Origin of the sequence: Curtobacterium pusillum (assembly GCF_007673235.1) — a bacterium.
Classification (GTDB): domain Bacteria; phylum Actinomycetota; class Actinomycetes; order Actinomycetales; family Microbacteriaceae; genus Curtobacterium; species Curtobacterium pusillum_C.
Window position 1 is genome coordinate 762711 of the sequence record NZ_VDZH01000001.1, and the last position, 57671, is coordinate 820381.

A 57671-nucleotide genomic window follows, 5' to 3' on the forward strand; every position below is an offset into this window, starting at 1 on the left:
TGATCTCGTACCGGCCCCACTTGTCCGACTCGTCGGCCGCGGGCAGGTACTCGTCGCGGAAGAGGTCCCAGATGCGCTCCGAGGAGAACTCGCCACCCTCGGCGTCGGTGCGCTGCTGCACGACCCCGGAGAACTCGATCTGCAGCTTGCGGGGCAGGTCGATCGCGTGGTCGGTCTTGAGCAGGTAGGCCACGCCACCCTTGCCGGACTGCGAGTTCACGCGGATCACGGCCTCGTAGGAGCGGCCGATGTCCTTCGGGTCGACGGGCAGGTACGGCACGGCCCACGCGATCTCGTCGATCGACTTGCCAGCGGCGTCGGCCTTCGCCTGCATCGCGTCGAAGCCCTTGTTGATGGCGTCCTGGTGCGAACCGCTGAACGCCGTGTACACGAGGTCGCCCGCCCACGGCTGACGCTCCGGCACCGGCAGCTGGTTGCAGTACTCGACCGTGCGCTTGATCTGGTCGATGTCCGAGAAGTCGATCTCGGGGTCGATCCCCTGCGTGAACAGGTTCATGCCGAGCGCGACGAGGTCGACGTTGCCGGTGCGCTCACCGTTGCCGAACAGGCAGCCCTCGATGCGGTCCGCGCCGGCCATGTACCCGAGCTCGGCGGCCGCGACGGCGGTGCCGCGGTCGTTGTGCGGGTGCAGCGACAGGATGACGTCGTCGCGGTGCGCGAGGTTGCGCGACATCCACTCGATCGAGTCGGCGTAGACGTTCGGTGTCGCCATCTCGACGGTCGCCGGCAGGTTGATGATGACCTTGCGGTCGGGGGTGGGCTCGAAGACCTCGAGCACGGCGTTGCAGATCTGGACCGCGACCTCGAGCTCGGTGCCCGTGTAGGACTCCGGCGAGTACTCGTAGAAGACCTTCGTGTCGTGCTGCAGGTTCGCCTCGGCCGCGCGGCACAGCTTCGCGCCAGACACCGCGATGTCCACGACGCCCTGCACGTCGGTGCGGAACACGACCTCGCGCTGGACGATCGACGTCGAGTTGTACAGGTGCACGATGGCCTGCTTCGCGCCGTCGATCGCCTCGTACGTGCGGTTGATCAGGTGCTCGCGCGCCTGGGTCAGCACCTGGATGGTGACGTCGTCGGGGATCGCGCCCTCGTCGATCAGCGAGCGGACGAAGTCGAAGTCGGTCTGCGAGGCGCTCGGGAAGCCGACCTCGATCTCCTTGTAGCCCATGCGGACCAGGAGGTCGAACATGGCGCGCTTGCGCTCGGAGTCCATCGGGTCGATGAGCGCCTGGTTGCCGTCACGCAGGTCGACCGCGCACCAGCGGGGCGCCTTCTCGATGCGCTTCGTCGGCCAGGTCCGATCGGGCAGCTCGACGCGGATCTGCTCGTGGAAGGGAACGTACTTGTGGATCGGCATCCCCGAGGGGCGCTGCGTGTTCTGCATCGTTTCGTCGCTTTCGTCGCGGTGTTCGTGTGCTCTGCGTGGGTGCGGCCACGACGGACTCCGCGACGAGGTGGGCCGTTGTGTCAGGCCTCGTCGCGGCAGCGAAGGAGGAGGAGCGCCGAGTACATATCCCGTCCACCGTAGCACTGGTGTACCAGCACGGCGCAACCGTCCAGGGCGACGGTCGGTCGGTGCGCCGGGTGCGGACGGCGGGCGGCGGGCGGGGTGGGCGCCGAGTGTGCACGACACGCCGTCGGTCGTTCGCCGAGGGAGCACGAGGTGCGCCCCGACGGAACCGAACACGACGTTTTGTGCCCTCTCGGCGAACGCGAGCGGCATGTCGCGCGACCGCGACCGCGACCGCGCCCAGCCCGACCCCGCCCTGCCCCGCCCCGCTCCGCGCACCCGGCGACACGACGGACAGGAGGCACGGTGCCAGCTGGCACCGTGCCTCCCGTCCGACGTCGCTCGCGCCCAGGGCCGCGCGTCAGTCGACCGCGAGGGCCTCGGTCGGCGGGACGCGCATCGCGCGCCGCACCGGCGCGATCGTCGCGGCGACCGCGAGGACGAGCGCCCCGAGCACCACGATCCCGATGGTGAGCGGCGGCAGCACCGGGGCCACCGGGGTGCCGAGCGAGCCGAGGAGCGTCTGACCGCCGACCCACCCGTAGAAGGTGCCGAGCACGAGCCCGGTGAGGACCGCCGCGACGACCATCTGCACGGCCTCGGTCACGATCATCCGACGGACCTGCGCCCCGGTCAGCCCGAGCACACGGAGCAGCCCGAGCTCCCGTCGACGCTGCAGGACCCCGAGGGCGAGCGCGTTCACGACCCCCACGGCGGCGATGACGGCGGAGAACCCGACGATCACACTGATCACGGCGTTGAGCTGCACGAAGAAGTCCCGCATGCCCTGGACCTGCTCGGGGCTGCCACCCTCGAGCTGGCCGCGCAACTGGGCCTCGAGCACGTGCTGCATGATGCCGAGCGCCACCGCGAACGTCACGAGCAGCGTGACCCCGATGACGAGCCCGATCGTCGCGCGGGAGGACCGCCCCGGCGCACGCATCGCGTTCCGACCGGCGAGGAGCACGACCGGGTCGCGGGACCCGATCCGACCGATCAGCTGCAGGACCGGCGGCATCACGATCGTGGCACCGACGGCGACTCCCGCGAACGAGACGAAGCCGCCGAGGGCCGCGGGCAGGACGGCGATCGGGGACGCCGCGCTGCCGAGGAGCCCGACGAGCATGAGGAGCCCGCCGCCGGCCATCAGCAGGATCGACCAGACCTTCCGGGCGGTGCCGGAGCGGACGTCCTCGTGGCTCGGCTCGACACTCGACGACAGTGCTTGGAGCGGCGTCACGGTGAGCACCCGCCGCGACCCCACCGCGAAGGCGCCCCACGTGGCGAGGACCACGGCGACGACCGGGAGCACGAGCTCCCACGGCAGCAGGGTGTAGGTCGTGTCGGGCAGGAAGCCGTTGCCGCGCAGGACCACGACGAACAGCGCCGTCAGGCCTGTGCCGGCGACGGCACCGATGAGCCCGCCGAGCACGCCGACCAGCAGTCCCGTCCGGGTGATCCGGGCACGCAAGGTGGCCCCGGTCGCGCCGACGAGCCGCTGCAGCGCGATGATCCGCGTCTGTCCGGCGATGAGCGTCGCGCAGGTGTTGGCGGTGACGATCGCGCCGACGTACAGGGCGATGCCGAGGAACAGCCATCCGAGGACGGAGAGGATCGCCTTGACCGGGCCGAGCTCGGAGAGGCCGGCGGCCGCGAGTGCCTCGGTGACGATGCCCGGCGCGATGACGAGCGCCGACCCGAAGGTGGTGCCGAGTGCGGCGACGAGGACCGTGGGGGCGAAGGAGCGGATGCCGTTCACGCTGCGGCCTCCATCCCGAGCATCGTGGTGGAGATCTCGGTCGCGTCCATCGCCGCGCGGTCGCCGACGATCCGGCCGTCGGCGAGGAAGAGGATGCGGTCGGCGTTGGCGGCGGCGACCGGGTCGTGCGTCACCATGACGACGCTCTGGCCCCACTCGGTCACGGCCCCGCGGAGGATCTGCAGCACGTCGCGCCCGGTCCGGGAGTCGAGTGCACCCGTCGGCTCGTCGGCGACCACCACGGCGGGACGCGAGGCCAGCGCGCGGGCGATGGCGACACGCTGCTGCTGCCCACCGGACAGCTGGTGCGGCCGGTGCGTGAGACGGTTCCCGAGCCCGAGCATCTCGACGAGCCGGTCGATCCACGCCGATTCCTCACGACTCGGCTTGTGCCCGCCGAGCAGGAACGGCAGGCGGATGTTCTCGCTGACGTCGAGTGTCGGCACGAGGTTGAAGGACTGGAACACGAACCCGAGCCGACGGCGGCGGAGCTCGGTGAGTTCCTTGTCGGCCAGGCCGGCGATGTCGACGCCGTCGATCTGGATCCGGCCCGTCGACACGGCGTCGAGTCCGGCAGCGACGTGCATCAGCGTGGACTTGCCCGAACCGGACGGTCCCATCACCGCGGTGAACTCCCCCGAGCCGATGTCGACGCTGACGTCGTCGAGCGCCGTCACCCGCCGGGCGGCGTCGCCGTAGTGCTTGGACACGTGGTCGAGACGGATGATCGGTGCGTGGCTCGTGGTCATGCATCCACGATGACGGTCGGGAGGCACGCCCCGCGTCGGTCCGACGGCTCCTGTGGATCGTCCGCTCGGCTCGACTCCCTGTGCAGAAGTCATCCGAGCGGATGAGGGTCACTCGGCCTTGGTCACCAGGCCGTGCTCGTGCGCGAACACGACGAGGCGCACGCGGTCGCGGAGCTCGAGCTTCGTGAGGACCCGCGAGATGTGCGTCTTCACGGTCGCCTCGCTGACGTACTCGTGCTGGGCGATCTCGCTGTTGCTGAAGCCCCGCGCCGCGAGGTCGAAGATCTCCCGCTCCCGCGGCGTCAGGTCGGCGAAGGCCGCAGGGACCGATGCCGCCTGCTCGCTCGAGTCCTCGTAGCGGCGGAGCAGTTCACGCGTGGCGGACGCCGCGAACACCGCGGTGCCGGCGTGGACGGTGCGGATGGCGGCGAGCAGGAACTCCGGGTCGGCGTCCTTGAGCACGAACCCGCTCGCACCGGCTCGGATCGCCTTGGCCGCGGCCTCGTCGAAGTCGAAGGTCGTGAGGACGAGCACCTTCGCGCCGTCCGCGCCGCTGTCCTCGACGATGTGGGACGTCGCGGTGATGCCGTCCATCACCGGCATCCGGACGTCCATGAGCACGACGTCGGGACGACCCCGGCGCACGAGTTCGACACCCTCGGCACCGTCTCCGGCCTCGCCGACGAACTGCAGGTCGGCCTGCGAGTCGATGAGCATCCGGATGCCGGTCCGGAAGAGCGCCTGGTCGTCGACGAGGGCGACGCGGATCGGGGTGTCGTTCATCGGCGGGTGTGCTCCTGGCTGGTCGGGGTGGTGCGGGGTGCGGGGATGCCGGTCGTCGGCACCAGGCCCCTGGGCATCTGTCCGCTGGCGGGGACGGTCGGCATCCGGACCGCGACCGCGAAGTCGTCGCCGCGGGGTCCGGCCGTCATCGTGCCCCCGGTCATCGTGGCACGTTCGCGCATCCCGACCAGGCCGTGTCCGGTCCCGGGACCGCGGGTGCCGTCGTCCGCCCGACGGTTCACCACGCTGATCTCGACGGTGTCCGGTCGGTACGTCAGCGCGGTGTGCACCGGCGTCCCCGGCTCCCCGTGCTTCCACGCGTTCGTCAGGCTCTCCTGCACGATCCGGTAGACCGCGAGCTGCGTGGTGGTCGGCAGGCCGGACGGGTCGCCCTCGCGTTCGACCCGCACGTCGAGTCCGACGCCGCGCATCTCGCCCACGAGTCGTTCGATGTCGTCGATCTCGGGTGTCGGTGCGGTCCCCTGCTCGTGGCGGAGGGCACCGAGGAGCTCCCGGACGTCGCCGAGGGCACGGCGCGCGGTCGTCGAGATCGTACCGAGGGCCTCGTCCGCGATCGCGGGGTCGGCCTTGAGGGCGTACCGGGCTCCGTCCGCCTGAGCGATCACGACCGCGAGCGAGTGCGCCACGATGTCGTGCATGTCCCGTGCGATCCGCACGCGCTCCTGCTCCACGGCGACGGCCCGGTCGGCCCGGGCTGCGTCACGTTCGGCGACGAGCTGAGCCTCCCGGCTCATGCTCGCCGACCGGCGCACCCGGCGGACGAGTCCGGCGAGCCACGGCAGGAGCAGCAGGAGCAGGACGACGGCGAAGTACGAGAACGCGACCTTGAGCGACTCCTGCGCCGGGGTCGTCGCCGTCACGATGCCGAGCCGGGAGTTGTAGTCGTCGACCCCGAGGTACACCGCGGCGATCACCGGTCCGCCGATCGCCGAGACGAGTCCGGCCAGCCGCACGCGGCGGCTGCCGTACGCACTCGTCGTGTACATCACGGCCGCGATGAAGACGTTCGACAGGTCGGGTTGCTGCCCGGTGACCATCTCGAAGACGGCGAACACCCAGGCGACGCCGAGCGCGAGGCCCGGCGACAGCCGACGGAGCGCGAGCGCTCCGGTCATGCCGACGACGGTGATCAGCGCGAGCGGCGAGTCCATCCCCCGCGCCGTCGCGACCAGGACGAGCGCACCGAGGACGACCGCCACCACCACGTCGGTGACGATCTGCGCGCGCAGCATGGGACGGAACACGTCACCACGGTACGGCCTGGAGGCACGGCGCGCGTCCGCCTGTGGAGTGACGTCCGCAGGCGGTCGGCTCAGAAGCCGAGTCGGCCGAGCTGCTTCGGGTCGCGCTGCCACTCCTTGGCCACCTTCACCCGGATGTTCAGGTACACGTGGCGGCCACCGAGCAGCGACTCGATCTCGACGCGGGCGCGTGATCCGACGTCCTTCAGCCGTTCGCCCTTGTGGCCGATCACGATCGCCTTCTGGCTGTCGCGCTCGACGAACAGGTTGGCGAAGATGCGCAGCGGACCGTCCGGGTCGTCGTCCTCGTCGGGCTCGACCATGTCCTCGATGACGACCGCGAGGGAGTGCGGGAGTTCGTCGCGGACGCCCTCGAGCGCGGCCTCGCGGATGAGCTCCCCGATCCGCTCCTCGTCGGTCTCCTCGGTCACGGTCGTCGCGTCGTAGAGCTGCGGCGACTCGGGCAGGAGCTTCGTGATCTCCTCGAGCAGGACCTCGAGCTGGATCCCCTTCGTCCCCGAGGTCGGGATGATCGAGTCCCACTCGCGGAGCTGCGACACCGCGAGCAGTTGCTCGCCCACCTTGTCCTTCGCGGTCCGGTCGATCTTCGTCACGATCGCGACCTTCTTGGCGCGGGGGTACTGGTCGAGCGTGTCGTTGATGAACTTGTCGCCGGGCCCGATCGGCTCGTTCGCCGGGACGCAGAACCCGATCACGTCGACGTCGCCGAGCGTCGTCTGCACGAGGTCGTTGAGCCGCTCACCGAGCAGCGTGCGCGGACGGTGCACCCCCGGCGTGTCCACGATGATGACCTGCCCGTTCGGCCGGTGCACGACGCCGCGAATGGCGCGTCGGGTCGTCTGCGGCTTGGACGAGGTGATCGCGACCTTCTCGCCGACCAGGGCGTTCGTCAGTGTCGACTTGCCGACGTTCGGGCGGCCGACGAACGAGACGAACCCGGCACGGTAGGGCTGCTCGGCGTCGCCGGTGGCGGGAGTGGTGGTGTCGGTCATGCGTGCGTGGTTCCCGTCGTGGTGGGTGCGGCGTCCTCGAAGGCGTCCTCGACGCCGGCGAGTCCGGGCGTGCGCTCGGCGAGCACGGAGATGAGGTGGCGGCGCTTGCCCTCGACCCGGTCGGCGGTGAGCACGACGCCGGAGACGGTGACGGTCTCGCCGCGGACCGCCAGGTGGCCGAGCTCCTTGGTGAGGAGACCGCCGGCGGTGTCGACGTCGTCGTCCTCGAGCTCGATGCCGAACAGGTCGCCGAGCTCGTCGACGGGGAGCCGGGCGGAGATCCGCCAGAGACCCGGTTCGACCTCGACACGGTCGACGACGGCGCGGTCGTACTCGTCCGAGATGTCCCCGACGAGCTCCTCGATGAGGTCCTCCATCGTGACGAGGCCGGCGACGCCGCCGTACTCGTCGACGACGAGCACGAGGTGGTTCTTGGCGGCCTGCATGTGCCGGAGGGTGTCGTCCGCGGCCTTCGACTCCGGTACGAACTGGGCCGGCCGCAGCAGCGTCGTGACCCGCTCGGCACCGGAACCCGGCCGTTCGTAGAGGGCGCGGGCGACGTCGCGGAGGTACAGCACCCCGAGCACGTCGTCGCTGTCCTTGCCGGTCACGGGCATGCGGGACACCCCGGCGGCCAGGAACTGCTCCATGCCGGCGGCCAGCGTGTCCGCCCCGTCGACGGTGAGCATGTCGGTGCGCGGCACCATGACCTCGCGCACGAGGGTGTCGCTGAACTCGAAGACCGAGTGGATGAGCTCGCGGTCGTCCTGTTCGAGGACGTTGCTCTCGGTGGCCTCGTCGACGAGGGACAGCAGCTGCTCCTCGCTCGACACCGTCGACGCGCTCCGACCCCGACCCGGCGTGACCTTGTCGCCGATCACGACGAGCAGCCCGGCGAGCGGGCCGAGGACGATCCGGACGCCACGGACGAGCCCGCCGGTCGAGGCGATGAGCCCCTCGGCGTGCGCACGGCCGACGCTGCGGGGGCTCGACCCGACCAGGACGAACGACACCGCGGTCATGATCGCCGCCGCCACGATGAGCGCCACCCACCAGGTGTCGAACACCATGACGAGACCGATCGCGACGAGGACGGCCGCTGCCGTCTCGGCCAGGACCCGGAAGAAGTTCAGCGCGTTGACGTGCGCGCCGACGTCGTCTCCGATGGCCTCGATCGCCCGACGGTGCTTGCTCCCCCGTGCGATCTCGTCGAGGTCGGCACGGGACAGGACGGACAGTGCGGCGTCGGAGGCAGCGAGCAGGCCACCGAGGACGACCAGCACGAACGCCACCGCGAGCAGGCCGGCGACGAGCAGCATCAGGTCACCGTCCTCGGCGCTGTGCGGCGAACGCGGTCAAGATCTCGCCCTGCAGGCCGAACATCTCGGCCTTCTCGTCGGGTTCGGCGTGGTCGAACCCGAGCAGGTGCAGGATCCCGTGGCAGGTCAGCAGCAGCATCTCGTCGGTGCTGGAGTGCCCCGCGGTCTTCGCCTGCTCCTCGGCGACCTGCGGGCAGAGCACGATGTCCCCGAGCAGGCCGGCGGGCGTCGGCTCGTCCTCGGTGCCCGGACGGAGCTCGTCCATCGGGAAGCTCAGGACGTCGGTGGGGCCGGGCTCGTCCATCCACCGGACGTGCAGCTGCTCCATCGCCCCCTCGTCGACCAACACGATCGCGAGCTCCGCGTCGGCGTGGACGTGCAGCGCGTCGAGTGCGAAGGCGGCGAGGCGCTGGATGGCTGCCTCGTCGACCTCGACACCGGACTCGTTGTTGAGCTCGATGCTCACCGATTGCCTCCTCGGGCGTCGTTCTGGGGGTACGGGGAGCGCTGGCGGTCCTGCGGCGGACGCCCCCGTCGCTCGGCGCGGTTCGTGCCGGCGGGGTTCGGCGTGGCAGCGCTGCCGCGGCCACCAGGGCGGTACCCGGACTGCTCGGCGAGGCGCTCCTCGTCGTAGACGGTGTACGCGTCGACGATGCGGCCGACGAGGGTGTGCCGGACGACGTCGTCGCTCGTGAGCCGTGCGAAGTGGATGTCCTCGACCCGGTCGAGGATCCGCGTGACGAGCCGGAGTCCGGACAGGTTGCCGGGCAGGTCGACCTGGGTGATGTCCCCGGTGACGACCATCTTCGACCCGAAGCCGAGCCGCGTCAGGAACATCTTCATCTGCTCGGGGGTGGTGTTCTGCGCCTCGTCGAGGACCACGAACGAGTCGTTGAGCGTCCGGCCGCGCATGTACGCGAGCGGAGCGACCTCGACCGTGCCGGCCGCCAGGAGCTTCGGGACCAGCTCGGGGTCCATCATCTCGTTGAGTGCGTCGTACAGCGGGCGCAGGTACGGGTCGATCTTGTCGGTGAGCGTGCCCGGCAGGAACCCGAGCCGCTCGCCGGCCTCGACCGCGGGGCGGGTGAGGATGATCCGGTTCACCTCGCGCCGCTGCAGGGCCTGGACGGCCTTCGCCATCGCCAGGTACGTCTTGCCGGTACCGGCCGGGCCGATGCCGAACGTGATCGTGTGCTCGTCGATGGCGTCGACGTAGGCGCGCTGCCCGTCGGTCTTCGGGCGCACGGACTTGCCACGGCTCGAGACGATCGGCGTACCGAAGGTGTCGGACGGCTTGCGGTCCTCGTCGAGGAGCTTCGCCGACACGGGGATGTCCGACGGGCCGATGTCCTGTCCGCGCCGGACCATGCCGACGAGTTCGTCGACGAGGGCGTTCGCGCGGGCGACGTCGCGTTCGGGACCGGTCAGCGAGACCTCGTTGCCGCGCACGAGCACGCGGACGCCGGGGTACTGCCGTTCGACGGTCTTGAGCAGCCGGTCCTGGGGGCCGAGCAGCTGCACCATGGCGATGCCGTCGACCTGGATCGAGACGGTCGACTCCGACTCGGCGGGGTCGATCGGGGAGGGTGCTGGTTCGTTAGCCGGCAAGGGTGCCTTCCTGCAGTTCACCTGCGAGTACGTGCGCGTGCACGTGGAACACGGTCTGACCGGCTGCTTCGCCGGTGTTGAAGACGAGTCGGAACTGGCCGTCGGCGCGCTCGTCGGCGATGCGCTGCGCGGTGGCGACCACGTGTGAGAGGAGGTCCGGGTCACCGGCGGCGAGCTCGGACACGTTCGCGTACTCCTCGGTCTTGGGGATGACGAGCACGTGGACGGGGGCCTTCGGCGCGATGTCCTCGATCGCGATGACGCGGTCGTCCTCGGCGACGACGGTCGCCGGGATCTCGCGCGCGATGATCTTGGAGAAGACGCTGGGCGTGCTGGTGCTCATGGACCCATCGTAGAACGCGGGACCGACGCCGGGCCTTCCCGATCCGCCAGGTCCGGGCCGACTACCAGCGCCCGAGCCGCGTCTGCAGCACGGCCAGGGCCGCGGGCCCGGCCGTGGAGGTCCGGAGCACGGTGTCGCCGAGCCGCACGCGGACGGCGCCGGCCGCCACGAGCCGGTCGAACTCCGAGCCGTCGATCCCGCCCTCCGGTCCGACGACCAGGACGATCTCGGCGACCTCGGCCGGCGGCTCCCACGACGACAGTCGGACGTCCCCGACGGGGTCGAGCACGAGCACCGCACGCGACGGACCCGCACCGGCGCCGGCGGCGAGCTGCGCCGTCGTCGCCGGGGCGTCCACCGCCGGCACGCGCGAGCGGATCGCCTGCTTCGAGGCCTCCTGCGCGATCGCCGCCCAGCGGGCACGACCCTTCTCGACCTTCGCGCCGTCCCACCGCGAGACACTACGTGCGGCCGACCACGGGACGATCCGGTCGACGCCGATCTCGGTCGCCGCCTGCACGGCCATCTCGTCGCGGCCGCCCTTCGCGAGCGCCTGCACGAGCGTCAGCGTCGGCGAGGGGGCCGGCGAGACGTCGACCGACTCCACGTCGAGCACCAGCGAGTCGCGGTCCGTGGAGACCACCGCCCCGACGACGACCGTGCCGCGGCCGTTCCCGATGCGCAGCGTCTCGCCCACCCGTACCCGGGCGACGGACACCGCGTGCCGTCCCTCTGCCCCGTCGAGGGACACCTGTCCGCCGACGGTCACGCCGTCGAGCGAGTCGACGAGGTAGAGCGACGCCATCAGAAGTTGAAGAACCGGTCGCGGAGCTTGCCGAACATGCCCTGCTGGAACCGCGACAACTGCGGCGCCGCGGCCTTGTGCGACTTCGCGAGCTGCTCGACGAGCTGACGTTCCTTGTGCGACAGCTTCGTCGGCGTCACGACCTGGACGCCGATCCGCAGGTCGCCGCGCCCGTTGCCGCGCAGCTTCGTGACCCCGCGGTCCTTGAGCACGAGGACGTCGGCGCTCTGCACACCCGGACGGACCTCGAGCTCGACCGGACCGTCGAGCCCGTCGATCGTCGCCGTGGTGCCGAGCACGGCGTCCGTCATCGCGACCTCGAGCGTGGCGAGGAGGTCGTCCCCGTCGCGGCTGAAGACGTCGTGGTGCCGTACGCGGATCTCGAGGTACAGGTCGCCGGAGGGGCCGCCGGCCGGACCGACCTCGCCCTGGCCGGGCATCTGCAGCCGCAGGCCGGAGTCGACACCGGCGGGGACGTCGACCGGCACGGTGCGACGCGCACGGATGCGGCCCTGGCCCTGGCACGTCGGGCACGGGTTCGGGATGACGGTGCCGTAGCCACGGCAGGTGCCGCACGGCGCGCTCGTGACGACGTTGCCGAGGAGCGAGCGGACCTGGCGCTGGATGTGGCCCGAGCCGCCGCAGATGTCGCAGGTCTGCGGGCTGGTGCCGGGCGCGCAGCAGGAGCCGTTGCACGTCTCGCAGAGCACGGCCGTGTCGACCTCGACGTCCTTGTGGGTGCCGAAGACGACCTCGTCGAGGTCGACGTCGATGCGGAGCAGGGCGTCCTGTCCTCGCTCGGCGCGGCTGCGCGGGCCACTGCCCCGGCCGCCACCACCGCCGCCGCCGAAGAACGCGTCGAAGATGTCGCTGAAGCCACCGGCGCCGCCGCCGAAGGGGCTGTCGGCCTGCGGCCCGGCGTCGTACCGACGGCGCTGCTCGGGGTCGCTCAGCACGTCGTACGCATGCGTCACGTCCTTGAAGCGCTCGGCGGCGTCCGGGCTCGGGTTCACGTCCGGGTGCAGCTCGCGCGCCAGTCGGCGGTACGCCTTCTTGATGTCGGCATCGGAGGCGTCCTGCTGGACGCCGAGGACGTCGTAGTGGTCTGCCACGTATCCCTCAGTCGGTTTCGGTTCGGTGCGGCGGGTGCCGCCGGGTCAATGTTCGCCCAGGAGTTTGGACAGGTACCGTGCGACGGCGCGCACCGCGGCCATGTTCGTGCCGTAGTCCATACGCGTCGGTCCGAGGACGCCGAGGCGGGCGACCTCGCCACGGGCCAGGTAGCCACCGGCGACGATGCTCGTGGCGTCGAGCCCGTACTCGGCATTCTCCACGCCGATCCGGGCCGCCACGGCGACGTCGTCGATCTGCATCTCGCCGAACAACCGGAGCAGCGTGACCTGTTCCTCGATCGCCTCGAGCACGGGGAAGAGGCCGCCGGAGAAGTCCTGTTCGCTCTTGGCGAGGTTCGCCGCGCCGGCCATCACGAGTCGGTCCTGCCGGTTGGCGGCGACCTGTTCGATCAGGGTCGCGACGACGACCCCGGCGAGCGGTTGGGCGTCCGGGCGGATCTGCTGCGGGACGGCCCGGAGCGCGGTCGAGACGTCCTGCAGCAGGAGTCCGACGGTGGCGCCGTTCACGACCGCGCGGAGTTCGGTGAGCGCGCCCTCGTCGAGCGTGACGTCGGTCTCGACGACGCGCTGCTCGACCCGGGCGGTGTCGGTGATCAGGACGACCATCAGCCGGTTGTCGCCGAGGCGCACGAGCTCGATGTGCTGCACACGTGCGCGCACCATCGAGGGGTACTGCACGAGGGCGACCTGGTTGGTGAGCTGGCTGAGCAGCCGGACGGTGCGGCCGAGCACTTCGTCGAGGTCGTTCGGCGCCCCGAGGAACGTCTCGATCGCGTGCCGTTGGGCGCTGGAGAGCGGCCGGGCACCGGCCAGGTGGTCGACGAACACCCGGTAGCCCTTGTCGGTCGGCACGCGTCCGGACGAGGTGTGCGGGGCGGCGATGAGCTGTTCGTCCTCGAGCTGGGCCATGTCGTTGCGGATCGTGGCAGCGCTCACCCCGAAGGCGTGCCGCTCGACGATCGTCTTCGAGCCGACCGGTTCGCGCGACGCGACGTAGTCCCGCACGATGGCCTTGAGGACCTCGAGGCTGCGTTCGCTGACCACCCGGACCCCTTCCACTCGTTCTGGCACTCGGACGTGTCGACTGCTGATCCTACGCCCGACCGCCGACGGACCGGGACTTCTGCACACGCCGGCCGGTACGCTTCCGGCATGACCTACGGACAGCAGCCCGGCGGCCCGCAGCACCCCGGTGGACCGCAGTACCCCGCTGGGTACCAGCCGCCCCAGCCGATGTCGCCGGAGGACCAGCGACTCTGGGCCACGCTGACGCACATCGGCGGGATCTTCTTCAACTTCATCGTGCCGCTCGTGGCGTACCTGGTGCTCCGCGACCGCGGCGGGTTCATCCGCGAGCACACCCGCGTCGCGCTGAACTTCCACATCACGATGGCGATCGCCTACGTCGTCGCCGGGATCCTGACCGTCGTCCTGATCGGCGCGCTCCTGCTGCCGGTGATCGGCATCCTGACGATCATCTTCGGCATCATGGCCGCGGTCGCCGCGAACCGCGGCGAGTTCTACCGCTACCCACTCTCCATCGAGTTCATCAAGCAGTAGGGCCTCAGTCGAGCAGCTCGCGGACCACCGCGTCCGCGAGCAGGCGACCCTGCAGGGTCAACTCGATCCGTCCCCGCACCGCGGCCGACCCGACCACCAGCCCGCGTGCGATGAGCCCGGCGACCCGGCCACGGGCCTCCTGGCGGAGTTCCGCGGTGGCGAGTTCCCCACGGACGCGCGCCGCGAGGAGGACGCGCTCGACGTACCGGGTCTCGTCGTCCAGGGTCTCGCGACCGGCGGCCGGCGACTCCCCCGACAGCACCCGGTTCGCGTACGCGGCCGGGTGCTTCACGTTCCACCAGCGCGTGCCGGCGACCGCGGAGTGGGCGCCCGGGCCGACGCCCCACCAGTCGTGGCCCTTCCAGTAGGACAGGTTGTGCCGGCTGGCGTGCTGGGCGCCGCGCGACCAGTTCGAGACCTCGTACCAGGAGTACCCGGCATCGCCGAGGACCTGGTCGGCCAGCTCGTACATGTCCGCCGCGAGGTCGTCGTCCGGCGCCGGCAGCTCGCCGCGCGCGACCATCCGGCCCATCGCCGTGCCGTCCTCGACGATCAACGAGTACGCGGAGACGTGGTCGGGCTCGCACGCCAGCGCGGCGTCGAGCGAGGTGCGCCAGTCGGCGAGGGACTCCCCCGGGGTCGAGTAGATGAGGTCGAGCGAGACGTCGAGGCCCTGCTGCTTCGCGAGGTCGACGACCCCGGGAACACGGAGCGGGTCGTGGGTGCGGTCGAGCGTCGCGAGCACGTGCGGGACGGCCGACTGCATGCCGTAGCTGATCCGGTTGAACCCGCCGGCCCGCAGGGTCTCCAGGGACGCGGCGTCCACCGAGTCGGGGTTCGCCTCCGTCGTGACCTCGGCACCGGGCAGGACGCCCCAGGTGTCGTCGATCGCGCGCAGGATCATCGCGAGGTCGGACGCGGGCAGCATCGTCGGGGTGCCGCCGCCGAAGAACACGGTCGACACCGGCCGACGCGGGACGCCGGAGCGCTCGAGCACGGTCGCGGCCCACTCGATCTCCCGCACGGCGTGGCCGGCGTAGTCGTCGCGACGGACGCCGCGCAACTCGGACGCCGTGTAGGTGTTGAAGTCGCAGTAGCCGCAGCGCACCCGGCAGAACGGCACGTGCACGTACACGCCGAACGGGACGTCGCCCGCGTCGGAGGCCGGGGAGATCAGGCCGTCCACGGGCGCTGGATCGGCGATCGGGAGAGCACTCGGCATGGACTCCATTGTCCGTCATGATGGAGGCATGGAGCACCACACCGTCCCCACCACCGTGCTGTGGGACATCGACGGCAGCCTCGTGATGAACGCCTCGTCGCCGGGCAACCTGTACCACCTCGCGCTCGAGCGTGCGGTGGGCCGCGACCTCGTACTGCGGGTCGGCCACCAGCACGGCCGCACCGACGCCGGACTCATCGCCGAGCACGTCCGTGCCCACGAACTCGACACCGACCTCATCCCCGTCGTCAGCGGCCACCTCCGCGACCTCACCGAGGAACGGCACCGCTCGGGCGACCACCGCAGCCCGGCACCCGGCGCGATCGCCCTCGTGGCGCGCTTCGCGGAGCTCGGGTGGCGGAACGGCCTGCTCACCGGCAACTCCGCCTACCGCGCCCGCGTGAAGCTGCAGGGCGCCGGGTTCGACGTCGACGCGTTCGACTGGGAGCACTCGTTCTTCGGTGACACCGAGGTGGAACGCACCGGCGTCACCGCGCGTGCCGCCGACGCCCTCGCGGGCACCCGGGCCGTCATCGTCGGGGACACCCCACGCGACGGTGAGGCCGCCGACGCCGTGGGGATCCCGTTCCTCGCCGTGGCGACCGGGGTCTACGACGTCGAAGCGCTGCGGGCCACCGGCGCCGTGACCATCGCGCGGAACTGCGTCGACGACGCCGCACTCATCGAGGACGCCATCGCGGCGCTCCCGCCGTTGCGCCCGGTCGACGAGCGGTCCTAGTCGCCGCGGAGCGCGCCGAGGTACTTCTCCGCCATCACCTTCTGCTGCCGACGCAGCAGTGGCGCGACGAACTGCCACTTGCGGCTCGACGGCTGCGAGAACTGCCGGATCTGCAGCCACACCGAACCGTCCGGCGTCCGCTCGACCACGAACGATTCCTCGCCGGAGAGCGGGTGCCCCTCGAGCGTGCCGTACGCGAAGCCCTTGCGGTCGTTCTCGTCGATGATCGACACGACCCGGACGGGCGCGTGCACGGTCTGCCCGAACGCGTGCATCGTCAGCACCGCGCTCGTGCCCGCCGTCAGCAGCGGAGTACCGTCCGGCGCGAACTTCTCCACCCGCGGCGTCCCGATCGAGGCCGGCGCGATCGGCACCCCGGCCTCGTCGAAGGTCACCGGGTTGTAGCGGACCTCGTCGTCGTCGGGCTGGTCCTCGACCTGCACGCGGATGCCGCTGCGCTCCTGGATCTGCCACGTCAGGGCCTGCGTGACCGCGGTCTCGAAGCGCTGGTCGCCGTGCCCGATCCGGGCACGCGACTCGGTCGGGGTGAACCCCTCCGGCGGGTACGTCATGAGGTCGGACGCCTGGGTCGCACCCACGGCTCCGTACGTCAGGGCGGTCCGGTAGCTGCCGCGGGAACTCATGCCGTCAGCCTACTTGCCAGCGGTGCGCGCGATCGAACCGAGGGCTCCTCGGCCGCGCGGTGCGCGGTCCGGTTTCCGCGCACCCCGAACTGGAGGCCCGACACGCGTCCGCCACGCCCCTAGCCTTGGTCCGTGCCCCGCTCCACCCCCGCCCGCACGCGTTCCGTCGACCGCACGACGGCCGCGTTCGCCGTGCTGACGCTCGCGGCGTTCGGGCTCGCCGCCACCGCCCGGGCCGCGGTCGAGTGGGCCACCGCCGGCCTCGACTCCCCCGCCCGGTACGTGTCCGCGCCGCCGAGCGCCTGGGGCGTGTTCGACACCGCCAACGCCATCGCCGCCTTCGGGGCGTGCAGTGCCGGAGCGGGCGTCCTGCTCTTCGGCGCGACGCTCGTGCTCGCGGTCCGTCGACACCGGGCACCAGGGCTGCCGGTGGTGCTCGGGTTCACGACGCTCGCGATGGTGATCGGTGCCGTGGTGGCTGGGTTCGCCGCTGCCGGACAGGCCGACTACGACGCGGCTGCCGGACTCGTCATCCTGCGGACCGCACTCGCCGGACTGGCCGCCGCGAGCCTCCCGGCCCTCGGCCTTGCCGCCCTGCGGACCCGCGCGACGCGCGCCCAGCGGCGCGTGCTCTGACGAAGCGCTCCGCGCCGGTTCCGCGAAAGCGACACGTCTCCGCGAACGGTTCGCGGCGAAGTGTCGCTTCGGCGGAGACTTCCGACGGGTCGACACGTCCGTGTCGCTCTCGCGACGTGGCACCGGGTCGACCCGGGCGTCTCGCTACTTCTTCTTCTCCTCGACGTCACCCGAGAGCGCCGCGATGAAGGCTTCTTGAGGGACCTCGACGCGACCCACCATCTTCATGCGCTTCTTGCCCTCCTTCTGCTTCTCGAGGAGCTTGCGCTTGCGGGTGATGTCACCGCCGTAGCACTTCGCGAGGACGTCCTTGCGCATCGCCCGGATGCTCTCGCGGGCGATGATGCGTGCGCCGATGGCCGCCTGGATCGGGACCTCGAACTGCTGGCGCGGGATGAGCTTGCGCAGGCGCTCGGTCATGAGGGTGCCGTACGCGTACGCCTTGTCGCGGTGCACGATCGCGCTGAACGCGTCGACCTGTTCACCCTGCAGCAGGATGTCGACCTTCACGAGGTCCGCGGCCTGGTCGCCGGTGGGCTCGTAGTCGAGCGAGGCGTAACCCTGCGTCTTGCTCTTCAGCTGGTCGAAGAAGTCGAAGACGATCTCGCCGAGGGGCATCTCGTACCGGATCTCGACACGGTCCTCGCCGAGGTACTCCATGCCGAGCAGGGAGCCGCGCCGCGACTGGCAGAGCTCCATGATCGCGCCGACGTAGTCCTTCGGCGCGAGGATCGCCGCGCGCACCATCGGCTCGCGGACCTCGACGATGCGGCCGCCCGGGAACTCGGACGGGTTCGTGACCTCGGTCACGGTGGTGTCCTCGTTCGTGACCTCGTAGATCACGCTCGGTGCCGTGGTGATGAGGTCGAGTCCGAACTCGCGGCTCAGGCGCTCGGTGATGATCTCGAGGTGCAGCAGACCGAGGAACCCGCAGCGGAATCCGAAGCCGAGTGCCACGGAGGTCTCGGGCTCGTACACGAGTGCCGCGTCGGAGAGCTTGAGCTTGTCGAGCGCCTCGCGCAGGTCCGGGTAGTCCGAGCCGTCGATCGGGTACAGGCCCGAGAACACCATCGGCTTCGGGTCCGTGTAGCCGGGCAGCGCCTCGGTCGCGGGCTTCTGCGCCGTCGTGACCGTGTCGCCGACCTTCGACTGGCGGACGTCCTTCACGCCGGTGATGAGGTAGCCGACCTCGCCGACCGACAGCCCCTTCGTGGGCTTCGGCTCCGGCGACGACACACCGATCTCGAGGATCTCGTGCGTCGACTTGGTCGACATCATCTGGACCTTCTCGCGCGGGTGGATGGTGCCGTCGATCATGCGGACGTACGTCACGACACCGCGGTAGCTGTCGTAGACCGAGTCGAAGATCATCGCGCGGGGCGAGGCGTCGACGTCGCCGACGGGCCCCGGCACGGTGCGGACCACGCGGTCGAGGAGTTCGGGGACGCCCACACCGGTCTTGCCGGAGACGCGGAGGACGTCCTCGGGCTTGCCGCCGATGAGCTGCGCGAGCTCGGCCGCGTACTTGTCGGGCTCGGCCGCGGGCAGGTCGATCTTGTTGAGCACCGGGATGATCTCGAGGTCGTTCTCGAGCGCCAGGTAGAGGTTCGCGAGCGTCTGGGCCTCGATGCCCTGCGCCGCGTCGACCAGCAGGATCGCACCCTCGCACGCTGCGAGGGACCGGGACACCTCGTACGAGAAGTCGACGTGCCCGGGCGTGTCGATCATGTTCAGCGCGAAGGTCTGCCCGTCGAGCTCCCACGGCATGCGCACCGCCTGGGACTTGATCGTGATGCCGCGCTCGCGCTCGATGTCCATGCGGTCGAGGTACTGGGCACGCATCGCACGGTCCTCGACGATGCCGGTGATCTGCAGCATGCGGTCGGCCAGCGTGGACTTGCCGTGGTCGATGTGCGCGATGATGCAGAAGTTGCGGATCGCTTCGGCCGGCGTCGAGGCGGGCTCGAGCGGCGCGGATGCTTGTGGGCTCACGGTTCCTCGGGGTGGGTCGGACGGTCGAACGATTGTCCCACGTCCGCGCGCCGACGGCGCGCACCGCAGGGTGCCTGTGGACGGTGGTGGCGCAGTGGGCGTTGTGAAGGACCGGCCTGGAGGCACGGGGCGGGCCCGCACCGTGCCTCCAGGCCGTCAGACGGTCGCCCTGGCGGGCGCTGGCAGCGCGCCGAGGCCGCGCCGCAGGTCCGCGGGCGTCGCGGCGAGGCACACGCGGATCCAGCCCTCGCCGGTGCGCCCGAACGCGCTGCCCGGCGCGACCGCGACCCGCTCGCGGTGCAGGAACCCGAGCGCCCACTCGGCGACGTCACCCTGCGAGACGTGCGAGACGTCGATCCAGAGGTAGAAGGCCCCACGCGGGTCGAGGTAGCGGATGCCGGCGGCGTCGAGGACCTCCTTCGCGATGCCGAGGTTGGCGCGGTAGTGCTCACGGGCGTCCTGCACGGCGGAGTGGTCCCCCACGATCGCCGCGAGGGCCGCCCACTGGTCGGGTTCGGCGACGCAGCTGATCATCGCCTCCTGCGTGGTGCGCATCACCGGGCCGAGCCCCTTCGGCGTGACGAGGTACCCGACGCGCACCCCGGTCATCGCGTACGTCTTGCTCAGCGAGAACGCGGTGAACACCCGGTCGTCCTCGTCCAGGCTCGCCAGGCTGACGTGGCGGGTGCCGTAGGTGAAGTACTCGTAGACCTCATCGCTGATCACCCAGAGGTCGTGCCGCTTCGCGAGGGCGAGCAGGTCGCGCAGGGTCTGCTCGCCGAACACCGAGCCGAGGGGGTTCGACGGCGAGTTCACGACGATCGCCCGGGTGCGTTCGGTGATGCTCGCCTCGAGCGCCTGCAGGTCGGGCTCGAAGCCGTGGGCGGGCGACAGCTGGTACGGCACGGGGGTCACCCCGATGATGTGGGCGTTCATCGTGAAGGTCGTGTAGCCCGGGTCCGGCACGAGGACCTCGTCACCCGGGGAGAGCACGAGGGTCATCGCCTGGAACAGCGCCTGCGTCGCGCCGATCGTCATCCAGATCTGCTCGACGTCGACCTCGATCCGGTTCTCGCGGCGGAGCTTCTCGCGGATCGCCTCACGGAGGGGTGCGATGCCGCCGTTCGGGGTGTAGTCGGTCCGGTCCTCCGACCAGGCACGGCGGGCGGCCTCGCCGATGTGCGGGGCGACCGGCACGTCGGGCTCGCCGATCACGAGCATCGCGATGTCGGTGGTCGGCGCGCCGGAGGTGTCCGTCGCGTCCTGTTGCAGGATCGCTGCCTGCTCGAACACCCGGCGGATCCCGGAGGCGGGCACGGTCTCGATCCGGGGCGCGAGGGATGGCATGCTCGCCACGGTAGCGAATCCGTGTTGCGGGGCGGTTTCCCGGCGTTTCGGTGCTTTGGTCCAGCCCGGTCGGCCTGGTAATGTAGATGGCTGGACTTCCGCGTTCCGTCGCCCACGGGTGGAACGCGATGCGACCAAGGGCCCCTCTACCCAGCGGTCGCGACCACCCGTCAGAGACAACAGGAGCAACACGCATGGCGAACATCAAGTCGCAGATCAAGCGCATCAAGACCAACCTCAAGGCCCAGGAGCGCAACAAGGCCTACCGTTCGGAGCTCAAGACGGTCATCCGTCACACGAACGAGGCCATCGTCGCCGGCGACAAGGACAAGGCCGTCGCGGCTCTGACCCTCGCGTCGAAGAAGCTCGACAAGGCCGTGAGCAAGGGCGTCATCCACAAGAACCAGGCCGCGAACCGCAAGTCGGCCATCGCGAAGAAGGTCGCGTCGCTCTGACGCACTGACCTGCTGACGAAGGCCCCGCACCGTTGGTGTGGGGCCTTCGTCGCGTTCGGGGCGGGTTCCGGTGTGCTGCGCGAGTGGGCAGTGTGTTCGTCACGCTCGGCGGCGCCGAGGTCGCACGAAGTGCCGCTCCGGCGCGACGCGCACGGTAGGTTGTGCGACCTCGACGGACGTCGCACGGCGTGTTGCGCGACCTCGACGGACGTCGCGCGGCGGGTTGCGCGACCTCGACCGGCAACGTGGCGCGGTGTGTGGTCAGACCCGCCACGAGGGCCCCGACGGACGCGTCAGCGGGCCTCGCCGCGCCGGGCGATCGTCCGGACCATGACCTCGAGCGCGTAGTGCGCGTCCCGCGAGCCACCCTTCACCGCGGTGTCCGCCTCGGCGATGCTGGTGATCGCGTTGGCCAACCCGGCCTCGCTCCACCCGGCGACGTCACGCTGTGCCCGCTGGACCTGCCACGGCGCCATGCCGAGCGCCGAGGCAGCCTGGCCACTCGGCCCCCGGAAGGCGCTGACCTTCGCCATCGTGCGGATCTTGCTCGCGAACGCGGCGACGATCGGCACCGGTGCCTCGCCCGTCGACAGGGCGTGTCGCAGCTCGACGATGGCGGGTGCCGATCGACCCGCGAGCGCGATGTCCGCCACCTTGAAGGCGTTCGTCTCGACGCGTCCGCCGTAGTACTTGTCGACGACCTTGTCCGTGATCTCCTCGGCCTCGTCGGCCAGGAGCTGCCGGCACGCCGCCGCGAGCTCGGCCAGGTCGTCCGCGAACGCCGCGACGAGGGTCCGCACCGCCGAGGGCGCGATCTTCCGACGGGCCGCCCGGAACTCGGCCTGGACGAAGTCGATCCGGTCGGTCTCGCGCTTGAGTTCGTCGCACTGCACCTCGATCCCGCCGCCGACGCCGCTGCGGATCGTGTCGAGGAGCTTCTTGCCCCGGACTCCCCCGCCGTGGCGGAGCACGAGGGTGACGTCGTCGGCCGGTGCACCGAGGTAGGAGATGGTCTCGGTGATGAACGCGTCGGTGCACTTCTCGACGTTGGTGACCCGGACGAGCCGGGGCTCACCGAACAGCGAGGGGCTCGCGAGCGTCGCCAGCAGCCCGGGTGCGTACTGGTCGGCTTCGAGGTCGTGCACCTCGAGCGCCGGGTCTTCCCCCACCAGCAGGTCGCGGAGCACGCTGCTCGCCCGCTCGGCCAGGAACGTCTCGGGCCCGGTGACGAGCACCACGGGTGCCGGGCGGATCCCCGACCACGGCACCTGGTCGATCTTCGCGGCAGCGCGGACGGGTTTCTTGGCGGCCATGCCTCGATCCTACGGGCGACCGCCGACCCCGACGGCTCCGTCCACAGCCGCAGGGCGCCGTCGTCGTCACGCCCCACGACGACCGTGCCGTGCTCGTCGGTGCGGTAGGCGGCGGTTCCCGCATCCGCGAGCATGGTCAGCGCCGAACGGGTCGGGTGCCCGTAGGTGTTGTCGGCGCCGACACCGATCAACCCGACGGATGCGGCGACCTCCCGGTAGAGCACCGGGTCCTGGTCGGCGGACCCGTGGTGCGCGACCTTCACGACGTCGACCGAGCCGGCGCCGGCAGCCCCGCTGGAACCGGCAACCGCACCGACCACGGCGGCACGGGCGCGTCGTTGGGCGGACTCACCCAGGTCGCCGAGGAGCAGACTCGACACACACGAGGTGCACTCGTCGCCCGGCGAGGTCCGGAGGACGAGACTGGCGTCGTTGCCGGCGTCCCGCGAACCGGAACGCGGCCAGAGCACCCACCAGCGCAGGCCGTCCAACGCCCCGGAGGTCGAATCGTCGGCCTGCCGGACGTCGACGCCCGCGCGCTGCAGTGACCGGACCACGCGTTCGTCCTCACGCCGTCCGACCGGTCCGACGAGCGCCGTCGTCACGCGGTCCGCCACGGCTCCGACCGCGCCGACGTGGTCGCGATCGAAGTGGGTCAGGACGAGCAGGTCGATCCGCCCGATGCCGAGCAGGTCGAGACACGCTCCGAGCCGCTCGGGGTCGTCGCCGGTGTCCACGAGAGCGACGCCCGGGCCGGCCCCGCGGAGCAGCACCGCATCACCCTGCCCGACGTCGCAGGCCGCGACCGCCCAGTCGTCGGGGAGTCCTGCCCGGACGACGAGCCGTGGCACGGCGACGACCACGATCCCGATCAGCACGAGGACCCCGGCGAGCAACAGCAGGCGGAACCGGGCCGGCCGCGGCACGAGGACCGCCACGGCGACGCTCGCACTCACGAGGCCTGCGGCGAGGACCCCGCCCACACCACCCGGCCACGGCGCCGAAGCGACCGGGAGCGCCGCCGCGCCGTGCGCCACGCCACCGATCGCCGTCGCCGGTACCCAGGCCACCCCCGCCAGCACCGACGCACCCCACGGCCAGATCGGTGCCGTCAGACACGCCGCGAGTCCGACCACCGTCACGATCGGGGCGAGCGGCTCGGTGAGCAGGTTCGCCGGGACCGCGTAGGTCGGCAACGCCGCGGACAGCGGGATCGTCACCGGCCAGCACGCGAGCTGCGCGGCGACCGGGACCGCGAGCACCGCAGCGAGCGGCGTCCACAAGCGCCTCGCGAACAGCGTCGTGAGCGGCGGCCCGAGGACCACGATCCCGCTCGTGGCGAGCACGGACAGGGCGAACGCGAACGACCTCGAGTACCAGGGGTCGACCACGAGCATCCCGATCGCGGCGAGGCCGATCAGGGGGACGCCCCGGACCGGCCGACCCGCCAGGTGGACGACGAGCACCACGACGGCCATCACCGTTGCACGGACGATCGAGGGGTCGGGCCGGACCAGCACCACGAACGCGAGCAGGAGCACGATCGCCACGCCGGCACGGACTATCCGTGGCAGTCCCAGGGCCCGCCCGCAGACGACCACCAGCCCGACGATCACCGCGCAGTTCGCGCCGGACACCGCGGTGAGGTGCGTCAGTGCCGAGGTCTCCATCGCCGCCTCGGTCTCAGCGTCCAGCCCGCTCCGATCGCCGATCGCCAGACCCCGCAACAGCGAACCGCCGGGCTCCGGGAGCCCCTGTGTCACCGCGACGAACGCCTGGCGCGCCCGATCGGTGAGCGCGAGCAGTCCGGTCGGCGGGACATCGACGGTCGTTCCGCGGACGAACGCCACGAACGACGTCGCGCTCCCCGGTTCGTCGGGCTGCAGGGTGGCCGAGCCCTGCACCGTCGATCCAGCAGGCACCGTGCCACCGCCGACAGCGGCCGGGACCAGCCGGACGGGCACTCGCAACCCGTCCACGTCGCCGGCACGCTCGAGGGTCCCGACCACGGACCGGTCGCCCTCGACGAGGTCCCTGCCGAGGACGATCGTCACCGACACCGCGCGCGATCCGCGCTCGTCCAGCGCTGACGGGTTCCGTCTGCTGTCCCCGACGACCACGGCGACGGCGAGCAGCCCGCACAGTGCCGACGTCGTCAGGACCAGACCGAGCAGCACTCGGAGCCCACTGCAGCGGACGAGCAGGACGATGCTCACACCCGTCACGACCACCGCAGACACCACGACCCACACGGCGACGCCGGGCACGCCGACGAGCAGCGCCGCGCACACCCAGGCCGCCGCGACCGGCACCGCGACCCGGACGTCGGTCAAGCCCGGCGCGAGGTCCACGGATCACACCCGCACGCGGTCTCGGAGATCGGCGAGCCGCCCGTCCCCGATGCCGCTCACGTCGAGCAGGTCCTCCACGGAACCGAACCGCCCGTGCTCCTCCCGCCATGCCAGGATCCGTCCAGCCAGCGACGGCCCGATCCCGGGCAGCGTCTCGAGTGCTGCCTGGTCGGCGGAGTTGAGGTCCACGATCGCGTCGCCACCGTCCGATCCGCTCTCCGCTCCGCCCGGACCGGCAACAGCAGCACCATCACCGAGCGCCGCCGGGACCTCCGTCTCCCCCACCTTCGGCACGTACAGCCGCTCCCCGTCGACCACCACCCGGGCGAGGTTCAGCCGCGCCAGGTCGGCGTCCGGCGTCGCTCCGCCCGCCCGGTCGATCGCGACCGACACCCGGCTGCCGGCTCCGAGCGAGACGACCCCTGCCCGCTGCACCGCCCCGACCACGTGCACGACGACCACCCCCGCGGGCGTCGACGACGCGGACGGTGTCGCGACGACCGCGGACGGACCACCCGTGACACTGACGGTCGCCCCGTCTGCCCCGATCCCGGACCGCGACCCGAGCAGCACGACCACGAGCGCCGCCACGACCACCACCGCAGCCAGCACCACCGCCGCCCGCGGCGAGAGCGCCAACGCAGCGAACCGTGATCCGGACCCAGACCCAGAAGTCATGCCGGAACGCTACGGAGCCCGGCCGACCGGCCGGGCTCCGCGACGAACACTGGTGGAGGACCGCTGCTGCGGCACGCCTGTGGAGGAATGGAGGAGGAGAGGCCTACCCCTTGATCGCGATGTTCACGAGCTTCGGCGCCCGGACGATCACCTTCACGATCTCCCGGTCACCGATGTACCGCTGCACGTTCGCCGACGACCGGGCCAGCGACTCGAGCTCGTCGGGCTCGATCGACTTCGACACCTCGAACGAGTCCCGCACCTTCCCGTTGACCTGCACGACCGCCGTGAGGGTCTCCTGCACGAGCAGCGTCGGATCGGCCTTCCGCCAGCCGTACGTGGCGACGGTGGCCTCGTAGCCCAGCTTCTCCCACATCTCCTCGCCGGTGTACGGCGCGAACACGCTGAGGCCGAGGGCGATGGTCTCGACGGCCTCGCGCACGGCGGGGTCGCCGGCGCCGGGGCCGTTGTCGATCGCCTTGCGGGTGACGTTCACCAGGTCCATGAGCCGCGCGATCACGACGTTGAACTTGAACGACTCCATCATCCCCGGCGCATCGGCCAGGAATCGGTGGGTGACCTGGCGCAGGGCACGGTCGCCGTCCGCCCACACCACGTCCGGAGCAGACGTGACGTCGAGCGCCAGCCGGTACGCACGCGCCAGGAACCGGGCCGAGGCGGACGGGGAGACGTCCTCCCAGTTGATGTCGTCCTCCGGCGGACCGGCGAAGCCCATCACCAGGCGGATCGCGTCGACACCGTTCGCGTCGAGTTCGTCACCGAGCGAGACACCGCCCTTCGACTTCGACATCTTCGAGCCGCCGGAAAGCACCATGCCCTGGTTGAGCAGCGCCGAGAAGGGCTCGGTGAAGTCGAGGTAGCCGAGGTCGAACAGGACCTTCGTGACGAAGCGGGCGTACAGCAGGTGCAGGATGGCGTGCTCGATACCACCGATGTACTGGTCGACCGGGGCCCACTTGCGCGCGACGGCGGGGTCGAACGCCTGCGTGTCGTCGTTGGCGGCGAGGAAGCGCAGGAAGTACCACGACGAGTCGACGAACGTGTCCATCGTGTCGGTGTCCCGGAGCGCCGGGGTGCCGTCGACGGGGTTCGGCACGTTCACCCAGTCGGTCGCCCCGCCCAGCGGCGAGGTGCCCTTGGGCTTGAGGTCGAGCCCCTCGGTGTCGGGCAGGCGAACGGGCAGCTGGTCGAGCGGGACCGGGTGCTCGGTGCCGTCGGCGCCGTGGATGATCGGGATCGGGGTCCCCCAGAAGCGCTGGCGCGAGATGAGCCAGTCGCGCAGGCGGTAGGTCTTCGCGGCACGGCCGGTGCCGCGCTCCTCGAGCAGGCGGATCGCAGCGCTGATGGCGTGCTGCTTCGACATGCCGTCGAGCGGCCCGGAGTTGATCATCCGTCCCTGGCCGGTGAGCGCATCGCCGGTGGCGGCCGGGTTCAGGTCGGGCAGTTCCGTGTCCGGCGTGATCACCGGGATCGCCCCGGTCACCGCTGCGTTGGTGTCCACCACGACACGGACGGGCAGGTCGAACGCCCGCGCGAAGTCGAGGTCGCGCTGGTCGTGCGCCGGGACGGCCATGACCGCGCCGTGCCCGTAGTCGGCGAGCACGTAGTCGGCGGCCCAGATCGGCAGACGCTCCCCGGTCAGCGGGTGGATCGCGAAGCGGCCGAGCGGCACACCCGTCTTCGGGCGGTCGGCGTTCTGCCGGTCGATCTCGGACGTCTTCTGGGTGGCGACGAGGTAGGCGTCGAAGTCGGCGCGCACCGACGGCTCAGCAGATGCGACCAGCGAAGCCGCCAGGTCGGAGTCCGGCGCCACCACGAGGAACGTCACCCCGTGGATCGTGTCCGGACGCGTGGTGAACACCGTGACGGGCTCGTCGCGGCCCTCGATCACGAAGTCGACGTCGGCGCCGACGGAACGGCCGATCCAGTTGCGCTGCTGCGCGATGACCTTCGCCGGCCACCGACCCTCGAGCTGGTTGAGGTCGTCGAGCAGCCGGTCGGCGTACTCGGTGATCTTGAAGTACCACTGCGTCAGCTTCTTCTTGACGACAACGGCACCGGAGCGGTCCGAGGTGCCGTCGGGCAGCACCTGCTCGTTGGCGAGCACGGTCTGGTCCACCGGGTCCCAGTTGACCCAGCTGTCCTTCCGGTACGCCAGGCCCTTCTCGTACATCTTGAGGAACAGCCACTGGTTCCACTTGTAGTACTCGGGGTCCGAGGTGTGGATCTCGGTGGTCCAGTCGAACGACGGCGCGTAGCGCTTGAAGGACGCCTTCTGCTGCTCGATGTTCGCGTAGGTCCAGTCCTTCGGGTCCACCCCGCGCTTGATCGCCGCGTTCTCGGCGGGCAGACCGAACGAGTCCCAGCCGATCGGGTGCAGCACGTTGAAGCCCTGCTGCCGCCAGTACCGCGCCACGAAGTCGCCGAGCGCCCAGTTCTCGGCGTGGCCCATGTGCAGGTCACCGGACGGGTACGGGAACATCTCGAGGATGTACTTCCGCGGACGCGTGTCGTCGAGGTCCGTGGTGAAGAGGCCGAGCTCCTCCCAGCGGGGCTGCCACTTCTCCTGGAGACGACGGAAGTCGTAGGCGTTCGGGTCGTCGACGGTCTGCTCGGTGGTCACGGAACTCTCAATCGGTCTGGGAGGCACGGCTCACGCCCGTCGGGCGCGTTCCGGTGTCCAAGATTACCGGGCCTGGAGGCACGTCCAGCGCCGTCCGCGCGCCGTGCGTCCCGCGGGTGGCCGGGTCCCCCTCGCGCGCACGACGAGACTCGCCCTGCGCGACACGTCTCGCGTCCCACAGCGCACGATGTGTCGTGCACACCGAGACTCGGCCGGCGCACGCCCCCACGCGCACGCGTCGGCCCGCCTGGTCAGGCGGTCACGAGCCGCCCCTCGCGCATCCGCACGGTCCGGTCGACGAGGTCCGCGGCGACCGGGACGTGCGACACGATGACGACCGTGCGTCCGTCCTGACGCGCTGCTCCGACGAGGTCGCGGAGCACGGCGTCGCCGAGGTCGGGGTCGATGTCGGCCGTCGGTTCGTCGAGCACGAGCACCGGGAACGCGTGCAGCAGCGCCCGCGCGAGGGCGAGCCGGTGCGCCTGGCCGCCGGACACCAGGACGCCGCGCTCCCCCACGCCCGCGTCGAGTCCGCCGCGGCCTTCGACCCACGCACCGAGGCCGACCCGGTCGAGCACCGCGAGCAGGTCGTCGTCGGTCGCGGTCTCGCGGGCGAAGAGCAGGTTCTGCCGCACGGACTGGTCGAACACGAACGGATCCTGCTCGATGAGGCCGATCCGCGCCCGGACGGCGTCGGGGTGCATGTCCTTCGCCTCGACCCCGTCGAGCGTGTACGAGCCGCGGTGGTCCACGAACCGGACCAGGGCGTCCACGAGGGTCGACTTGCCGGCGCCGCTCGGCCCTTCGAGCACGACCACCTCGCCGGGCCGGAGGTCGAGCGAGACCCCGGCGACGGCGTCCGTCGTCGCTCCCGGCCAGCGCACCGAGACGTCGCGCAGGGACACCGCGACGGGCCCGTCCACCACGAGCGCGTCGGGATCGGCGTCGTCCGCCGGTTCCGGCACGATGCCGTCGGGGACGTCCGCCGGGACGACCCGCTCGACCCGGTCGGCCGCCGCGCGCACGCGCCGGAGCGTCAGGACCGCGAGCGGGACGCCGCCGACGACCTCGAACAGGGCGAGCGGCACGAACACTGCGAGCGCCCAGAGCGGCCCGTCGAGCGCCCCCGACACGACCGCGGGTGCGCCGACGGCGAGGATCCCGATGACCGCACCGCCGCCGACGAGCCCGACGAGCGCACCGACGAGCGACTCGACGGTGCCGCGGCGGCGGACGGCGGCGGTCACCCGGGCGTCGAGCCGGGCGATGTGGGCGAGCCGTTCGTCGAGCGTGCCGTACGCCGCGAAGACGTCGAGCGTCCGCACGGTGTCGAGCACGAGGTCCGCGACGCGTCCGCGCTCGGCGGCGGTCTGCTCGTCGGAGCGCTTCGCGATGGACAGCGTGACGACCGATCCGAGCAGGGCGGCCACGGCGAGGGCGAGCAGCAGCACGACCGCCGCGGGCACCGACACCAGGGCGACCGCCACGACGGACAGCACCGCGACGATGCCGGCGGACACGAGCGGGCCGACCACCCGGATCGGCAGGTCCTGCAGCCGGTCGGTGTCGGTCACGAGCCGGGTCAGCAGGTCTCCGCGACCGGTGGACCCGAGCCCGGCCGGAGCGACCGACGACAGCCGCCGGTACATCTCCGTCCGGACGACGGCGAGCTGCCGGAACGACGCGTCGTGCCCGGCGAGCCGGTCGACGTAGCGCAGGGCCGCCCGCCCGAGCGCGAACGCCCGCACGCCGACCATCACGAGCGTCAGGTACAGGATCGGCGGGTGCTCCGCCGCGCGCGTGATGAGGTAGCCGCTCGCGGCGAGCAGCGCGACCGCGCAGACCGCACTGAGCGCGCCGGCCGCCACGGCCCTGCCCCAACCGGCCCCGTGCGGCATGGCGAGTCGCAGGACCGAGTCGTGTCGTGCCTCCCGGCTCATGCCCGCGCTCCGCTCGTCTGGGTGACCGTCACGGATCCACCGGATCGCACGTCGACCCGGACGTCGCCGGCGGCGACGACCGCGGGGCGGTGGCTCGCGACCACGACGACCGCGCCGTCCGCGGCGAGCCGGCGGAGCGTGGCGACGACGTGGGCCTCGGCGTCGGCGTCGAGCGCCGAGGTCGGCTCGTCGAGCAGGACCAACGGGGTCGCCTCCCGCTGGACGCGGTGGAGGGCGCGCGCGACCGCGACGCGCTGCGCCTGGCCGCCGGACAGGCCGCTGCCGCCGGATCCGACCTGGAGGCCCGGGTCGAGTCCCAGCCCCGCAGCACCGAGCGCGGTCCGCACGTCGGTGTCGTCGGGGGTCGCGCTGAGCGCGACGTTCTCGGCGATCGTGCCGCGCACGAGACGGGGGCGCTGGTCGGCCCAGGTGGTCCGCTCGGCGGGCGTGCTGCCGGCGGGGCCGGGCGCCGTGACGGTGCCGTCGTGCGCCAGGACCCCGCGGATCGCGGCGATCAGGCTGGACTTGCCGGATCCGCTCGGACCAGCGAGGACGACGATCGTCCCGGGGCCGGCGCGGAGGTCGAGCGGCCCGATGACGACGTCCGGCCGACGCACCGTCAGCCCCTGGAGCACCAGGTCCGTCGAGGCCGGTGCCGGCGCCGGTCGTGCCGGGGCCGGCGTGGTGTCGTCGAGGACGTCGAGCACGGCGGTCGATGCCTCGACGCCGTCCTGGGCGGCGTGGAAGTCCGCGCCGACCTGCCGGATCGGGGCGAAGGCCTCCGGGGCGAGGACGAGCACGAACATCGCGGCGCCGAGGCCGAGCGAGCCGTCGACCAGGCGGATCCCGATCGACACCGCGACCAGCGCCACGGACAGGCTCGCCGCGAGTTCGAGGGCGAAGCCGCTCACGAACGACAGGCGGAGCACCCCGAGCGTGCCCTTCCGGTACTCGTCGGTGACCGCCCCGATCCGGCCGACCTGCCGACGCGCACGGCCGAAGACCTTCAGCGTGGCGAGCCCCTCGACCGCCTCGGTGAAGGCGCCGCCGAGCTTCGCGAGGGCGTCCGACTGCTTCCGCTGGAGCGCCTGGGTGGCGAGCCCGATCAGGATCATGAAGACCGGGATCACCGGCAGTGCGCACAGGATGACGATCCCGCTCGTCAAGTCACCGAGGCCGATCGCGACGAGGAGCATCGGCGTCGCGATGGCGGTGAGGGCGAGCTGCGGCAGGTACCGGCCGAAGTAGGCGTCGAGCGCGTCGAGCCCCGGGCCGAGCGTCGTGGCGAAGCCGGCGCTCGAGCGGTCGGCGAGCCACGACGGCCCGCGCTCGGCGGCCCGCGCGAGCACGGTCGCCCGCAGCTCGCTCTTCACCTTCACCGCGGCCCGCGCGGCGAGGTCGTCCGTCGCCCACGCGGCGACGGCGCGCACGACGAACGCGCCGCCGAGGAGCGCGAGCGCCGGGGTGAACGCGGCCGGGACGCTGCCGTCGTGGACGGCGTCCACCCCGAGGGTCACGGCGGCGGCGATCCCCCACGCGATCGCGATGGTCGCGAGCGTGCGGAGGACGCCGGTGCCGGCGGCCGCGACGATGAAGCCGCGTGCCGTCCGCGACAGCCGCAGGAGACGCGGATCGAGCGGCTTCACCGTCGCCGCCTAGTGCGCGGCCTGGGTGACCTGGGCCCGCGAGACGCGCTTGCGGAAGATCCAGTACGTCCAGGCCTGGTAGGCGAACACGAGGGGGACGAAGATCAACGCCACCCAGCTCATCACCCCGAGCGTGTACGAACCGCTCGACGCGTTGTACACGTTCAGGCTGTTCGCCGGGTCGTTCGTCGCGGGCATGACGTCCGGGAAGATCGCCGTGAACATCGCCAGGACGATCGCGGCGATCGTGACGGCCATGAGCGTGAAGGCCCGTCCCTCCTTGCCCCAGGCGTTGCAGAGCACCGCGAGGACGAGGGCGAGCGCGGCGACCACGGACAGGACCAGCGACGTCGGCGTGGCCCGGACGAACGCCATCCACACCAGGAACGCGGCACCGACGACGATCGTCACGATGCCGGCACGGGTCGCGAGGCGCTTCGCACGGACCCGGATGTCGCCCTCGGTCTTCAGCGCGACGAACACCACGCCGTGCGTGAAGAACACGAGCAGCGTCGCGAGACCGGCGAGCAGTGCGAACGGGTTCAGCAGGTCGAACAGCGTGCCGGTGTAGTTGTGCCCGGAGTCCATCGGGATGCCCCGCACGACGTTGCCGAACGCGACGCCCCAGAGGAACGACGGCACTGCGCTGCCGACGATGATCATCAGGTCGAAGCGACGCTTCCACTCCAGGTGCTTGTTCTGGTGCCGGTACTCGAACGAGACACCGCGGGCGATGAGCGCCGCGAGGATGAGCAGCAGCGCCAGGTAGAACCCGGAGAACATCGTGGCGTACCACTCCGGGAAGGCCGCGAACAGGCAGGCGCCCGCGACGATGACCCAGGTCTCGTTGAGGTCCCACACGGGGCCGATCGTGTTGATGAGCACACGGCGGTCGGTGTCGTCCTTGCCGAGGAAGGGCAGGGACATGCCGACACCGAAGTCGAAGCCGTCGAGGACGAAGTAGCCGACGAAGAAGACGCCGACGATCGCGAACCAGAGAACGGGCAGGTCCATCTCAGTACACCGTCACTTCGTGCTTGACCTCGCCGGTCTCCTCGTCGACCTCCGCCGGGGCGGCGGGGCCCTCCTGCGCCACCTTCTTGATCAGCCGGAACTCGACGACCGCCAGGCTGCCGTAGATCAGGGTGAACACCACCAGCGAGATGAGGACCTCGATCCCGGTGACGTTCGGCGAGACGCCGTCGCTCGTCTTGAGCAACCCGAACACGAGCCACGGTTGACGGCCCATCTCGGTGAAGATCCAGCCGACGATCATCGCGGCCATCGGCAGCGGGACCGTCCAGGTTGCGACGCGCCAGATCCACCGCTTGGTCGGGAACCGGCCCTTGCGGGTCAGCCAGAGCCCGACGAGGGACACCAGCACCGCGCCGACGCCGAGGGCGATCATCCAGCGGAACGACCAGTAGGTCACCCAGATGATCGGCTTGTAGTCCCCGGGGCCGTAGACCTGCGAGTACTGGGCCTGCAGGTCGTTGATGCCCTCGACAGTCCCGTTGAAAGTGTGCGTCGACAGGAACGAGAGCAGGTACGGCACCCGGATCGAGAACAGCTCGTGGACGCCGTCGGGGGTGCCGAGCGTGAAGATCGAGAACGAGGCGTCCTTGCCGGTGGCGGTGTTGTACAGCGCCTCGGCCGCGGCCATCTTCATGGGCTGCGTGTCCACCATGGTGAGGCCGAGCTGGTCGCCGGTGAGCACCGTGAGCGCCCCCGCCGCGAGCATCGTCCACATGCCGAACTTCAGCGCCGGCATCATCGTCTCGAGGTTCTGGTTGCGCGCCAGGTGGTAGGCGGCGACCGAGATGATGACGGCGGCCGCGACCATGAAGCAGGCGAACAGGGTGTGCGGGAACGCCGCCAGCGCGACCTTGTTGCCGAGCACGGCCCAGATGTCCGTGAGCTCGGCGCGCCCCTTGGCCTCGTTCAGGGCGAAGCCCACCGGGTGCTGCATGAACGCGTTCGCGGCGATGATGAAGTACGCCGACATGATCGTGCCGGCGCTGACGCACCAGATGCTCGCGAGGTGCAGGCCCTTCGGCAGGCGGTCCCACCCGAAGATCCAGATCCCGATGAACGCCGCCTCGAAGAAGAAGGCCAGGATGCCCTCGAGCGCAAGCGGGGCGCCGAACACGTCACCGACGAAGCGGGAGTAGTTCGACCAGTTCATGCCGAACTGGAACTCCTGCACGATCCCGGTGACGACCCCCATCGCGAAGTTGATGAGGAAGATGCGTCCGAAGAACCGGGTCAGCTGGAGGTAGTGCGCGCGCCCCGTCCGGTACCAGGCCGTCTGGAACACGGCCACGACGACGGCCATGCCGATCGTCAGCGGGACGAAGAGGAAGTGGTAGATCGTCGTCAGACCGAACTGCCACCGCGACAGGATCAGCGGGTCGAGGATGTCGTTCATACGGCGTGTCCGTGCCGGTTCGCCGAGAGCTGTTGGTGCACGTCAGTTGCTTCCTGTGAAGGGGGAACTTCTGCTGTCACAACCATTGGGACACGAACACGTTACCGCGCGGACACCCGATTCGACAATTTGTAGAACTGGCCGCTGCACGAACGTGCAGGGGTACTGCACGGCACAACCGTGCGGCACGATCGTGCCGCCTGTCCACTCCACGTACGACGACAGGTGCCGGGCAATTGCCCGACACCTGTCGTTTTACTGCAGCGGGTCGTTACAGCAGGTCGTTGTCCTGCAGGAACGCCTTGGCGACCGAAGCCGCCGACTTCTGGTCGACCGAGTTCTGACGGTTCAGCTCGATGAGGGCGTCGGTCGTCAGGAGCTTGTTCACCTTCGCGATCGCGTCGGCGGCCTTCGAGTCGAGGTCCTTCGAGACGATCGGCGTGACGTTGTTCGCCGGCACGAGGTGCTTCGGGTCCTCGAGCGTGACGAGCTTCTCGGTCTTGATCGAGGCGCTGGCGGAGTAGATGTCCGCGACCTGCGAGTCACCGTCCTGGATCGCCTTGATCGTCAGCGGGCCACCGGAGTCGTTCTGCTGGTTGACCTCACCGGTGATGCCGTACTTCGCCTTGAGACCGGTCGGACCGTAGGCGGCCGTCGCGAACTCCGGGTTGGCGGCGATCGAGATGGTGCCGCCGATCTTGGACAGGTCGGCGATCGACTTCAGGTCGTACTTGTCCGCCAGCTCCTGGGTCACCGTGTAGGTGTCCGCGTCGGAGGCGTCGGCCGAGGGGAGCGCCTTGACGTCCGACGGCAGCGCCGACTTCAGCGCCGAGTTGATGCCGTCCGTCGTGGTCTCGGTCGTGGTGTCCTTGCCGTCCTCCTGCAGGAGGTAGTTCAGCAGGTTGCCGTTGTACTCCGGGAAGACGTTGATGCTCCCCTTCGCGACCTCGGGCCAGTACGCCTTGCGCTGACCGATGTTGAGCTTCTTCGTGACGGTGAAGCCCTCGTGCTCGAGCACCTGCGCGTAGAGCTCGGCGATGATCTCGTTCGACGGGTACGCCTGCGAACCCACGACGATGGTCTTCGAGTCCCCGCCGGAGCCGGAGGAGAGCGGGTCGCTCGAGGAGCAGCCCGCCAGGGCGATGGCGGCCGCCGATGCGACGGCGATCGTCGCGGCGAGGCGCCGGGTCGTAGCTGTGATCACGGGTGGGTTCCTTCCACAGGGGTTGATGCTCGTGGTGCTGAGCTGCGGGTGCTCCGACGCGACTGACGCGCCGACCCGAGGGAGACCCCTGCTGGGACGGCGAGCCGCTGCAGTGCGGCGAAGACGATCTCGAACGCGATGGCGAGGGCGATCACCAGGATGGAACCGCCCAGCACCTCTGCGTAGTCCGAATTGGCGATGCCGGAGAAGGCGTAGCCGCCGAGGCCTCCGGCGTTGATGTAGCCGACGAGGGTCGCGGTGGCGACGACCTGGAGCACGGCCGCCCGGATGCCGCCGACGATGAGCGGGAGCGCCAGGGGGATCTCGACCTTGCGGAGGATCTGCCACCCCGTCATGCCCTGCGCCTTGGCGGCGTCGACGATGACACGGTCGATCGCCTCGACGCCCGAGTACGAGCCCGCCAGGACCGACGGGATCGCGAGGACGACGAGCGAGATGAGCGGTGCGCCGAGCCCGAGACCGATCGCCAGTGCGAGCAGCGTGAGGAGACCGAGGGTGGGCAGCGCGCGGATGCCACCGGACACCCCGACCGCGATCGAGCGCCCCTTGCCGGTGTGCCCGATGAGCAGTCCGATCGGGACGGCGATCACGACGGCGATGGCCACGGCCAGCAGCGTGATCCAGACGTGCTCCCAGAGCCGGACGCCGATGGCGTTGCTGCCGACGTTGTTGGCCGGGTCGAAGATCCAGGCGAAGCCCTGTGCGAAGAGGTTCATGCGGACACCTCGTTCGCACGGACGTCGTCGGCGGCGCGGCGGCGGACGGCCCGGGCGGTGCGCCCGGTCCCCCGCGTCCACGGCATCACGAGCCGACCGAGCGCGACGAGCAGCAGGTCGATGACGAGCGCGAGCACGATGGTCAGGACGATGCCGGTGAGGATCTCCGCGCTGATGCCGCGCTTCAGGCCGTCCGTGAGCAGGAAGCCGAGGTTCGGGACACCGATGAGCGCACCGACCGTCACGAGGCTGATCGTGGAGACGGACACCACACGGATGCCGGCCAGCAGGACGGGCCCGGCGAGGGGCAGCTCCACCTTGAAGAACCGCTGCGCCGGCGAGTAGCCGAGCGCCTCGGACGCACCGACGACGTCCTGGTCGACCGCGTCGATGGCGTCGGCCGCGGATCGTGCCATCAGCGCGACGCCGAAGATGGTCATCGCGATGACGACGTTCACCGGGTCGAGGGTGCTCGTGCCGATGATGGCGGGCAGCACGAGGAACAACGGCAGCGCCGGGATCGTGTACAGCAGGCTCGCGACGACGACGATCGTCGAGGCCGTGCCCCGCGCGACCCCGTTGCGCTTCCGAAGACGCGACACGAGGAGTCCGATCGGCACCGACAGCAGGAAGCTGATCACGATCGGCGGGATCGACAGCCAGACGTGCGCGATCAGGTTGTCGCTGATCGTGTCCGTGTTGCCGAGGACCCAGTTCACGCGTCGCCCCGCCGGTCCTGCGGCACGGCCTCGGCGGCGTCGACCACCTGGACCGGGCCGGTGAGCACACCGGCCGCGCGGCCCTCGCCGTCGACGACGATCGGGCCGGTCGGGGTCTGCTCGACCCGGAGCGCACGACGGCCGCGGCCCGCACCGATGAAGTTCGCGACGAACTCGTCGGCGGGCTCGGCGAGGATCTCCGCCGGGGTGCCCAGCTGCGCGATCTCGCCGCCCTTCTTGAGGATGACGACCTGGTCGCCGAGCTTGAAGGCCTCGTCGATGTCGTGCGTCACGAAGACCACGGTCTTGCCGAGCTCGCGCTGCAGGCGGATGAGCTCGTCCTGCAGGTCGTTGCGCACGAGCGGGTCGACGGCGCCGAACGGCTCGTCCATCAGCAGCACGTTCGGGTCGACGGCGAGACCGCGGGCGACGCCGACGCGCTGCTGCTGTCCGCCGGAGAGCTGCGAGGGGTACCGGTTCGCGAAGGCGCGGTCCAGCCCGACGGTGTCCATGAGCTCGAGGGCACGCTCGCGCGCCTCGGCCTTGGAGACGCCGGTCAGCAGCGGCACCGTGGCGATGTTGTCGACGACCTTGCGGTGCGGCAGCAGTCCGGCGTTCTGCATCACGTAGCCGATGCGGCGGCGGAGCTGCACGGGGTCGACGGCGGCGACGTCCTCGCCGTCGATCTCGACGGCGCCCGCGCTGGGGTCCACCATCCGGTTGATCATCCGGAGGAGCGTGGTCTTGCCGCAGCCGCTCGACCCGACGAAGACCGTGGTGGTCCGCGAGGGGATGACGAGACTGAAGTCGTCGACCGCGTTGGTGCCGTCCGGGTAGGTCTTGCGCACCGAGCGGAACTCGATCATGGGTGCCCTTCTGTTCGGAGGTAGCCCGACTCCGAGTGAGAGTACCCGTCGGGTGCGACAACGGTTCGGCGGTGACGCTCCGTGACGTGTCCCGGACAGCCGGATGACGCGGTGGGGCGGCCGACTGCGCGACCGCCGGCCGGACGCACGACGACGCCCGCGCCTCCAGTTCGGAGCGCGGGCGTCGCGGGATGGGTGACCGGCGTGTCGGGACTCAGGACGCGGCGAGCACCGTCTCGAGGTGGGTGCGGCTCATCGTGCGGTACTCCTCGACCAGGGCCGTGTCGGGGTTCGCGGGATCGCGGTGCGCCCGGGCCAGGACGGCGTGCGCCGACTCGGCGAGGACGACCCACGTGCGCTCGATGCGCTCCCCGGTCGGCAGCCCGAAACGCTCGTGCATGATCTGGGCGACGGCGCTCCCCAGCGCTGCCATGCGGTCCTCGGCGTCGCCCGCTCCGGCACCGACGTCGGCCGCGTCACCGAACCGGATCGCCCGGAAGCCCGGCTCGGTCCGGTACATCTCGGCGGTGACGTCGATGAGTGCGTCGCAGGCGTCCTGCCAGGTCGTGCCGTCGCTCGAGTCGAGGGCGACGATGAACTTCTCGGCGAGCCGCTGGGTGCTGCGGATCGCGAGTGCCTCGACCACCGCGATACGGTCGGGGAAGTAGCGGTAGACGGTGCCGATGGACGCTCCGGCCCTCTCGGCGACCATCGCCGTGGTCAGGCGCTCGAAACCGATCTCGTCGATGACCGCGGCAGCGGCGTCGAGGAGGCCGGCGAGGCGCGCCGAACTGCGGGCTTGGACCGGCTCGTTCCTGAGCAGTGATGATCCCCCCGGCAGTGCGTTCGATACCTCGGTGACGAGCACGTGTTCTCCTCTTGCGCCGACAGCGCGGTCATGTGGGATGTGACTGCCCAACTGTCGCAGAGACCGGCTGGAATATCGCTGCGACTCTCCCAAAGCACCTGCGAGGTCGTAGGTGTGCCAGGTCCGGCGTGGGATGATGGGGCGATGCCCGACCCGACGCACCACGAGCCGTCGCTGGCCGAGCCGATCCTCCACCGGGCTGCCCGGATCGAGGACGCCGTCCAGGAGTTCCGCGAGCACCGGGCACGTCGACGCGGACTCGTGCCGACCGTGATCCCGTACAACGGCTACGGGGCCCCCGGGTGGGTCCGGGTCCTGTGCCGCGTCCTCCTCACCCGTCGCGGACTGGCCTCCGACGCGTCCTTCTACGGCGTCCGCGGCTGGAAGACGTTCACGAGCGTGGCGGTCGACGACGCCGAGGTCACGATCACCGCCGGCGGGACCACGCACGTCGTGCAGTCCGACCGCGGGGGCGTCGTGGACACCATCGTCCCGATCGACCTCGAACCCGGCTGGCGCACGATCAAGCTCTCCGCCGGCGGCATGCGCGACGTCGAGGCCGACGTGTTCATCGTCCACCCGGACACCCGGTTCGGACTCCTCTCCGACATCGACGACACCGTGATGGTGACCTCGCTCCCCCGCCCGATGCTGGCGGCGTGGAACTCCTTCGTGCTCACGGAGCACGCCCGACGCCCGGTCCCGGGGATGTCGGTGCTCTACGAGCGCGTGCTCGCCCAGCACCCCGGCGCGCCCACCGTGTACCTGTCCACGGGCGCCTGGAACGTCGCGCCGACCCTGCAGCGCTTCCTGAGCCGCAACCTCTACCCGTCGGGCACGCTGCTGCTGACCGACTGGGGCCCCACCCACGACCGCTTCTTCCGCAGCGGGCAGCTCCACAAGCAGCAGAACCTCGAGCGCCTGGCGAAGGACTTCCCCGACGTGCAGTGGCTCCTGGTCGGGGACGACGGCCAGCACGACGAGTCGCTCTACGGCGACTTCGCCCGCGCGCACCCCGAGAACGTCGCCGGCGTCGCGATCCGCCAGCTGTCCACGAGCGAGGCCGTCCTCGCCGGTGGACGCTCCCGCGCGCAGGAACGGTCCCGCGAATCGTCGGCGCCGTGGGTGTACGCCCCGGACGGCGCGGGCATGTGGTCGGAGCTCGCCCGGGTCGGCATCACCGAGGCCGACCCGACCGATCCCTCCTGAGGCATCCCTCAGCAACCGCGCCCGTTCCCCGATCCGGCGGTGGTTGGATCGCCCCATGAGCGCGGCGAGCACGACCACCCCACCGACCAACCGCATCGAGGACCACGCGCTGATCGGTGACACGTACACCGCCGCGCTCGTCGGACGGGACGGCACCATCGACTGGGCCTGTCTGCCCCGGTTCGACAGCCCCTCGACCTTCGCGTCGATCCTCGGCACCGAGGACCACGGGCACTGGACACTCCGACCGACCGACCCCGACGCGACCGCCACCCGCCGGTACGACCACGACACGCTCGTGCTCTCCACGGTGTGGACGACGAGCACGGGCATCGTCGAGGTCACCGAGTTCATGCCGATCGGTGCGCACCGGGCCACGATCGTCCGGCGCGTGCGGGGCCTCCGCGGCTCCGTGGACCTCCGGCAGACCCTGCGCATCCGCTTCGACTACGCCCGGGCGCTCCCCTGGGTCCGGCAGATCGGCGGCGACGAGGACCCTGCGCTCCTCGCGACCGCCGGGCCCGGCTCGGTCATCGTCCGCGGGGTGCGGTTCCACGCCGACGACCACCGGCACACCGCGACGAGCACCGTGCACGACGGCGACGTCCTCGACACCGTGCTCACCTGGTACCCGTCGCACCGCGAGCCGCCGGAGCCGCTCGACGTCGACGCGGCCCTCCGCCGCACGGTGCAGTGGTGGCGCGACTGGATGGCGACCGCACGGACCGACGGCCGGTACGCCGAACCGGCCCGGCGGTCCCTGCTGCTCCTCCGCGCGATGACCCACGCCGAGACCGGCGGCGTCGTGGCGGCGGCGACCACCAGCCTGCCGGAGGACCCGGGCGGCGAACGGAACTGGGACTACCGCTACGTGTGGCTGCGCGACGCCTCACTCGCACTCGCCTCGCTCATCGCGCACGGCTACCGCGACGAGGCGGCGCACTGGCGCGGCTGGCTGCTCCGAGCGATCGCCGGGGACCCCGCCGACGTGCAGATCATGTACGGCATCGCCGGCGAACGGGAACTCCCCGAACGCGAGCTCCCGAACCTGCCCGGGTACGCCGGGTCCACGCCGGTGCGGGTCGGCAACGGCGCGTACACGCAGTACCAGGGCGACGTGTTCGGCGAGGTCCTGGCCGCCCTGCACGACGCCCGCGAACTCGGCGTCGAGGAGAACGCGGACTCCTGGGCCCTGCAGCGCGCCCTGCTCGGCTTCGTCGAGGAGCACTGGCAGGAACCCGACAACGGCATCTGGGAGATGCGCGGACCCCGACGGCACTTCACGCACTCGCGGGCGATGATCTGGGCGGCGTTCGACCGCGGCGTCGCAGCCGTCGAGGAGTTCGGGCTCGAGGGGCCCGTCGACCGCTGGCGCACCCTGCGCGACCAGGTCCGCGCCGAGATCGAGGAGCACGGCTGGAACGCCGAGCGCGGGAGCTACCGGCAGCACTACGACACCGACGAGGTCGACGCCAGCCTGCTCGTCCTGCCGCAGATCGGCTACGTGAAGGCCGACGACGAACGCATGACCGGGACCGTCCGCGCCATCGAGGAGGACCTCCGCACCGGATCCGACGGACTCGTGCTGCGCTACCGCACGTCGTCCGGCTTCGACGGGCTCTCCGGCAGCGAGCACCCGTTCCTGGCGTGCTCGTTCTGGCTCGTGGAGCAGTACGCCGCGTCCGGCCGGGTCGAGGACGCCGAGCGGCTCATGGACGTGCTCGTCGGGTACGCGAACGACGTCGGCATGCTCTCGGAGGAGATCGACGTCGCCACCGGGCACCACATCGGCAACACGCCGCAGGCGCTCTCGCACCTCACGCTCGTGTCGGCCGCGGACGCCATCGCCCGGGCACGCGGACTGACCGCCGGGCACCGAACGCGCCTGCCCGTCCACGACGGCGGCACCCGCTCCTGGACCGGCGAGGGCGAGCGCGCGGGCACGCCTGCGTAGCGGGCGCTACCGCGCGTCGGTGGCCGTTCCGCGCGTAGGGGGCTGTCCCGCGCGGAGGAGGTCGTTTCGCGCATAGGAGGCCGTTCCTTCCTGCCTCCTACGCGCGATTCGGCCTTCCAGGTCGCGCGCTATGGGTCGGAACGCACGCAACGACGGACTGGAGGCGCGGTGCCAGCTGGCACCGCGCCTCCAGTCCGTCGGGGGCGCCCGTTCAGGGCGCGACCGTCGCGTCCGTCAGGAAGTCAGGACGAGGACTCCCAGTCCGCCGGGCCGCGCGAACCCGCGCGGTACTCCTCGAGCGGGACCTCGTCGGCCTTCCAGGCTTTGACGACCGGCTCGACGATCTCCCAGCAGCGCTCGGCGACGTCACCGCGGATCGAGAGCAGCGGGTCGTCGTGGAAGATCCCGTTGAGGACCTCGCCGTAGGGGGTCAGCTCACCGTCGGCGAAGGACGAGGACAGCGTGACCTGACCCATCTCGAACGGGTTGCCGCCGCCGTTGGCCGACACCGTCAGCTCGATCTCGTCCGGGTTCAGCACGATGCGGAGGGTGTCCGCCTTCGGCCGACCGGAGAGGCCGGAGGGCAGGCGCGTGACCGGCTTGAAGGTGATGAGCACCTCTTTCCGGCTGGCGCCGAGCGCCTTGCCCGAACGCAGGGTGAAGGGAACGCCCTTCCAGCGAGCGGTGTCCACCTCGACCGAGATCTCCGCGAGCGTCTCGGTGCTGCGCGACTTGTCGACGCCGTCCTCGTCCTGGTACGACGGCAGCTCCTTGCCGTCGATCGTGCCGGCCGTGTAGACGGCGCGACGCGATGCGATCTTCGGGTCCCCGCCCTTGAGCTCCGTCGAACGGAGCACGCGAGCGAGGGAGGAGCGGAACTCGACGGAGTCGATGTCCGCCGGGGCGTCCATCGTCACGATGCCGAGGATCTGGAGCAGGTGCGACTGGATCATGTCGACCATCGCACCGGCCTCGTCGTAGTACTGGGCGCGGTTCTCGAGCCCGAGCGTCTCGTCGTAGAAGACGTCGACCTTCTCGATGTTCTCCGCGTTCCAGATCGGCTCGAACAGGCGGTTCGCGAAGCGCAGGCCGATGATGTTCAGGACCGTGGTGCGACCGAGGAAGTGGTCGGTGCGGTGCACACGCTCCTCGGGGACGAGCTTGAGGACGGTCTCGTTGAGCGCCTTCGCGCTGGCGACGTCCGTGCCGAAGGGCTTCTCGAACGCGAGCGTGGTGCCCTCGGGGAGCTCGACCTGCTGCAGCGCCTCGCAGATGTCCGATGCGATCTGCGGGGGCAGTGCGAAGTAGAGGATCGGCTCGGCGTCGTCGTCCGCCGCAGCGAACAGCGCCTTGAGGTGCTCGGGGTCCGTCGGGTCACCCTGGATGAACTGCGTCGAGGCGAGCGTGCTGTCGACCTCCGGGCCCTTCACGTCCTGCGACGCGAAGGACTTCGTGACGACGTCCTTCCACTGCTCCTCGCTGCGGGCGCTGCGGCCCGTGCCGATGAGCTGGACGGGAACCGCTCGACCGCTCTGCAGGAACGTGCCGAGGCCCGGCAGCAGCAGGCGGGAGGCGAGGTCGCCCGTCGCGCCGAAGATGATGAGAGTGCGCTTGTCGGTCACCGGAGGTGACTCCTTTCGCTGTGGTGGGGGTGGTCCGCTTGAAGCCAAGCCGTGGGCGGACTGGTTGATTCCCGGTCGGGCCGGTTCGTTGATGGTCCTGCGGCACTTCCGGCGGTGGTGCCGGCGGTGGTGCCGGACGCACTTCGGGCGGCACCGGTGTGGTGCCGCCCGAATGTGTCAGGTGCGCTGCGGGTTCAGGTCAGTGACCGAAGTTGCCGCGGTAGTACTCGTAGACCCAGCCGACGAGCGTGATCGCCACGAGGGCGAGACCGATCGGCACGATCCACAGGCCGGCGGCGACGCCGAGGAAGCACACCGCGACGGCGGCCGCCAGGAGGATGGGCCACCACGACCACGGGCTGAAGTGCCCGAGCTCGGCGTCGCCGTCCTCGATGTTGGCGTCCGGCCGGTCCTCGGGCAGCTCGCCGCCCTGGGAGGACATGACCTTGCCGAGGTAGAACGCGATGAACGCGGACATGATCCCGGTGAGGCCGATGGCCACGGTGCCGACCCACTCCGGCTCGCCGTAGTAGATCAGCGACCAGATGGTGTACGCGGCGTCCGCGAGGATGAAGAACCCGAAGAGGATCCAGAACAGGTTGGTGTTGGCGCGCATCGCCTTACTTCACCTCGCCCTTCGCGGCGTCGTAGGTCGGGGCATCGGGAGCGTCCTTCGCGGGACCCACGCCGATCGGCACACCCGCTTCGGGGTGGTTGAGGTCGAACGCCGGGGACTCCGAACGGATGCGCGGGATCGACGTGAAGTTGTGGCGCGGCGGCGGGCAGCTGGTGGCCCACTCGAGCGAGCGGCCGTAGCCCCACGGGTCGTTCACGGCGACCTTCGGCGCGTTCCGGGCGGTCACGTAGACGTTGAAGATGAACGGCAGGAACGATATCGCGAGGATCATCGAGCCGATCGTCGACAGCTGGTTCATCCAGGTGAAGCCGTCGTTCGGCAGGTAGGTCGCGTACCGACGCGGCATGCCGATGACGCCCAGCCAGTGCTGGATGAGGAACGTCGTGTGGAACCCGATGAACAGGAGCCAGAAGTGGATCTTGCCGAGGCGCTCGTTGAGCATCTTGCCGGTCCACTTCGGCCACCAGAAGTAGAAGCCGGAGAACATCGCGAAGACGACGGTTCCGAAGACCACGTAGTGGAAGTGCGCGACGACGAAGTACGAGTCGGACACGTGGAAGTCGAGCGGGGGCGACGCCAGGATCACACCGGTGAGACCACCGAACGTGAAGGTGATGAGGAAGCCGACGGCCCACAGCAGAGGCGTCTCGAAGGTGACCGAGCCGCGCCACATCGTGCCGACCCAGTTGAAGATCTTCACGCCGGTCGGGACCGCGATGAGCATCGTCATGAGCGAGAACCACGGGAGCAGGACGCCACCGGTGACGTACATGTGGTGCGCCCAGACCGTGACCGAGAGCGCTGCGATCGCGATGGTCGCGTAGACGAGGGTCTTGTACCCGAAGATCGGCTTGCGGCTGAACACCGGGAAGACCTCGGAGACGATGCCGAAGAACGGCAGCGCGATGATGTACACCTCGGGATGCCCGAAGAACCAGAAGAGGTGCTGCCAGAGCAGGGCACCGCCGTTGGCCGGGTTGAAGATCTGCGCCTCGAACACGCGGTCGAGGCCGAGGCCGAACAGCGCCGCGGCGAGGACCGGGAAGGCCATCAGCACGAGGAGCGCCGTCACGAGGGTGTTCCAGGTGAAGATCGACATGCGGAACATGGTCAGACCGGGGGCACGCATCGTGATGATCGTGGTGATGAAGTTCACCGCACCGAGGATCGTCGAGAAGCCGGTCATGCCGAGCCCGAAGACCCACAACGTGCCGCCGAGCCCTGGTGTGAACGTCGTGTCACTCAGTGGCGCGTAGGCGAACCAGCCGAAGGACGCCGCACCCTGCGGGGTGAGGAAGCCACCGACCGCGATGAGCGAGCCGAACAGGTAGAGCCAGAAGGCGAAGCCGTTCAGACGCGGGAAGGCGACGTCCGGCGCACCGATCTGCAGCGGCATGATCGCGTTCGCGAAGCCGGAGAACAGCGGCGTCGCGAACATCAGCAGCATGATCGTGCCGTGCATCGTGAACAGCTGGTTGTACTGCTCCTTCGTCGCGACCACGTGCAGGCCGGGCTCGAAGAGCTGGGCACGGATCACGAGCGCCATCACACCTGCGAGCAGGAAGAAGATGAACGAGGCGATCAGGTACATGTACCCGATGGTCTTGTGGTCCGTGGAGGTGATCCACCGGACGATGATGTTGCCCTTCCGACCGACCTTCGACGCCTGGAAGTCCGGCGTCGTGGTCTGTGCAGTCGGCTGGCCGACAAATGACGTTGTCATCTTTCGGAGCCCCTACTCGTTCTCGCTCGACGCCACCGGCGCCTTGTTGTCCGGTTCGTTCGTGTTGGTGTTGTACTCGTTGCCGAGCAGCCCCACCTTGCCCTGGTCCTTCAGGGTGTCGAGGTAGTCCTGGTACTGCGCCGGCGTCACGACCTTCACCTGGAAGAGCATGAGCGAGTGGTACTCACCGCAGAGCTCGGCGCACTTGCCCTGGTAGGTGCCGAGCTTCTCCGGGATGAAGTACTCGTAGTTCGTCTTGCCCGGGAGCATGTCCTTCTTGTACAGGAAGTCGATGATCCAGAAGGAGTGGTCGACGTCGCGCGAGGACAGCTCGATCTTGACCTTCTTGCCCTGGGGCAGGTACAGGGTCGGCAGCTGCGACTCGTCGATCGCGCCCTTGGCGTTCTCTTCTTCCTGGGCCTGGATGCCCTGGTAGTAGACGCTCTCGTCGGGGTTCTTCTGGTCGATGTAGTTGAAGTCCCATGCCCAGCGCTTGCCGTACACGTGCACGGTGGCGTCCGGGTTGGTGAACGGCTTCTCGATCGCGGCCTGGTCCTTCGCGGTGAAGGCGAAGAAGCCGAGGACGAGGATCAGCGGCACGATCGTGTAGAAGATCTCGAGCGGCATGTTGTACCGCATCTGCACCGGCAGGCCGGTCTGGCCCTTGCGGCGGCGGTAGACGATGGCGGCCCAGATGATGAGGCCCCAGACGATCAGACCGACCGCGAGCAGGACGACCCAGCTGGTGGTCCACAGGCCGACGATGCGGCTCGTGTGGTTGGTGACGTCCTTCGTCTCCTCCGTGCCGGGGAGCCATCCGTTCAGCTGCTGCTGCGTGCAGCCAGCCAGTGCGATGACCAGACCGACGGCCACCGGGACGGCCGCCCAACGTATACGGCGATTCGAACGCACTGTTACCTCTCGGAAGACGTGAAACCGGAGCAGCCTGCGACGCGAAGGTCGCGCATGGCCCGCTCCCAGCTTGGTTGGAACACTCCTAGCTTACTCGCAGCTGGAGACCCCTCGCGCACACGCGACACGCGATCGGCCGCGATCCGCACCCGCCCCGGGCGCGTTTTCCCTGGTCGTGACGGATGCCACGCCCGGGGAACGCACGAGCGGGGAGCGACCGTGTCGGTCACTCCCCGCTCGTGTCGGGTCGACGGGCGATCAGTGGAAGCTGTCGCCACACGCGCAGCTGCCCTGCGCGTTGGGGTTGTCGATCGTGAAGCCCTGCTTCTGGATGGTGTCCTCGAAGTCGATCGAGGCACCGTCGAGGTACGGGACGCTCATCTTGTCGACGACGACCTCGACACCGGGCTCGAACTCGGCCGTGGTGTCACCGTCGAGCAGCCGCTCGTCGAAGTAGAGCTGGTAGATCAGTCCGGAGCAGCCGCCGGGCTGCACCGCGAGACGCAGGCGGAGGTCGTCGCGACCCTCCTGCTCGAGGAGGCTCGCCACCTTCGCCGCGGCCGCGTCGCTGAGCAGGACGCCGTGCGAGGGCGTCTCGGTCGCCGGTGCGTTCTCGGTGATGGTGTCGCTCATCCGCGCGTCTCCCTCCGGGCGGTGTGGTTCACCGCTCCTGGTCCGATTGTAAGCACCGTCAGCCGCGAGTCGCGAGACGCGCGAGCAGGATCGTCTCCGATGCGATCGCGCGGTGCAGCACGCCGAGGTGCTGCGACTCGTTCGGGCTGTGCGCACGGGTGTCCGGGTCCTCGACGCCGGTGACGAGGATCTGTGCCTCCGGGAACTCCGCCGCGAGGTCCGACACGAACGGGATCGACCCGCCGATGCCCTGCTCGACGGCGTCGTTGCCCCAGCCCTCGCGCATCGCGGTCCGCGCCTCCTGGACAGCCCAGCCGGCGGTGTCCACCAGGAACCCGTCGCCGGCGTCCGGCTCGGTGAGTTCGATCTGCGCACCGAACGGCACGTGCTCGCGCAGGTGGCGCTCGACCGCCGCGGCGGCCTCGGATGCGTCCTGGCCGGGAGCGACCCGGACCGAGACCCGGGCGGACACCGTCGGCAGCAGCGTGTTCGACGCGTTCGCGACGCTCGGCACGTCCATGCCCGTGACGGTGATCGACGGCTGGAACCACATGCGGGACAGGACGTCGCCGCGGCCGACCGGTCGGACACCCGGCAGGAGGGCTGCGTCCGTCGCGAGCTCGTCCTCGGTGCGGGCCGGTACCGGGGCGTCGTAGGAGGTCAGCCCCTCGACCGCGACCGAGCCGTCGTCGTCGTGCAGGGACGCGAGCAGCCGGACCATCGGGATCATGGCGTCGGGTGCCGCTCCCCCGAACATGCCGCTGTGGCTCGCGTGCTCGAGCGTCGTCAGGGTCAGCTTGAACGTGACGTTGCCGCGGAGGGACACCGTGATCGACGGGACCTCGGTGGACCAGTTGTCGCTGTCGGCCACCACGATGACGTCCGCCGCCAGGTGCTCCTTCCGCTCGCGGAGGAAGGTGCGGAACGACCGGGAGCCGAACTCCTCCTCGCCCTCGACGAACAGCACGACGCCGAGGTCGAGGTCGTCGCCGAACTGCGCGTGCACCGCCCGGAGCGAGGCGATGTGGGTCATGACGCCGGCCTTGTCGTCCGAGGCGCCGCGACCGTACAGGCGGTCACCGCGGAGCGTCGGCTCGAACGGCGGGGTCTCCCACAGCGCGTCGTCGCCCTGGGGCTGCACGTCGTGGTGGGCGTAGAGCATGACGGTGGGCTTGCCGTTGCGGGCCGGGCGGACCGCGAGCACCGCCGGCTGCCCGAGCTCGCCGCCGGTGGACTCGGCGTCCGCGGTGTCACCGGAGACCGCCGAACGCACGATCCGCACCGCGTCGCCCGCGAACACGCCCGTCGACCGCGCGAGGTCCGCGACGGCCTCGGCGCTGGCCCGGACGTCGGCCGGGTCGAAGGCCGACCAGGACACCGACGGCAGCCGCACGAGGGCGGAGAGGTCGGCGATCGTGGTGGGGAGCGCTCCCTGCACGTGTTCGCGCAGGGCGTCGAGGAGTGCGGGGTCGGTCGCGGGGCTGTGCTGTGCGGTGTCGGTCATGCCCGGTAATCTAGAGGACGATCCAGCACGCACACCGCCGTTAGGAACGCACCGTGGCGAAGGCAGCCCCCAAGACCAACACGACCGTGAACCCCACCGAGGACGAACTCCTCGAGCAGGGGAAGGGTCGGCCGACCCCGAGCCGTCGCGAGCGTGAGGCCGCCAACCGCCGCCCCCTCGTCGGCAACAGCCCGGTGGACAAGAAGGCCGCACGCGCACGCCTCACGAACGAGCGCGAGCGGGCCCGCGTCGGCATGGCCAACGGCGAGGAGCGCTACCTCCCCGCGAAGGACCGGGGCGATCAGCGCCGGTTCGTGCGCAACTGGATCGACGCCCGCTGGAACGTCGGCGAGATCATGATGCCGGTGCTCGTGCTGTTCCTGATCGTCGGTTTCGCGGCGTCGCAGACGGTCATCGCGTCCTACGCGCTCCTGCTCGTCTGGGCGTTCGTGGCGCTCTTCGTGCTCGACTGCGTCATCCTCTGGCTGTCCTTCCGCAAGAAGCTGACGAACAAGTTCGGCTCGATGCAGCGCGGCACGTTCCTCTACATCCTCACGCGTGCGTGGCAGCTGCGCTTCCTGCGTCTGCCGAAGCCGCAGGTCAAGCGCGGCGAGTACCCCACCGTCTGACCCACCGCGAAGCGCCGTCCGGCTCGCCGGGCGGCGCTTCGTCGTGTCCGGCCCGGCGCGTTCCGAGCGCCGAGATCGCGAGAAGTGCCGCTCCGCGGCGCGCCGAGCAGCACAACGTGCGATCTCGGCGTCCCGCGAAGGCCCCGCGTCGCGCGGGCGACCCCGCGTCAGCGCGCTGCGCGCCGCAGGCGCCGCCGACGCAGGCGGTTGATGCGCGTCGCCCAGCTCGGCCCCTCGTAGAGGAACGCCGTGTAGCCCTGCACGAGCGTGGCCCCCGCGTCGATGCGGTCCTGCACGTCCTGCTCGCTCGTCACGCCGCCGACCGCGATCACGCAGAAGTCGTCCGGCACCGCAGCCCGCACACGCCGCAGCACGTCGAGGGAACGAGCCGCCACGGGAGCGCCGGACAGTCCCCCGGCCCCCATCGCCGACACCTCGGCGTCCGGGGTCACGAGGCCGTCCCGCGAGATCGTGGTGTTGTTCGCGATGACGCCGGCCAACCCGAGCGACACCGCGAGCTCGGCGATCGCGTCGACCTGTTCGTCGGTGAGGTCCGGCGCGATCTTCACGAGGACCGGCACCTTCCCGGCGGCATCGCGCACGGCGGTGAGCAGCGGACGGAGCTGGTCGAGCTCCTGCAGGCCGCGGAGTCCCGGCGTGTTCGGCGAGCTGACGTTGACCGCCAGGTAGTCGGCGAACGGGGCGAGGCGCCGCGTGGACTCGAGGTAGTCGTCGATCGCGTCGGCGACGTCGACGACCCGGCTCTTGCCGATGTTGACGCCGATGACCGGACGACCGGGGTTCCGGCGGGCGCGCTCGAGCTTGCGGGCCGCGGCAGCGGCCCCGTGGTTGTTGAAGCCCATCCGGTTGATGAGCGCGCGGTCCGCGATGAGCCGGAAGAGCCGCGGGCGTTCGTTGCCGGGCTGGGGCTTCGCGGTGATGGTGCCGACCTCGACGTGCCCGAACCCGAGGACCCCGAGTCCGGCGATGCCGCGGGCGTCCTTGTCGAACCCGGCGGCCAGGCCGAACCGCGACGGGAAGTGGATCCCCATCGTGGTCACGCCGTCCATCGCCGAGGGCCGGGAGTACCGCTCGACGAGTCCACGCACGATCGGCACGTGCGGCAGGGCCTTGATGACGGCGAAGGCGATGTGGTGGGCGCGCTCCGGGTCCATGTTCGCGAACACGGAGCGGAACACGACGGCGTACCCGCCGCGGACGATGCGTTCCGCGATGCCGCTCACGCGCCGGCCCCGGCCGGTGATGCGGCCCCGGCCCCGCCGTGGTGGTCGATGCGCAGCTGCCCGATGGCGTCCTCGAAGTCCTCGAGCGAGTCGAAGGCCTGGTAGACGCTCGCGAACCGCAGGAAGGCGACCTCGTCGAGTTCCCGGAGGGGATCGAGGATCGCCAGTCCGATGTCGTTCGCGTCGATCTGGCTGGACCCGGACGAGCGGACGGTCTCCTCGACGCGCTGTGCCAGCACCGCCAGGTCGCCGTCCGTCACCGGGCGGCCCTGGCACGCCTTGCGCACGCCGGAGACGATCTTGTCGCGGCTGAACGCTTCGGTGACCCCGTTGCGCTTCACCACGTTGAGCGAGGCGGTCTCGGTGGTCGAGAAGCGCCGCCCGCAGTTGGGGCACTGACGACGGCGACGGATGGAGGTTCCGTCGTCGCTCGTACGGGAGTCGACGACGCGGGAGTCCGGGTGGCGGCAGAAGGGGCAGAACATGGCGTCCCCCAGGCTATCGGTTCGTGCGCTCCGTCACGGCGGCGCCGTGCGCGGGGAGCTGTTCCTCGGTGGAGAGGGCGACGATGTGCCCGGCGACCTCGGACAACGCCGAGGGCGTGTACCGGATGACCTGCTGCGGCCGGAGGAACGTCGACGCGGACAGCCCGGAGCCGAACCGCGCCTGACCGCCGGTCGGGAGCACGTGGTTCGACCCGGCGAGGTAGTCCCCCAGGCTGACCGGCGTGCTCGGCCCGACGAACACCGCACCGGCTGCGTCGATCGACGCGAGGACCGCGTCGTCGTCGGCCGTCTGGATCTCGAGGTGCTCCGGCCCGTACGCGTTGCTGACGGTTGCGGCGTCGGCGAGCGAGTCCACCAGCACGATCGCGGACTGCGGTCCGTCCAGGGCGGTCTGGAGGCGCGCAGCAGTCCCCAGCGCCGACACCCGTGACGGGATGGCGGCTTCCACCGCATCGGCGAACGTCGCCGACGTCGTCACCAGCACACTGCCGGCCTGCTCGTCGTGCTCGGCCTGGCTGATGAGGTCGGCGGCCACGAACCCCGCGTCGGCGGTGTCGTCGGCGATCACGAGGATCTCGGTCGCGCCGGCCTCGGCGTCGATGCCCACGACCCCGCGCACCAGGCGCTTCGCCGCGGCGACGTAGTTGTTCCCGGGACCGGTGACGAGGTCGACCGGCTCGAGACCGATCGACGGCACGCCGTACGCCAACGCGCCGATCGCCCCGGCACCGCCCATCGCGTAGACCTCGTCGATGCCGAGGAGCCCGGCGGCCGCGAGGATCGTCGGGTGCACCGCCCCGCCGTGGTCCCGCTGCGGCGGCGACACGAGGGCGATCGAACCGACGCCGGCGACCTGGGCGGGGACGACGTTCATCACGACGCTCGACGGGTACACGGCCTTGCCACCGGGGACGTAGAGCCCCACGCGGCGCATCGGCTGCCAGCGCTGGTGCACCTCGGCGCCGTCGGCCAGCGTGGTGACGGACGCGGCCGGCACCTGTGCGGCGCTCGCGGCTCGGACGCGGCGGATCGCCTCGTCGAGGGATCCGCGGAGCGCGGGCGCCAGCCCGGCGACGGCTGCGGCGATCTCGGCGTCCGGCACGCGCACGTACTCCGGCGCTCCCCCGTCGAACCGCTCGGCCTGCTCGCGCAGCGCGGACTCGCCGTGCTCCCGGACCGCGTCCACGAGCTCGCGGGCGGCGTCGACGGCGTGCGAGACGTCACCAGCGGCGCGGGGCATGAGTCGGAGGAGTTCGGCACGGGCGGGGAGCCCGCCGCGGAGGTCGATTCGCTGCATCATCAGGCGCCAAGCCTACCGAGCCGTGCCGACAGCCAGCGCGGAGGTGACCAGCTGACGGCCTGGAGGCGTGTGGCGGGACCGCCCCGCGCCTCCAGGCCGTCAGACCAGCGCGTCGATGACGGGCCGGTGCCGGTCCGCCCCGGCCGCGTCCCACCCGCCGAGCAGGTGGAGCGTCGCGATGCGGAACGCGAGCGCGCGCACCAGCAGCTGCGGCCAGTCGGCGACACCGTCACCGAGTGCGCCCAGGCCGTCCAGCGGGAACCCGTGCCAGCAGACGGCGTCCGCCGCGGCGATCGCGGCGCCGAGCCCGGCCGGGCGCCAGTACGGCGGCCAGTCGATGACGGTCGGCGGGGACCCGTCGGCGAACAGCACGTTGCCGAGGAGGTCGCCGTGCACGAGCTGGGACGGCGCGTGGACCGGCTGGAAGGCCGCGGCGAGCCGGTCGAGCGACGGGTCGCACGGCAGCGGCTCCTCGTCCCAGGCCATCCGGTCGGCTCGGCTCCAGGGGTCGTCCGACCGGCCGCGGTCCGGCCCGTCGCCGAGGAACGCCGGGCGGTCGACGTGTGCGAGCGCCCGGTGGAAGACCGCCCCGGCGCGGATGACGTCCTCGACCCGGGTCTCGTCGGCGTGGCCGGGCAGGAACTCCCAGGCCTCCCAGTCCCCCGCACGCCAGCCGCCGTCGGCCGCCGCGATCGGCCGAGGGGTCCGGAACGCCGGCGAGTGCGGCAGTCCGGCGAGGACGTCCGCGCGCCAGTCGGTCACCACGGCCCCGTCGTGCGGGCGCAGCACCACGTCACCGGCGCGCCACGTCAGCCCGCGACCGCCGGCGAGCCGTTCGAGGGACGCACCGCCGACACCGAAGGCGCGGAGCACCCCGGCGGGCGGCCCGGCCATCGTCACACCAGGCAGCGCGGGCCGAGCAGGCTCTTCAGCTCGCCGAACAGGTCCGGGGTGAGGTTCACCGGGAACGGCAGCTCGAAGGTCCGCGCGACGTCGTCCTTGAGGAGCTTGAGGCGGACCTCGGTCTCCCCCTGGTGCCGTCCGAGGACCGCTGCCAGCTCCGTCACGGTGCTCGTCGTGGCCGCACGCTCCGGGAGCGAGAGCGTGAGCGGGCCGGACCCCATCGCGTCGCCGACGTTCGGCTGGAACATGCTCACGGCGTGCAGGGCCTTGCCGTCGTCGCGGACGTTCACCCGGCCACGGAGGACCACGATCGAGTCCGCCACGAGCGACGGACCGAACTCCTGGTACGTCTTGCCGAGGAACATCACGCCGATCTCGCCGCCGAAGTCCTCGATCTGGACGATGCCGTACGGGTTGCCGCTCGTCTTCGCGACCCGGTGCTGCACGCTCGTCAGCAGGCCGGCGACCGTGACGGTCTCGCCCTCCACCGAGTCGTCCGCACCGATGAGGTCGGCGATGGTGATCGACTGGTGCTTCGCGAGCTCGATCTCGAGCCCGGCCAACGGATGGTCGGACACGTACAGGCCGAGCATGTCGCGCTCGAACGCGAGCTTGTCGCGCTTGGACCACTCCGGGCGGTCCGGGACCTGCGAGACGGCCGCCGTCTCCGGCTGTTCCTCGGCGACCTCGGCGAACAGCGAGTCGAAGTCGAACCCGACGTTGCCGTGGGCCTCGTCGCGCTTGACCTTCACCGCACCCTCGACCGCGCCCTCGTGGATCTCCACGAGCGCCCGCCGGCTGTCGCCGAACTCGTCGAACGCACCGGCCTTGATCAGCGACTCGACCGTGCGCTTGTTCGCGGACGAGATCGGGATCTTGCGGAGGAAGTCGTGGAACGACTCGAACGCGCCCTTCTCGGTGCGGGCCTTCACGATGTCGTCGACGACGTTGAACCCGACGTTGCGGATCGCGCCCATGCCGAAGCGGATGTCGTCGCCGACGGCCGCGAAGAAGCCGATCGACTCGTTGACGTCCGGCGGCATGACCTTGATGCCCATGCGGCGGCACTCGTTGAGGTACAGCGCGAGCTTGTCGCGGGCGTCGCCGACGGAGGTCAGCAGCGCAGCCATGTACTCGGCCGGGTAGTGCGCCTTGAGGTACGCGGTCCAGAACGACACCACGCCGTACGCGGCCGAGTGCGCCTTGTTGAACGCGTAGTCGGAGAAGGGCAGCAGGATGTCCCACAGCGTCTTGATCGCCGCGGCCGAGTAGCCGTTGTCCTGCATGCCCTTCTCGAAGCCGGCGTACTGCTTGTCCAGCTCCGACTTCTTCTTCTTGCCCATCGCGCGGCGGAGGATGTCCGCTTGGCCGAGGGAGAAGCCCGCGACCTTCTGCGCGATGGCCATGACCTGCTCCTGGTAGATGATCAGGCCGTAGGTCGTGCCGATGATGTCCTGCAGGGGCTCGGCGAGCTCCGGGTGGATCGGCGTGATCGCCTGCTCGCCGTTCTTGCGGAGCGCGTAGTTCGTGTGCGAGTTCGCACCCATCGGCCCCGGACGGTACAGGGCGATGAGCGCGGAGATGTCCTCGAAGTTGTCGGGCTTCATCAGACGCAGCAGGCCGCGCATCGGGCCTCCGTCGAGCTGGAAGACGCCGAGGGTGTCGCCGCGCTGCAGGAGCGCGTAGGCCTCCGGGTCCTCGAGCCCCATGGTCTCGAGGTCGAGCTCGATCCCACGGTTCGTCTTGATGTTGTCGAGGGCGTCACTGATGATCGTGAGGTTGCGGAGCCCCAGGAAGTCCATCTTGATCAGGCCGAGCGACTCCGCTGCCGGGTAGTCGAACTGCGTGACGATCTGGCCGTCCTGCTCGCGCTTCATCACGGGGATGATGTCGATCAGGGGGTCGCTCGACATGATCACGCCGGCCGCGTGCACGCCCCACTGGCGCTTCAGCCCCTCGAGCCCGAGTGCGGTGTCGAACACCGTCTTCGCCTCGGGGTCGGTCTCGACGACCGTGCGGACGTCGACGGCCTCCTTGTAGCGGGGGTGGTCCTTGTCGAAGATCCCGGTGAGCGGGATGTCCTTGCCCATCACGGGCGGCGGCATCGCCTTCGTGAGCTTCTCGCCCATGCCGAACGGGAAGCCGAGGACGCGCGAGGAGTCCTTCAGCGCCTGCTTCGCCTTGATCGTGCCGTACGTGACGATCTGCGCGACGCGCTCCGACCCGTACTTCTCGGTGACGTACTTGATCGCCTCACCGCGGCGCCGGTCGTCGAAGTCGACGTCGAAGTCGGGCATGGAGACGCGGTCCGGGTTGAGGAACCGCTCGAAGATCAGGCCGTGCCGGATCGGGTCGAGGTCGGTGATGCGCATCGCGTACGCCACCATCGAGCCGGCACCGGAGCCACGACCCGGACCGACGCGGATGCCGTTGTTCTTCGACCAGTTGATGAAGTCGGCGACCACGAGGAAGTAGCCCGGGAAGCCCATCTGGTTGATGATCCCGACCTCGTAGTCGGCGCGCTCCTGGACCTCCGGCGTGATGCCGCCCGGGTACCGGTACTCGAGGCCCTTCGCGACCTCCTTCTCGAACCAGGAGTGCTCGGTCTCGCCTTCGGGCACCGGGAACTTCGGCATGTAGTTCGCCGTGGTGTCGAAGTCGACGTTGCACCGCTCGGCGATGAGCAGCGTGTTGTCGCAGGCCTCGGGGTTGTCGCGGAAGACGTGCCGCATCTGCTGCGGGGTCTTCAGGTAGAACTCGTCGGCGTCGAACTTGAAGCGGTTCGGGTCGTTCAGCGTCGAGCCGGACTGCACGCAGAGCAGCGCCGCGTGGGACTTGGCGTCGTGCGAGTGCGTGTAGTGCAGGTCGTTCGTGCCGACCAGCGGGATGTCGAGGTCCTTCGCCAGCCGGATCAGGTCGCTCATGATCCGACGCTCGATCTCGAGCCCGTGGTCCATGACCTCGGCGAAGTAGTTCTCCTTGCCGAAGATGTCGCGGTAGTCCGCAGCGGCTTGACGTGCTTCCTCGTACTGCCCGAGGCGCAGGCGCGTCTGGATCTCCCCCGAGGGGCAGCCCGTCGTGGCGATGATGCCCTGGTGGTACTCCTGCAACAGCTCGATGTCCATGCGGGGCTTGAAGTAGTACCCCTCGAGCGACGCCTTCGACGACAGCCGGAACAGGTTGTGCATGCCCGTGGTGTTCTCGGCGAACATCGTCATGTGCGTGTACGAACCGGCACCCGACACGTCGTCGCCGCCACCGTCGCCCCAGCGCACACGGGTCTTGTCCGAGCGGTGCGTGCGGGGCGTGATGTACGCCTCGGTCCCGATGATCGGCTTGACCCCGCCGGCCTTCGCGGCCTTCCAGAACTCGAACGCGCCGAACATGTTGCCGTGGTCGGTCACCGCCACGGCGGGCATGCCCTGCGCGGCGGTCTCCGCCACGAGGTCGGAGAGCCTGGCGGCACCGTCGAGCATCGAGTACTCGCTGTGCACGTGCAGGTGGACGAAGGAGTCGGAATCCGACACGGAACCTCCGGTTCGCGGGAGCTGCTGCGGTCTCGGAACAGCCTAACCTCGCCCACCCACATTCCCGGGCGCGTCGATCACGTCGGACCCCGAGGTCGCATCGAGTGAGCAGGAATCGTCGGGTCTTGCGCCGGGACCCGACGATTTCCGCTCACTCGACGGGGTGGGGGCGGCCCACGACGGCCTGGAGGCGCGGGGCGGGCCCGCCACGGGCCTCCAGGCCGGGACGTGGTGTGTCCAGGGCACGGGGCGAGGTCGCGAGACACGCCGCACGTCGGGCGTGCCGGTCGCACGAACTGCCGTTCCGGCGCGTTCCGGGCGGCACTTCGTGCGACCTCGCGCAACGGCGTGACGCGCCCGCCGCGCGCGCTACGCGGCGCGGATGCGGTCCAGCGCCAGCTGCAGGTCGTCGGGGTACTGCGCCTGGAACTCGACCCACTGGCCCGTCCGCGGGTGCTCGAACCCGAGCCGCACCGCGTCGAGCCACTGCCGCGTCAGCCCCAGCTCGTCCGCGAGCACCGGGTCCGCCCCGTACATCGTGTCGCCGACGAGCGGGTGCCGGGTCGCCGCCATGTGCACCCGGATCTGGTGGGTGCGCCCGGTCTCCAGGTGGACCTCGAGCAGGGTCGCGGACCGGAAGGCCTCGAGGGTCGCGTAGTGCGTCACGCTCGGCTTGCCGTCGGCCGTGACCGCGAACTTCCAGTCGCTCGAGGGGTGCCGACCGATGGGTGCGTCGACGGTGCCCGAGGTCGGGTCGGGGTGCCCCTGCGCGAGCGCGTGGTAGACCTTCTCGACCGTGCGCTCCTTGAACGCGCGCTTGAGGTGCGTGTAGGCCAACTCGGTCTTCGCGACCACCATGAGTCCGGAGGTCCCGACGTCGAGGCGGTGCACGATGCCCGCACGCTCGGCGGCGCCTGAGGTCGCGATCGTGAACCCGGCGGCTGCGAGCCCACCCGGGACGGTCGGGCCGTCCCAGCCGGGCGACGGGTGCGCCGCGACGCCGACGGGCTTGTCCACCACGACGATGTCGTCGTCGTCGTGCACGATCGTCATGCCGGGGACCTCCACCGG

Annotated in this window: 48 protein-coding genes and 1 pseudogene (2 of these 49 cut by a window edge); 7 read left to right on the plus strand and 42 right to left on the minus strand. The window is 70.6% G+C overall.

Annotation, left to right across the window (positions count from 1 at the left end):
* The 13 genes from leuA to hrcA form a co-directional block, all read right to left on the minus strand.
* Positions 1–1408, minus strand: partial view of a 2-isopropylmalate synthase gene (gene leuA / locus FS532_RS03560; protein ID WP_144750336.1) — the 5' portion only. The gene continues 362 nt to the left of window position 1, outside the view; 1408 of the gene's 1770 nt are visible here — the first part of the coding sequence; its start codon is at positions 1406–1408; its stop codon lies beyond the left edge, outside the window.
* Positions 1409–1895: 487 nt separating this feature from the next.
* Positions 1896–3293, minus strand: coding sequence for an ABC transporter permease (locus FS532_RS03565; protein ID WP_144750338.1), 1398 nt, complete (start codon positions 3291–3293; stop codon positions 1896–1898).
* Positions 3290–4042: an ABC transporter ATP-binding protein gene (locus FS532_RS03570; RefSeq protein ID WP_144750340.1), complete on the minus strand. Its 753-nt coding sequence runs from the start codon at positions 4040–4042 to the stop codon at positions 3290–3292. Before FS532_RS03570 ends, FS532_RS03565 begins: the two co-directional genes overlap by 4 nt.
* A gap of 108 nt (positions 4043–4150) precedes the next feature.
* On the minus strand, positions 4151–4825 hold the full coding sequence (locus FS532_RS03575; protein ID WP_144750343.1) for a response regulator: 675 nt from the start codon (positions 4823–4825) through the stop codon (positions 4151–4153).
* Entirely contained in the window at positions 4822–6090 is a 1269-nt protein-coding gene (locus FS532_RS03580; RefSeq protein WP_260852536.1) for a sensor histidine kinase, read from the minus strand. Before FS532_RS03580 ends, FS532_RS03575 begins: the two co-directional genes overlap by 4 nt.
* Before the next feature lie 68 nt (positions 6091–6158).
* Positions 6159–7100, minus strand: coding sequence for a GTPase Era (gene era / locus FS532_RS03585; protein WP_144750345.1), 942 nt, complete (start codon positions 7098–7100; stop codon positions 6159–6161).
* Entirely contained in the window at positions 7097–8419 is a 1323-nt protein-coding gene (locus FS532_RS03590; protein ID WP_144750347.1) for a hemolysin family protein, read from the minus strand. The genes era and FS532_RS03590 overlap by 4 nt, the downstream gene beginning before the upstream one ends.
* Before the next feature lie 4 nt (positions 8420–8423).
* Positions 8424–8885 carry an rRNA maturation RNase YbeY gene (gene ybeY / locus FS532_RS03595; RefSeq protein ID WP_079235757.1) on the minus strand — a complete coding sequence of 154 codons (462 nt, stop codon included), beginning with the start codon at positions 8883–8885 and terminating at the stop codon, positions 8424–8426.
* Positions 8882–10027, minus strand: coding sequence for a PhoH family protein (locus FS532_RS03600; protein WP_440130696.1), 1146 nt, complete (start codon positions 10025–10027; stop codon positions 8882–8884). The genes ybeY and FS532_RS03600 overlap by 4 nt, the downstream gene beginning before the upstream one ends.
* Positions 10017–10370, minus strand: a complete 354-nt coding sequence (locus FS532_RS03605; RefSeq protein WP_079235756.1) for a histidine triad nucleotide-binding protein — start codon at positions 10368–10370, stop codon at positions 10017–10019. Before FS532_RS03605 ends, FS532_RS03600 begins: the two co-directional genes overlap by 11 nt.
* A 61-nt stretch (positions 10371–10431) precedes the next feature.
* Entirely contained in the window at positions 10432–11175 is a 744-nt protein-coding gene (locus tag FS532_RS03610; RefSeq protein WP_144750349.1) for a 16S rRNA (uracil(1498)-N(3))-methyltransferase, read from the minus strand.
* Entirely contained in the window at positions 11175–12287 is a 1113-nt protein-coding gene (gene dnaJ, locus FS532_RS03615; protein ID WP_144750351.1) for a molecular chaperone DnaJ, read from the minus strand. The genes FS532_RS03610 and dnaJ overlap by 1 nt, the downstream gene beginning before the upstream one ends.
* Before the next feature lie 45 nt (positions 12288–12332).
* Positions 12333–13352 (minus strand): heat-inducible transcriptional repressor HrcA, encoded by a 1020-nt coding sequence (hrcA, locus tag FS532_RS03620; RefSeq protein WP_144750353.1) that lies wholly within the window; start codon positions 13350–13352, stop codon positions 12333–12335.
* A gap of 108 nt (positions 13353–13460) precedes the next feature.
* Here hrcA and FS532_RS03625 point away from each other — a divergent pair, with 108 nt between their 5' ends.
* The gene (locus FS532_RS03625) at positions 13461–13868 is read left to right on the plus strand and encodes a DUF4870 domain-containing protein (RefSeq protein WP_260852537.1); all 408 of its coding nucleotides are present in this window, start codon (positions 13461–13463) and stop codon (positions 13866–13868) included.
* A gap of 4 nt (positions 13869–13872) precedes the next feature.
* Here the strand turns inward: FS532_RS03625 and hemW are convergent, their stop codons facing one another.
* A complete protein-coding gene (gene hemW / locus FS532_RS03630) occupies positions 13873–15090 on the minus strand; it encodes a radical SAM family heme chaperone HemW (RefSeq protein WP_144750355.1) in 1218 nt (405 codons plus the stop codon).
* 28 nt (positions 15091–15118) lie between these two features.
* Between hemW and FS532_RS03635 the strand changes: the two genes are divergently transcribed.
* The gene (locus tag FS532_RS03635) at positions 15119–15829 is read left to right on the plus strand and encodes an HAD family hydrolase (RefSeq protein ID WP_144750357.1); all 711 of its coding nucleotides are present in this window, start codon (positions 15119–15121) and stop codon (positions 15827–15829) included.
* On the opposite strand, the gene FS532_RS03640 is transcribed toward FS532_RS03635, so the two are convergent.
* Positions 15826–16473, minus strand: coding sequence for a DUF1990 family protein (locus FS532_RS03640; protein ID WP_144750359.1), 648 nt, complete (start codon positions 16471–16473; stop codon positions 15826–15828). The genes FS532_RS03635 and FS532_RS03640 overlap by 4 nt on opposite strands.
* A 132-nt stretch (positions 16474–16605) precedes the next feature.
* On the opposite strand from FS532_RS03640, the gene FS532_RS03645 reads away from it, so the two are divergent.
* Positions 16606–17109, plus strand: a complete 504-nt coding sequence (locus FS532_RS03645; RefSeq protein WP_144750361.1) for a hypothetical protein — start codon at positions 16606–16608, stop codon at positions 17107–17109.
* A gap of 144 nt (positions 17110–17253) precedes the next feature.
* On the opposite strand, the gene lepA is transcribed toward FS532_RS03645, so the two are convergent.
* Positions 17254–19101 (minus strand): translation elongation factor 4, encoded by a 1848-nt coding sequence (gene lepA / locus FS532_RS03650; RefSeq protein WP_144750362.1) that lies wholly within the window; start codon positions 19099–19101, stop codon positions 17254–17256.
* A 156-nt stretch (positions 19102–19257) separates the two neighbouring features.
* Entirely contained in the window at positions 19258–20448 is a 1191-nt protein-coding gene (locus FS532_RS03655; RefSeq protein ID WP_144750363.1) for a pyridoxal phosphate-dependent aminotransferase, read from the minus strand.
* 194 nt (positions 20449–20642) lie between these two features.
* Between FS532_RS03655 and rpsT the strand changes: the two genes are divergently transcribed.
* Entirely contained in the window at positions 20643–20903 is a 261-nt protein-coding gene (rpsT, locus tag FS532_RS03660) for a 30S ribosomal protein S20 (RefSeq protein WP_144750365.1), read from the plus strand.
* A 293-nt stretch (positions 20904–21196) separates the two neighbouring features.
* On the opposite strand, the gene holA is transcribed toward rpsT, so the two are convergent.
* The 13 genes and pseudogenes from holA to FS532_RS03725 form a co-directional block, all read right to left on the minus strand.
* The gene (holA, locus tag FS532_RS03665; protein WP_144750367.1) at positions 21197–22216 is read right to left on the minus strand and encodes a DNA polymerase III subunit delta; all 1020 of its coding nucleotides are present in this window, start codon (positions 22214–22216) and stop codon (positions 21197–21199) included.
* Between the two features lie 599 nt (positions 22217–22815).
* Positions 22816–24567: pseudogene (locus FS532_RS19165) on the minus strand (ComEC/Rec2 family competence protein); the annotation flags it as partial.
* A gap of 3 nt (positions 24568–24570) precedes the next feature.
* Positions 24571–25245, minus strand: a complete 675-nt coding sequence (locus FS532_RS03675; RefSeq protein WP_144750369.1) for a ComEA family DNA-binding protein — start codon at positions 25243–25245, stop codon at positions 24571–24573.
* A gap of 103 nt (positions 25246–25348) precedes the next feature.
* Positions 25349–27889 (minus strand): leucine--tRNA ligase, encoded by a 2541-nt coding sequence (gene leuS, locus FS532_RS03680; RefSeq protein WP_186321893.1) that lies wholly within the window; start codon positions 27887–27889, stop codon positions 25349–25351.
* 251 nt (positions 27890–28140) lie between these two features.
* Complete coding sequence (gene cydC, locus FS532_RS03685; RefSeq protein ID WP_144750371.1) at positions 28141–29829, minus strand: thiol reductant ABC exporter subunit CydC; 1689 nt, start codon at positions 29827–29829, stop codon at positions 28141–28143.
* Complete coding sequence (cydD, locus tag FS532_RS03690; RefSeq protein WP_144750373.1) at positions 29826–31475, minus strand: thiol reductant ABC exporter subunit CydD; 1650 nt, start codon at positions 31473–31475, stop codon at positions 29826–29828. The genes cydC and cydD overlap by 4 nt, the downstream gene beginning before the upstream one ends.
* A 9-nt stretch (positions 31476–31484) precedes the next feature.
* A complete protein-coding gene (gene cydB / locus FS532_RS03695) occupies positions 31485–32489 on the minus strand; it encodes a cytochrome d ubiquinol oxidase subunit II (protein WP_144750375.1) in 1005 nt (334 codons plus the stop codon).
* A 1-nt stretch (position 32490) separates the two neighbouring features.
* Positions 32491–33903: a cytochrome ubiquinol oxidase subunit I gene (locus tag FS532_RS03700; protein ID WP_144750377.1), complete on the minus strand. Its 1413-nt coding sequence runs from the start codon at positions 33901–33903 to the stop codon at positions 32491–32493.
* A 271-nt stretch (positions 33904–34174) separates the two neighbouring features.
* Complete coding sequence (locus FS532_RS03705) at positions 34175–35107, minus strand: ABC transporter substrate-binding protein (RefSeq protein ID WP_260852538.1); 933 nt, start codon at positions 35105–35107, stop codon at positions 34175–34177.
* Positions 35104–35844 (minus strand): ABC transporter permease, encoded by a 741-nt coding sequence (locus FS532_RS03710; RefSeq protein WP_144750379.1) that lies wholly within the window; start codon positions 35842–35844, stop codon positions 35104–35106. The genes FS532_RS03705 and FS532_RS03710 overlap by 4 nt, the downstream gene beginning before the upstream one ends.
* The gene (locus FS532_RS03715; protein ID WP_144750381.1) at positions 35841–36563 is read right to left on the minus strand and encodes an ABC transporter permease; all 723 of its coding nucleotides are present in this window, start codon (positions 36561–36563) and stop codon (positions 35841–35843) included. The genes FS532_RS03710 and FS532_RS03715 overlap by 4 nt, the downstream gene beginning before the upstream one ends.
* Positions 36560–37429 carry an ABC transporter ATP-binding protein gene (locus FS532_RS03720; RefSeq protein WP_144750383.1) on the minus strand — a complete coding sequence of 290 codons (870 nt, stop codon included), beginning with the start codon at positions 37427–37429 and terminating at the stop codon, positions 36560–36562. The genes FS532_RS03715 and FS532_RS03720 overlap by 4 nt, the downstream gene beginning before the upstream one ends.
* A 214-nt stretch (positions 37430–37643) precedes the next feature.
* Positions 37644–38297, minus strand: a complete 654-nt coding sequence (locus FS532_RS03725; RefSeq protein WP_186321894.1) for a TetR/AcrR family transcriptional regulator — start codon at positions 38295–38297, stop codon at positions 37644–37646.
* 144 nt (positions 38298–38441) lie between these two features.
* On the opposite strand from FS532_RS03725, the gene FS532_RS03730 reads away from it, so the two are divergent.
* Positions 38442–39506: an App1 family protein gene (locus FS532_RS03730; RefSeq protein ID WP_144750387.1), complete on the plus strand. Its 1065-nt coding sequence runs from the start codon at positions 38442–38444 to the stop codon at positions 39504–39506.
* A gap of 55 nt (positions 39507–39561) precedes the next feature.
* Positions 39562–41460, plus strand: coding sequence for a glycoside hydrolase family 15 protein (locus FS532_RS03735; RefSeq protein ID WP_144750389.1), 1899 nt, complete (start codon positions 39562–39564; stop codon positions 41458–41460).
* A 242-nt stretch (positions 41461–41702) separates the two neighbouring features.
* Here FS532_RS03735 and FS532_RS03740 read toward each other — a convergent pair whose 3' ends face one another.
* The 6 genes from FS532_RS03740 to FS532_RS03765 form a co-directional block, all read right to left on the minus strand.
* Positions 41703–43082 (minus strand): glucose-6-phosphate dehydrogenase, encoded by a 1380-nt coding sequence (locus FS532_RS03740; protein ID WP_144750391.1) that lies wholly within the window; start codon positions 43080–43082, stop codon positions 41703–41705.
* Between the two features lie 199 nt (positions 43083–43281).
* Positions 43282–43698 carry a cytochrome c oxidase subunit 4 gene (locus tag FS532_RS03745; RefSeq protein ID WP_144750394.1) on the minus strand — a complete coding sequence of 139 codons (417 nt, stop codon included), beginning with the start codon at positions 43696–43698 and terminating at the stop codon, positions 43282–43284.
* A gap of 4 nt (positions 43699–43702) precedes the next feature.
* Positions 43703–45442 (minus strand): aa3-type cytochrome oxidase subunit I, encoded by a 1740-nt coding sequence (ctaD, locus tag FS532_RS03750; RefSeq protein WP_186321895.1) that lies wholly within the window; start codon positions 45440–45442, stop codon positions 43703–43705.
* 12 nt (positions 45443–45454) lie between these two features.
* The gene (ctaC, locus tag FS532_RS03755; RefSeq protein WP_097179422.1) at positions 45455–46354 is read right to left on the minus strand and encodes an aa3-type cytochrome oxidase subunit II; all 900 of its coding nucleotides are present in this window, start codon (positions 46352–46354) and stop codon (positions 45455–45457) included.
* Between the two features lie 258 nt (positions 46355–46612).
* Complete coding sequence (locus FS532_RS03760) at positions 46613–46987, minus strand: HesB/IscA family protein (RefSeq protein WP_097179423.1); 375 nt, start codon at positions 46985–46987, stop codon at positions 46613–46615.
* Between the two features lie 58 nt (positions 46988–47045).
* Positions 47046–48491, minus strand: coding sequence for a dipeptidase (locus FS532_RS03765; protein ID WP_144750396.1), 1446 nt, complete (start codon positions 48489–48491; stop codon positions 47046–47048).
* Between the two features lie 53 nt (positions 48492–48544).
* Here FS532_RS03765 and FS532_RS03770 point away from each other — a divergent pair, with 53 nt between their 5' ends.
* Positions 48545–49120 carry a DUF3043 domain-containing protein gene (locus tag FS532_RS03770; protein WP_144750398.1) on the plus strand — a complete coding sequence of 192 codons (576 nt, stop codon included), beginning with the start codon at positions 48545–48547 and terminating at the stop codon, positions 49118–49120.
* Positions 49121–49287: 167 nt separating this feature from the next.
* Here FS532_RS03770 and FS532_RS03775 read toward each other — a convergent pair whose 3' ends face one another.
* The 6 genes from FS532_RS03775 to FS532_RS03800 all read right to left on the minus strand — a co-directional run.
* On the minus strand, positions 49288–50364 hold the full coding sequence (locus FS532_RS03775; protein ID WP_144750400.1) for a quinone-dependent dihydroorotate dehydrogenase: 1077 nt from the start codon (positions 50362–50364) through the stop codon (positions 49288–49290).
* Positions 50361–50849 carry a transcriptional regulator NrdR gene (gene nrdR / locus FS532_RS03780; RefSeq protein WP_144750402.1) on the minus strand — a complete coding sequence of 163 codons (489 nt, stop codon included), beginning with the start codon at positions 50847–50849 and terminating at the stop codon, positions 50361–50363. The genes FS532_RS03775 and nrdR overlap by 4 nt, the downstream gene beginning before the upstream one ends.
* A gap of 13 nt (positions 50850–50862) precedes the next feature.
* Positions 50863–52170 (minus strand): histidinol dehydrogenase, encoded by a 1308-nt coding sequence (gene hisD / locus FS532_RS03785; protein WP_144750404.1) that lies wholly within the window; start codon positions 52168–52170, stop codon positions 50863–50865.
* A gap of 99 nt (positions 52171–52269) precedes the next feature.
* Entirely contained in the window at positions 52270–53064 is a 795-nt protein-coding gene (locus FS532_RS03790) for a hypothetical protein (RefSeq protein ID WP_144750406.1), read from the minus strand.
* Positions 53065–53066: 2 nt separating this feature from the next.
* Positions 53067–56549, minus strand: coding sequence for a DNA polymerase III subunit alpha (dnaE, locus tag FS532_RS03795; protein WP_440130700.1), 3483 nt, complete (start codon positions 56547–56549; stop codon positions 53067–53069).
* A 420-nt stretch (positions 56550–56969) separates the two neighbouring features.
* Positions 56970–57671, minus strand: the 3' portion of a protein-coding gene (locus FS532_RS03800) for an RluA family pseudouridine synthase (protein ID WP_144750410.1). 222 nt of this gene lie beyond the right edge of the window; the window shows 702 of its 924 coding nt (coding positions 223–924); its start codon lies beyond the right edge, outside the window — the gene reads right to left on this strand; the stop codon is at positions 56970–56972.

Excerpts from the sequence above, each read along its gene's own strand:
- FS532_RS03570 (WP_144750340.1), bottom strand. The coding sequence starts at position 4,042 with ATGACCACGAGCCACGCACCGATCATCCGTCTCGACCACGTGTCCAAG.
- FS532_RS03575 (WP_144750343.1), bottom strand. The coding sequence starts at position 4,825 with ATGAACGACACCCCGATCCGCGTCGCCCTCGTCGACGACCAGGCGCTC.
- era (WP_144750345.1), bottom strand. The coding sequence starts at position 7,100 with ATGACCGACACCACCACTCCCGCCACCGGCGACGCCGAGCAGCCCTAC.
- FS532_RS03590 (WP_144750347.1), bottom strand. The coding sequence starts at position 8,419 with ATGCTGCTCGTCGCCGGCCTGCTCGCGGTGGCGTTCGTGCTGGTCGTC.
- FS532_RS03605 (WP_079235756.1), bottom strand. The coding sequence starts at position 10,370 with ATGAGCACCAGCACGCCCAGCGTCTTCTCCAAGATCATCGCGCGCGAG.
- FS532_RS03610 (WP_144750349.1), bottom strand. The coding sequence starts at position 11,175 with ATGGCGTCGCTCTACCTCGTCGACTCGCTCGACGGCGTGACCGTCGGC.
- FS532_RS03625 (WP_260852537.1), top strand. The coding sequence starts at position 13,461 with ATGACCTACGGACAGCAGCCCGGCGGCCCGCAGCACCCCGGTGGACCG.
- hemW (WP_144750355.1), bottom strand. The coding sequence starts at position 15,090 with ATGCCGAGTGCTCTCCCGATCGCCGATCCAGCGCCCGTGGACGGCCTG.
- FS532_RS03635 (WP_144750357.1), top strand. The coding sequence starts at position 15,119 with ATGGAGCACCACACCGTCCCCACCACCGTGCTGTGGGACATCGACGGC.
- FS532_RS03640 (WP_144750359.1), bottom strand. The coding sequence starts at position 16,473 with ATGAGTTCCCGCGGCAGCTACCGGACCGCCCTGACGTACGGAGCCGTG.
- FS532_RS03655 (WP_144750363.1), bottom strand. The coding sequence starts at position 20,448 with ATGCCATCCCTCGCGCCCCGGATCGAGACCGTGCCCGCCTCCGGGATC.
- rpsT (WP_144750365.1), top strand. The coding sequence starts at position 20,643 with ATGGCGAACATCAAGTCGCAGATCAAGCGCATCAAGACCAACCTCAAG.
- holA (WP_144750367.1), bottom strand. The coding sequence starts at position 22,216 with ATGGCCGCCAAGAAACCCGTCCGCGCTGCCGCGAAGATCGACCAGGTG.
- FS532_RS03675 (WP_144750369.1), bottom strand. The coding sequence starts at position 25,245 with ATGACTTCTGGGTCTGGGTCCGGATCACGGTTCGCTGCGTTGGCGCTC.
- cydC (WP_144750371.1), bottom strand. The coding sequence starts at position 29,829 with ATGAGCCGGGAGGCACGACACGACTCGGTCCTGCGACTCGCCATGCCG.
- cydB (WP_144750375.1), bottom strand. The coding sequence starts at position 32,489 with ATGGACCTGCCCGTTCTCTGGTTCGCGATCGTCGGCGTCTTCTTCGTC.
- FS532_RS03700 (WP_144750377.1), bottom strand. The coding sequence starts at position 33,903 with ATGAACGACATCCTCGACCCGCTGATCCTGTCGCGGTGGCAGTTCGGT.
- FS532_RS03710 (WP_144750379.1), bottom strand. The coding sequence starts at position 35,844 with ATGAACCTCTTCGCACAGGGCTTCGCCTGGATCTTCGACCCGGCCAAC.
- FS532_RS03720 (WP_144750383.1), bottom strand. The coding sequence starts at position 37,429 with ATGATCGAGTTCCGCTCGGTGCGCAAGACCTACCCGGACGGCACCAAC.
- FS532_RS03730 (WP_144750387.1), top strand. The coding sequence starts at position 38,442 with ATGCCCGACCCGACGCACCACGAGCCGTCGCTGGCCGAGCCGATCCTC.
- FS532_RS03735 (WP_144750389.1), top strand. The coding sequence starts at position 39,562 with ATGAGCGCGGCGAGCACGACCACCCCACCGACCAACCGCATCGAGGAC.
- FS532_RS03745 (WP_144750394.1), bottom strand. The coding sequence starts at position 43,698 with ATGCGCGCCAACACCAACCTGTTCTGGATCCTCTTCGGGTTCTTCATC.
- ctaD (WP_186321895.1), bottom strand. The coding sequence starts at position 45,442 with ATGACAACGTCATTTGTCGGCCAGCCGACTGCACAGACCACGACGCCG.
- FS532_RS03760 (WP_097179423.1), bottom strand. The coding sequence starts at position 46,987 with ATGAGCGACACCATCACCGAGAACGCACCGGCGACCGAGACGCCCTCG.
- FS532_RS03765 (WP_144750396.1), bottom strand. The coding sequence starts at position 48,491 with ATGACCGACACCGCACAGCACAGCCCCGCGACCGACCCCGCACTCCTC.
- nrdR (WP_144750402.1), bottom strand. The coding sequence starts at position 50,849 with ATGTTCTGCCCCTTCTGCCGCCACCCGGACTCCCGCGTCGTCGACTCC.
- hisD (WP_144750404.1), bottom strand. The coding sequence starts at position 52,170 with ATGATGCAGCGAATCGACCTCCGCGGCGGGCTCCCCGCCCGTGCCGAA.
- FS532_RS03790 (WP_144750406.1), bottom strand. The coding sequence starts at position 53,064 with ATGGCCGGGCCGCCCGCCGGGGTGCTCCGCGCCTTCGGTGTCGGCGGT.
- dnaE (WP_440130700.1), bottom strand. The coding sequence starts at position 56,549 with ATGCTCGACGGTGCCGCCAGGCTCTCCGACCTCGTGGCGGAGACCGCC.